Below are 42,140 nucleotides of genomic sequence, written 5' to 3' on the forward strand. Positions count from 1 at the left end.
TTTCTCGCGCGGGTTCGGGCCGCCGGCGGGCTGGCCCGGTTCGCCGCGTTTGACGTTGTTGGTCAGGGTGCAATAGACCTGGCCATCTTTAGGGCTGACGACGATCCACTCCGGGCGGTCCATGCGTGTTGCCGCCACCTGGCTGGCCGCCAGGCGGGCATGGATCAGAACCTGGGCCTGGCTGGCAAAACCATTGGCGGCAATCAGGCCATTCTTGCCATGGGTCAGCTCCAGCCACTGACCTTTGCCGCGCGGGTGATCGGCGTGCTGATCGCCCTCGTCAAAGCGCGCTACATACAATGTGCCGTGGTCGAGCAGGCTGCGGTTGGCGCTGGGGTTCTTGTGGTCGATGGGATCGCGGCTGATGAACTTGTAGATGAACTCTCCGCGCTCATCGTCGCCCATGTACACCACGGCGCGGCCATCGCGGGTTTCGCCGAGGGCAGCGTTTTCGTGTTTGAAGCGGCCCAGGGCGGTCCGCTTGATCGGCGTCGAGTCCGGGTTGAACGGGTCGATTTCCACCACCCAGCCATGGCGGTTCAGCTCGTTGGGGTTCTTTGCCAGGTCGAAACGCGGGTCGTGCGGGTGCCAGCCGATTTCCTTGCTGCTGACCGAGGCCCCGTAGCGCTTCTGCCCGGCGTCAAATGCCTGTTCGGGGTTGGTGCTGCCAAAGCAGTCGGTAAAGTTTTCTTCGCAGGTCAGGTAGGTGCCCCAGGGCGTCTTGCCGTTGGCGCAGTTCTGGAAGGTTCCCAGCACCTTGCGTCCGCTGTTGTCGGCCGCCGTCCTCAGCAGGGCATCGCCAGCCGCCGGGCCACTGACGCGGATCGGCGTGTTGCCATGGATGCGGCGGTTGTAGGGGGAGCCCTGGACGAACTGCCACTGGCCGTTGCTGCGTTTGACCTCAATGACCGAAACACCTTCGGCGGCCTGGGCCTTGTGCACCTCTTCAGCCGATGTCGGCTGGCCACCGTGGGCATACAGGTAGCGGTAGTTGGTGTACTCGTTGTTAATGGCCATCAACGCCCGGTTGTCATCCTCCGGGAAGGGGAACAGGCTCATGCCATCGTTGTTGTCACCGAACTGCAGCTCCTGGGCCTGGGCGCTACCGTTGCCCGAGGCGTCGAATGCCGGCGCATTGTTATGCAGCGGTTGGCCCCAGCTGATCAGTACCGAGGCCTTGTAGCCCGGTGGCAGGCTGATGCTGTCGGTGGTTGCCGCAGGGATGCCGGTGAAGCCAAGCAGGTTGCTGTTGGCGGCGCTGAGGCTCGCAGCCATGACGCTGCGGCTGAGCAGGTTGCCCCCGAGAAACAGCGCGGCGCCGCACAGGGCACCCGCGCCGATAAAACGACGGCGACTCAGGCTGACGAGGTGTTCCAGGTCGGTTTGCTGGTGTTCTTCTAATAGGTGCATGACAGGCTTCCTGCGGTTTTGCCAGTCACCTTAGTCAGCGGTCATGACGGTTTTGTGTCCGTTTTATAAAGGCGTGCCGATAAGCACATAGGACGGCTGGAATTGAACGCGCAGGGCACTTCCCGCAACCACGCCATGGGCACTTAGCCAGGCAGGTTCGGCAAAGGTGCACAGGGTTTGCCCATTGCTCAGGGTCAGCCGTACTTCTGTGGGGCCGAGCGGTTCTTCCAGCAGTTCTTCGACGTTCGCCAGCAGGCAATTGAAGCCTTCATGTGGCAGCTCCTGCGGGCCCAGCAGGGTCACCCAACCGGCTTTGATCAGGGCCACCACCGTCGTGCCCGGGGTAAGCTCCAGGCGCTGGGTGCTGTCGCGGGTGATCAGGGCATCGATGCTGAGGTCGCCAGCCAGGGCCAGGCGAATGCGGTCGTAATGCCCTTCGGGCTCGATGGCGCTGACTTCACCGTGCAGCTGGTTGCGGGCACTGGTGCGCAGCATCAGGCGACCGAGCAGGTCGAGATCACTGGCGTCTTCGGCAGCTTCCAGAATCTGTGCCTGCAGAGCTTGCAGGCGCTGATACAGGCGCAGAACCCGCAGGCCTTCCGGCGACAGCTTCGCGCCGCCGCCACCCCGACCGCCGACACTGCGCTCCACCAGCGGGCTGGCCGCCAGGTTGTTGAGTTCGTCAATCGCATCCCAGGCGGCCTTGTAGCTCATGCCGGCGCTTTTCGCCGCACGGGTGATCGAGCCTTGTTCGGCAATGTGCTGCAGCAGGGCAATGCGCTGGGGGCGGCGGACAATGTGTTGGGTGAGCAGGGCTGGCAAGGACATGTGCGGGCACGGGCTTGAGAAAGTATCTGCGACGAAAGTGCCCGCACCCTGGCACCAAGTCAAGCGCTGCCGGGCTTGGCGGTACGCGCCAGGCAGTAGACATCAACACGCCGCGCTCCGGCTTTGAGCAGCAGGCTGGCCAGGGCCTGGGCGGTAGCGCCGGTAGTCAGCACGTCATCGACCAGCGCGACGTGGCGCCCCTGCAGTGGGGCGCTATCGGCCACGCAGAACGCTTGGCTCAGGTTGCGTTTGCGCGACTTGGCGCTGAGCCCCTGTTGTGCGGGCGTCTCGAGCACACGCTGGAGCACGTGATCGTTACAGGCGATGCCGATCTGCGCAGCCAGCCAATGGGCGAGCATGGCCGCCTGGTTATACCCGCGCTGACGCAAGCGTCGGCGGCTCAGGGGCACAGGCAGGAGCAGCGTCGGCCGAGGCAAGCCGTCGCCGTAGCGGTGGCTGAGCCAGCGCCCGAGCAAGGTTGCCAGCAAGCGCCCCAGCGGCCAGTGGCTGTTGTACTTGAACCGGCTGATCAGCGTGTCCAGCGGAAAGCCGTAGTGCCAGGGTGCTTCGACGCAGTAGAAGGCAGGAGGGCGGCGACGGCACGGCGCACAGGTCAGGCCCTGCATCGGCAACGGCAGGGCACAGACCTGACAGCCGTCCTGCAGCCAGGGCAGTTCGGTTTCGCAGGGTACGCACAGCGGATAAGGCTGTTCTGCTTTCTCATCACAGAGCAAACATGCGTGGCTATTATTTAGCCAGTTGTAAACCATGCTTTTGAGTGGTGGTTGACAGCGCATCGGGCTTCCTTAACTATGCGAGCTATCCGTGATGCGCTGGCGGGCATTCCTGTCCCGGCGCCAGACAAAGCCTAAAACAAGGAACCGCCGATGAGCGCCAGCACAACTGCAACAACACGTCACGACTGGACCCTGGCCGAGGTCAAGGCACTGTTCCAGCAACCGTTCAATGACTTGCTGTTCCAGGCGCAAACCGTGCACCGCGCGCATTTCGACGCCAACCGCGTTCAGGTCTCGACCCTGCTGTCGATCAAAACCGGCGCTTGCCCGGAAGATTGCAAATATTGTCCGCAGTCCGGTCACTACAACACCGGCCTGGAAAAACAGAAGCTGATGGAAGTACAGAAGGTCCTCGAAGAAGCGGCGCGGGCCAAGGCCATCGGTTCGACGCGTTTCTGTATGGGCGCCGCCTGGAAGCACCCGTCGGCCAAGGACATGCCGTACGTGCTGCAGATGGTCAAAGGGGTCAAGGCCATGGGCCTGGAAACCTGCATGACCTTGGGCAAGCTCGACCAGGAACAGACCATGGCACTGGCCGACGCCGGGCTGGATTACTACAACCACAACCTCGACACCTCGCCGGAGTTCTACGGCAGCATCATCACCACCCGCACTTACAGCGAGCGCCTGCAGACCCTGGCCTATGTCCGCGATGCCGGGATGAAGATCTGCTCGGGTGGCATCCTGGGCATGGGCGAGTCGCTGGACGACCGCGCCGGGTTGCTGATCCAGCTGGCTAACCTGCCGGAGCACCCGGAGTCGGTACCGATCAACATGCTGGTGAAAGTCGCCGGCACGCCGCTGGAAAACGCCGAGGAAGTCGACCCGTTCGATTTCATCCGCATGCTCGCGGTCGCCCGGATCCTCATGCCCAAATCCCACGTGCGGTTGTCCGCCGGTCGTGAGGCGATGAACGAACAGATGCAATCCCTGGCCTTCTTCGCCGGCGCCAACTCGATCTTCTACGGCGAGAAGTTGCTGACCACCGCCAACCCGCAGGCCGACAAAGACATGCAGTTGTTCGCCCGCCTCGGCATTCAGCCAGAAGCGCGCGAAGAGCACGCTGACGAGGTCCACCAGGCGGCGATCGAGCAGGCACTGGTGGAGCAGAAGAGCAGCGAGCTGTTCTACAACGCCGCCTCGGCCTGAGGCGGCCATGGCCTTTGATCTTCGTGCGCGGCTGGAACAACGCCGCGCCGCCGACCTGTACCGTCAGCGCCCGTTGCTGCAAAGCCCGCAGGGCCCGCAAGTGATGGTCGATGGCCAGCCGTTGCTGGCCTTCTGCAGCAACGATTACCTGGGCCTGGCCAATCACCCCGAAGTGATTGCCGCCTGGCGTGCCGGTGCCGAGCGCTGGGGTGTTGGCGGTGGCGCTTCGCATCTGGTGATTGGCCACAGCACGCCGCATCACCAGGTGGAAGAAGCCCTGGCCGAGCTGACCGGGCGGCCGCGTGCACTGCTGTTCACCACCGGCTACATGGCTAACCTGGGCGCCTTGACGGCGCTGGTCGGGCAGGGCGATACGGTGCTGCAGGACCGCCTCAACCACGCCTCGTTGCTCGACGCAGGGTTGCTCAGTGGCGCGCGCTTCAACCGCTATCTGCACAATGATGCGCACAGTCTCGCCAGTCGTCTGGAAAAGGCGGTGGGCAACACCTTGGTGGTCACCGACGGGGTGTTCAGCATGGATGGCGATATTGCCGAGCTGCCGGCCCTGGCCGCCACGGCCAAGTCTCGCGATGCCTGGCTGATGGTCGATGATGCGCATGGCTTTGGCACACTGGGGCGCAACGGTGGAGGGATTGTCGAGCATTTCGGCCTGAGCACCGAGCAGGTGCCGGTACTGATCGGCACGCTGGGTAAGGCGTGCGGCACCGCCGGGGCCTTTGTCGCCGGCAGCGAGGAATTGATCGAGTGCCTGATCCAGTTCGCCCGCCCCTACATCTATACCACCAGCCAGCCACCCGCCCTGGCCTGTGCCACCTTGCGCAGCCTTCAGCTGTTGCGCAACGAGCACTGGCGGCGCGAGCACCTGGCGGCGCTGATCCAGCAGTTTCGCACCGGTGCCGAGCAGATCGGTCTGCAGTTGATGGACAGCTTCACCGCGATCCAGCCGATCCTGATCGGCAACAGCGCGCGCGCCCTGCGCTTGTCGCAGATGCTGCGTGAGCGTGGCTTGCTGGTAACCGCGATCCGCCCACCGACGGTACCGGCAGGCAGTGCCCGTCTGCGCGTAACCCTGAGTGCGGCGCACAGTGCCGCGCAGGTGCAGCTATTGTTGGAAGCATTGGCCGATTGTTATCCGCTACTGGAGCCCGCTGATGCGTAACCGACTTGTACTGTTGCCGGGCTGGGGCCTGGGGCGTTCGGCGTTGCAGCCACTGGTGGCGGCGCTGCGCGCCATCGATCCCGGCTTGCAGGTCGAGATCCACGACCTGCCCGGATTGGCGTCGCATGACCCGCAAGACTGGCTGAGCACGCTCGACCGACAGTTGCCACGCAACGCCTGGCTTGGAGGCTGGTCGCTGGGCGGCATGCTCGCGGCCGAACTGGCTGCCCGTCGTGGCGACGACTGTTGTGGATTGATCACGCTGGGTAGCAATCTCAGTTTCGTCAGCCGCCCGGACTGGCCTCACGGTATGGCGGCGGACACTTTTCAAACCTTCCTTGAAGGCTGCCGCTATCACACCCAGGTCACCCTCAAGCGCTTCATTTCGCTGTGCAGCCAGGGTGCTGAAGAATCACGCAGCCTGGCCCGCCTGCTTGGTGCGGCGATGCCCGAGCCTGCCCCCGAGCAACTGGTGGCCGGGCTCGAAGTACTCGGTAAACTCGATACCCGGGCTGCCCTGCAGGCCTACGATGGCCCGCAACTGCACCTGTTTGCCGGCCGTGACGGGTTGGTACCGGCAGAAGTTGCCGGGGTGTTGCTGGAAGAATTGCCCGACGTGGAAGTCGGGCTGCTGGAAGACAGTGCTCATGGTTTTGTGATGGAGACACCGCATGAGCTGGCGGCTGCCATAAAGGCCTTTGTACATGAGAGTGGCGATGACTGATCTTTCTCAACCGGGCCTGCCCGGCGCCTTGCCCGACAAACGTCAGGTCGCTGCCTCGTTTTCGCGCGCTGCCGCCAGTTATGACAGCGTTGCCGAACTGCAGCGCGCGGTGGGCAATGCACTGCTCGAGCAACTTCCCGCCAGTGTCGCGCCGCAGCGCTGGGTGGACCTGGGCAGTGGCACCGGCCATTTCAGCCGTGCCTTGCGTCACCGCTTTGCGCAGGCTGATGGCGTTGCCGTGGACATTGCCGAAGGCATGCTCCAGCACGCACGCGAGCAAGGGGGCGCGCATTACCATGTGGCGGGTGATGCCGAACGTTTGCCGCTGCAGGACGCCAGCGTCGAGCTGATCTTTACCAGCCTGGCGGTGCAATGGTGTGGTGATTTTCGCGCGGTGCTCGATGAGGCGCAGCGCGTCCTGCAACCCGGCGGTGTACTGGCCTTTACCAGCTTGTGTGCCGGTACCTTGCACGAGTTGCGCGAGAGCTGGCAGGCGGTCGATGGCCTGGTCCACGTCAACCGCTTCCGTCGCCTTGAGGATTACCAGCGCCTGTGCGCTGAAAGTGGCTTGCAGGTGCTGAGCCTGGAGGCACGCCCGCACGTGCTGTACTACCCGGACGTGCGCAGCCTGACCCACGAACTCAAGGCCCTGGGGGCGCATAATCTTAACCCGGGTCGCCCGGCAGGGCTGACCGGTAGGGCGCGGATGCAGGGGCTGTTGCAGGCCTATGAGCAGTTTCGACAGGCGCAGGGGCTGCCGGCGACCTATCAAGTGGTCTACGGTGTACTGCACAAACCGTTGGTAGAAGGGGAGTGAGATGAGTCCGGCCTATTTCATCGCAGGTACCGACACGGATGTTGGCAAGACCACCGTGGCCGCGGGGCTGTTGCACGCGGCGCAGCTGGCGGGTTTGACCACGCTGGGGGCCAAGCCTGTGGCGTCCGGGTGTGTGGTGACGGCAAAAGGGTTGCGCAACGACGATGCCCTGGCACTGATGGCGCAAAGCACGCTCATCTTGCCTTACGAGCAGGTCAACCCGTTTGCCTTCGAGCCGGCCATTGCCCCGCATCTGGCTGCACGTGAGGCCGGTGTGGCCCTGAGTGTTCCGGGGTTGTTGGCGCCGATGCGCGATATCCTGGCCCAAGGTGCGGACTTCACCTTGATAGAAGGTGCCGGTGGCTGGCGGGTACCGTTGTCGGATCAGGCCAACCTTTCGGACCTGGCCATTGCCCTGAAGCTGCCGGTGATCCTGGTGGTGGGCGTGCGCCTGGGGTGCATCAGCCATGCGCTGCTCAGTGCCGAAGCGATTGCCCGTGATGGCCTGCAACTGGCAGGGTGGGTGGCCAACATCGTCGACCCGCGTACCTCGCGCCTGGAAGAGAACCTTGCCACGCTGGCCGAGCGTTTGCCGGCGCCGTGCCTCGGGCGTGTACCGAAACTCAAGCAAGCCTCGGCCGAGCGGGTCGCCGAATACCTGCAACTGGACCTGCTCGACTAAGCCGTCTCTATTGCATGGCAAGATGCCATCGGTGATTTCAACGGGCCTTTTCTCCGCAGGTCTGCTTCAATAGAGGCTGTTCGTCTTCAGCGACATGGAGTTCTGACATGGAAATCTCGGGCAACTCTGCCTACTACGCAGGGCTCGGTGCCATAACGGCCGGGCAGAACCGCGTCGATCAGGCCGCCAGCCAGATCGCCAACACCACTGTCGAGCGCGCGGCTACCAGCCAGTCCAGTGACTACCAGGCAGAGCGCTTGCGTTCGGTCGATCGCAGCCAGCAAATGGACCTGCCCACCAGTACGGTGGAAATAGCCCTCGGTAAGCATCAGGTCGAATTAGGCGTCAAAGTGGCCAAAGCATCGGATGAAATGCTTGGCACCCTGATCGACACCTACGCCTGACCCTTCCCCGCGTCTGCCGCACATCTTCAACTAATCTTTGAGTATCAGCGCCTTGGCCTTGCTGGCAGGCGCTTGCCTGCGCGTTCGTGCAGGTTTTTGCCCAAGTAACCGCGCAGTTTTGCATGACCGGCCAGTCCTCTGGTTGATGCTTGACAAGTTTTCGGCGTAAACGTATGTTTCAAACAAGTGTTTGATCGAACGCCTACAACAACCGGTCGTCGATCGTGGTTTCTCTCTCCAGGATTCATCAGCAGAGGTTCATCGCTATGCCTGAATACAAAGCCCCCTTGCGTGATATTCGCTTCGTTCGTGACGAGTTGCTGGGTTACGAAGCGCATTATCAGAGCCTGCCGGCTTGCCAGGACGCCACTCCAGACATGGTTAACGCCATCCTCGAGGAGGGCGCCAAGTTTTGTGAACAGGTACTGGCTCCGCTGAACCGTGTGGGCGACCTGGAAGGCTGCACCTGGAGCGAGTCGGGCGTAAAAACCCCAACGGGCTTCAAAGAAGCTTACAACCAGTTCGTCGAAGGCGGCTGGCCGAGCCTGGCCCATGACGTCGAGCATGGCGGTCAGGGTCTGCCGGAGTCGCTGGGCCTGGCGATCAGCGAAATGGTCGGCGAATCGAACTGGTCGTGGGGCATGTACCCTGGCCTGTCGCATGGCGCGATGAACACCATCTCCGAGCACGGCACCGCCGAGCAGCAAGAGACCTACCTGACCAAGCTGGTGTCCGGCGAGTGGACCGGCACCATGTGCCTGACCGAACCGCACTGCGGCACCGACCTGGGCATGCTGCGCACCAAGGCCGAACCTCAGGCCGATGGCTCCTACAAAGTGACCGGCACCAAGATCTTCATCTCGGCCGGTGAACACGACATGGCCGGCAACATCGTTCACATCGTGCTGGCTCGCCTGCCCGATGCCCCGGCAGGTACCAAGGGTATCTCGCTGTTCATCGTGCCGAAGTTCCTGCCGACTGCCGAAGGCACTGTCGGTGAGCGCAACGCCGTGTCCTGTGGCTCCATCGAACACAAGATGGGCATCCACGGCAACGCCACCTGCGTGATGAACTTCGACGCTGCAACCGGCTACCTGATCGGCCCGGCCAACAAAGGCCTGAACTGCATGTTCACCTTCATGAACACGGCTCGCCTGGGTACCGCGCTGCAAGGCCTCGCCCACGCCGAAGTGGCATTCCAGGGTGGCCTGAAATACGCTCGCGACCGTCTGCAAATGCGCTCGCTGACTGGCCCGAAAGCGCCGGACAAAGCCGCCGACCCGATCATCGTCCACCCGGACGTGCGTCGTATGCTGCTGACCATGAAAGCCTTCGCCGAAGGTAACCGTGCGATGGTGTACTTCACTGCCAAGCAGGTTGACATCGTCAAGTACAGCCAGGACGAAGAAGAGAAGAAGAAGGCCGACGCACTGCTGGCCTTCATGACCCCGATCGCCAAGGCGTTCATGACCGAAGTCGGCTTCGAAGCGGCCAACCACGGCGTACAGATCTATGGCGGCCACGGCTTCATCGCCGAGTGGGGCATGGAGCAGAACGTTCGCGACAGCCGTATCTCCATGCTGTACGAAGGCACCACCGGTATCCAGGCGCTGGACCTGCTCGGCCGTAAAGTGCTGATGACCCAGGGCGAAGCGCTCAAGGGCTTCACCAAGATCGTGCACAAGTTCTGCCAGGGCAACGAAGGCAATGAAGCGATCAGCGAGTTCGTCGCACCGCTGGCCCAGCTGAACAAAGAGTGGGGCGAGCTGACCATGAAGGTCGGTATGGCCGCGATGAAAGACCGCGAAGAAGTCGGTGCCGCTTCGGTGGACTACCTGATGTACTCCGGTTACGCCTGCCTGGCTTACTTCTGGGCCGACATGGCACGCCTGGCTGCCGAGAAACTGGCTGCCGGCACCAGCGACGAGGCGTTCTACACCGCCAAGCTGCAGACCGCGCGCTTCTACTTCCAGCGTATCCTGCCGCGTACCCGTACCCACGTTGCAACCATGCTGTCGGGTGCCAACAACCTGATGGACATGAACGAAGAGCACTTCGGTCTTTCCTACTGATTGATCGCAGTGACTGAAAAGCGCCCGCCCTAACCGGCGGGCGTTTTTTTTTGCATCCATTTCTACCGATCGCGCATTCATCTATTCATGTGCGTTGCCGATACATTATGGGCACAATGCCATTATTGATCTGCCGGGTCGGAGATTACCCTTGTTTCGTTTATCTGCTGTACGCCTGAGCCATTTTTTGCCATCAGCCTGTTTGCTGGTGTCAGGGCTTGCGGCTGCCTATGTAAGAGACCTCAGCGTCTTCTTCACGTCGCTGTTCAACGTCTTGCCTACCTTGGTGCTGTTGCTGGGCGGCGCCTACTGCGCCGTGTATCGCCGTCAGCGCGAACTGTTTCTGATGGTCACGGTGTACATCGCCTACTTTCTGCTCGACACCCAGACCGATTACTACCGTGACAATGGCCGGGTCCGTGAGGATGCGGCGGTGGTCTTCCATCTGGTCTGCCTGTTGTTACCGCTGATGTTCGCCCTGTACGGCGCCTGGCAGGAACGCACCCACCTGTTTCAGGACATGGTCGCGCGTTTTGCCGTGTTGCTGGCTGTCGGCAGTGTCGCCTTGGGCCTGGAGCAGAGTTTCCCGCAGGCGCTGCTGGCCTGGCTGGCGGAGATTCGCTGGCCTTCACTGCATGGCCAGTGGATGAGTCTGATCCAGCTGGCATACCCGGTCTTCATCGTGGCCTTCATCGTGCTCGTGGTGCAGTACCTGCGCGAACCGCGGCCGCTGCACGCCGCACAGGTCATTGGCCTGATCGGGATTTTCTGGATGCTGCCCAAGACCTTCATCCTGCCTTTCACCCTGAACATCATGTGCAGTCAGGTGATGCTGATGATTGCCGCCGCGGTTTCCCACGAGGCGTATCAGATGGCCTTCCGTGATGAGCTCACCGGCTTGCCGGGACGTCGTGCGCTCAACGAGCGCATGCAGCGCCTTGGGCGTAACTATGTGCTGGCGATGACCGACGTTGACCACTTCAAGAAATTCAACGACACCCATGGCCACGATGTTGGCGACCAGGTGTTGCGTCTGGTGGCCAGCAAACTGTCGAAGGTGACCGGTGGCGGTCGGGCTTATCGCTACGGCGGCGAAGAATTTGCCCTGGTGTTTGCCGGCAAAAGCATCGAGGAGTGCATGCCGCACCTGGAAGCGGTGCGCGAGGTGATTGCCAACTACAACATCCAGCTGCGCAACCAGGACAACCGCCCGCAAGACGATCAGCAAGGTCGCCAGCGGCGAGGCGCCTCGGCGGCTTCCAGTGTTTCGGTAACGATCAGTATCGGCGTCAGCGAGCGTCTGGTTGATCACCGTTCACCCGACGAAGTGCTCAAGTCTGCGGATCAGGCGCTCTATAGCGCCAAGGGCGCAGGGCGCAACTGTGTCATGGCTTATGGTGTTCAAGCCAAGCGCGGCGCTGTGCGCATGGCGTGACTGCAGCTGACTAACCGGTCACCAGATGACCCTATGTCTCGCAAAAGTTGTTCGGTTACACTGCCTGCATAACAGTGAAACGGCCCCGTGGGGCCGCCCCCGACTCAAGTGTGAGAGGTTGCCATGGCTGACTATAAAGCGCCCCTGCGCGATATGCGCTTCGTCCTCAATGAAGTCTTCGAAGTTGCCAAGCTCTGGGCGCAATTGCCTGGTCTTGCCGACGCTGTCGATGAAGAGACCGCCCTGGCGGTGCTGGAGGAGGCCGGTAAGGTCACTGGCAAAAGCATCGCCCCGCTAAGCCGCAGCGGCGATGAAGAAGGCTGCCACTGGGACAACGGCAACGTGCGCACCCCGGCCGGCTTTATCGACGCCTACAAGACCTACGCCGAAGGTGGCTGGGTGGGCGTGGGCGGCGACCCGGCCTACGGTGGCATGGGCATGCCCAAGGTGATCTCGGCCCAGGTCGAGGAAATGGTCAACTCTTCAAGTCTGGCGTTTGGCCTGTACCCGATGCTGACCGCCGGCGCGTGCCTGTCGATCAATGCGCACGCCAGTGAAGCGCTCAAGGAAAAGTACCTGCCGAACATGTATGCCGGTGTCTGGGCAGGCTCGATGTGCCTGACCGAGCCGCACGCAGGGACCGACCTTGGCATCATTCGCACCAAGGCCGAGCCGCAGGCCGACGGCAGCTACAAAGTCAGTGGCACGAAGATCTTCATCACCGGCGGTGAGCACGACCTGACTGAAAACATCATTCATCTGGTGCTGGCCAAGCTGCCGGACGCGCCAGCGGGGCCAAAGGGCATTTCCCTGTTCCTGGTACCCAAGTTCATGGTCAATGCCGATGGCAGCCTGGGTGCACGCAACCCGGTCAACTGCGGTTCGATCGAGCACAAAATGGGTATCCAGGCATCGGCCACCTGTGTGATGAACTTCGACGAAGCGGTCGGTTACATTGTCGGCGAGCCCAACAAAGGCCTGGCAGCGATGTTCACCATGATGAACTACGAACGTCTGGGCGTGGGTATCCAGGGCCTGGCGTCGGCAGAACGGTCTTACCAGAATGCCATCGAGTACGCCCGTGACCGTCTGCAGAGCCGCGCGCCAACCGGTCCGCAAGCCAAGGACAAAGTCGCCGACCCGATCATCGTTCATCCGGATGTGCGTCGCATGCTGCTGACCATGAAGGCGTTGAACGAAGGCGGTCGCGCGTTCTCCACCTATGTCGCCATGCAGCTGGACACTGCCAAGTACAGTGAAGATGCCACCACGCGCAAACGCGCCGAAGACCTGGTTGCCTTGCTGACCCCGGTGTCCAAGGCGTTCCTGACCGACCTCGGTCTGGAGTCGGCAGTACACGGCCAGCAGGTGTTTGGCGGCCATGGTTACATTCGTGAGTGGGGCCAGGAGCAGCTGGTGCGTGATGTACGCATCACGCAGATCTACGAAGGTACCAACGGCATCCAGGCCCTGGACCTGATGGGACGCAAGGTGGTGGGCAGCGGCGGCGCACTGTACAAGCTGTTCGCCGACGAAATTCGTCATTTCACCGCCACCGCCGGTGACGAGCTGGGTGAGTTCGTCAAACCGCTGAACGCGGCGCTGGACAACCTCGACGACCTGTCGGCCTGGGTCCTGGACCGGGCCAAGACCAACCCGAACGAAATCGGCGCGGCGTCGGTGGAGTACCTGCAGGTATTCGGTTACACCGCCTATGCTTACATGTGGGCACTGATGGCCCGGACCGCCCAGGCCAAGCAGGGAGAAGACGATTTCTACGCCAGCAAGCTGGGTACCGCACGCTTCTACTTCGCCCGCCTGCTGCCGCGAATTCACTCGCTCAGCGCGTCGGTAAAAGCGGGCAGCGAATCGCTTTACCTGCTGGATGCGGCTCAGTTCTGACAGAAAACCACGCTGTGTAAGCATTCTCTTACATGACGTGGTGACTTTTCGCCTCTATCGAAAGATTGGATCCACAGCTAATCTTCTCACATGGACGTAGCGCAGGAAGCGCGATGTACAGAACAGGGACACGAAGGATTCCTGCCAGGATGGTGGGACGATAGGGATATCAGGGAAACAGTCTGCAAAGCCCCGCCTCGGCGGGGTTTTCTTTTGCCTGCAGAAAAGTAGCCGTCAGCCGTCAGCCCAGCACATCCAGCGGCGACACCCCGATCTGCCGGGGATCGGCTTCTTCTTCCAGCAGCGTGCGCAGCAGCTCGACCGAGGCTTGCTGGCGCTGGGCGTCGCGAAACACCAAGCCTATCTTCAGCGGCACCCGCGGCTCGCTGAGCGGCTTCCACAGCAGTTCCTGGTCGTCCTCGACGACTTCCTTGGCGCGCCCGGGCAGTACTGTCGCCAGCGAGGTATGGCCGAGGCTGTCGAGAATTCCGGCCATATTGTTCATTTCCGCCTGCACCTGCGGTCGACGCCCCAGGTTGGCCAGCTGCGTCTGCCAGATCTGGCGCACCTGGAATTCTTCGCCGAGCAGCAGCATGGGCAGTTCTGCCGCCTGCTTGAGCGAGACCTTCTTGAATTCACGCAATGGATGCGTGTTGGGGATTACAAGCTGCAGCTCATCTTCGTACAGCATCAGGCCATGTAAGCCAGGCTGGCGGGGTGGCAGGTAGCTGATGCCGATGTCCAGGCTGCCATTGAGCAGGCGGCGTTCGATCTCCAGGCCCGACAGCTCATAGATCTGCACCACCAGGTGCGGCTGGGCCTTGCGCACGCGGTCGAGCAGTTGCGGCACCAGGCTCGGGCGTACGGTCTGCAACACGCCGATCGCCAGGGTGCGCAGCGACTGGCCCTTGAAGTTGCGCAGCGCCTCGCGGGCTCGCTGCAGGCCGTCGAGCAAGGGCAGGGCGTGGTTGTACAGGGTGTGCGCGGCAAGGGTCGGCAGCAGGCGTTTGTTGCCCCGTTCGAACAGGCTTACATCGAGGCTGTGTTCGAGCTGGCGGATCTGTTGCGAGAGCGCCGGTTGCGACAACGACAGGCGCTCGGCGGCCCGGCCGACATGGCCTTCTTCGTAGACCGCGACGAAATAACGCAGTTGGCGAAAATCCATAAGCAATACTTATCAAAAATGCTCGAAAAACCAAATGGCCGTAGGCCTGCAATACCCCTAGTCTATCCCGTATTCGCAAGGTTTACAGAGCCATAAGGCGCGATGAATTCCGTATCCCCGGGTGGCGTTTACATAGGCAAGAGTTTGTATACATGAACTTGTTCAATCTGCGTCGCCCAACGCCGGCTCAACCTGAGCGTAAAGTCGTGCCTGTGGCTGTCCCGGCCAGCGAGGGGTTGTCTCGCGAGTGCCTGATGCCCGCGACGGAACGTGCCCCTCAGGTGTTCGTTCGCGGTCAGGGTTCCTGGCTGTGGGACAGTGAAGGCCACGCCTATCTGGACTTCACCCAGGGCTGTGCGGTCAACAGCCTGGGGCATAGCCCCAGCGTGCTGGTCAAAGCCTTGGGCAGCCAGGCCCAGGCGCTGATCAACCCGGGCGCAGGCTTTCATAACCGTGGCTTGCTGAACCTGGTCAACCTGCTGTGCAAAAGTACCGGCAGCGACCAGGCCTACCTGCTCAACAGCGGTGCCGAGGCCTGCGAAGGTGCAATCAAACTGGCGCGTAAGTGGGGGCAGCTGCATCGCAACGGCGCCTATCACATCATCACTGCCAGCCAGAGTTGCCATGGGCGTAGCCTGGGTGCCTTGTCGGCGTCCGATCCGTCGCCTTGCAACCGCTGCGAGCCGGGCCTGCCGGGCTTCAGCAAAGTACCGTTCAACGACCTCGAAGCGCTGCACGCGGCGGTGGACTCGCGCACTGTAGCGATCATGCTCGAGCCCATTCAGGGTGAGGCAGGCGTGATTCCGGCGACTGCGGCCTACCTCAAAGGCGTAGAGCGCCTGTGCCGCGAGCTGGGCATCCTGCTGATTTTCGATGAAGTGCAGACTGGCGTAGGCCGCTGTGGGGCCATGCTGGCCGAACAGACCTACGGTGTGCGCGCCGACATCATTACCTTGGGCAAAGGCCTGGGCGGCGGTGTGCCGCTGGCCGCCCTGCTCGCCCGTGGCAGTGCCTGTTGCGCCGAAGCCGGTGAGCTTGAAGGCAGTCACCATGGCAATGCCCTGATGAGCGCCGCGGGATTGGCGGTGTTGGAAACTGTGCTGGAGCCCGGCTTTTTCGAGCACGTGCAGGATTCCGGGCGGCACTTGCGCGATGGCCTGAGTCGCCTGGCCGGCCGCTATGGCCAGCCTGAAGTGCGCGGCCAGGGCCTGCTGTGGGCGTTGCAACTGAGCGAAGACAATGCTGCCGAGCTGGTTGCGGCGGCGCTTCAGGAAGGTTTGCTGCTCAACGCGCCGCAAGCGGATGTCCTGCGCCTGTCGCCGGCGTTGACGGTGAGCAAGGGCAATATCGACGAAATGCTTCTGCGTCTGGCCCGGGCCTTTGCCCGTGTGCATGCCGCGCAGCAACACCAACGGCGTGAAGCCACGGCCTAAGCGGCCCCGAATTTACAAATCATACGAACCGTCTCGCGTTCCTGCGCATCGCCCTGGGCCTGTAGTTTTTGGCTCGGGGCGTTTTTTTGTCCGGGCTTTGGCGGTTGAACCCCGGGGCTGCACTACAGTCTGTTCTAGTACACCTTTGAACGGAGCTGCCCTACATGGATTTCATTCGGATCATCATCGCCATTCTCCTGCCGCCGCTTGGCGTGTTCCTGCAGGTTGGCTTCGGCGGCGCCTTCTGGCTCAACATTCTGCTGACGTTGCTGGGGTACATTCCAGGCATCGTGCATGCGGTGTACATCATCGCCAAGCGGTGAGTTTTCACCGCCTGTAGGAGCGGATTTATCCGCGAAGGATCGCAGCGACTCTTCGCGGATAAATCCGCTCCTACGGGAAATCGGGTGTAGCAGTCAGCGACCTTTCAGCACCTGGCGATAAAATTCCCATTCCTCTTCCAGCGCATGGGCCAGGTTGGCCGCAGTGCGAAAGCCGTGGCGTTCTGAAGGGTAGAAATGCCCTTGCGCCTGGATGCCGTTGGCCTTGAGCGCGGCAAGCATCGAGCGGGTCTGTTCGGGTACCACCACGGCATCCAGCTCGCCCTGGAAGAAGATCACCGGCACCTTGATGTTGTCGGCATGCAACAAGGGTGTGCGCTGCTGGTAGCGCTCGCTATCTTCAAGCGGATCACCGATCAGCCAGTCCAGGTAGTCACCTTCGAACTTGTGCGTGGCCCGGGCCAGGGCCTGGGGATCGCTGACGCCATACAGGCTGGCGCCGGCGCGGAAGACATCGTGAAAGGCCAGGGCACACAGGGTGGTGTAGCCACCGGCACTGCCGCCACGGATAAACGCCTGAGTGGGATCGATCAGGTTACGTCCGGCCAGGTGTTCGACCACGGCGCAGGCATCTTCGACATCGATTTCACCCCAGCGCAAATGCAGGGCCTGGCGATAGCTGCGGCCGTAGCCGCTGCTGCCACGGTAGTTGAGGTCTGCCACGGCAAAGCCGCGCTGGGTCCAATACTGGATGCGCGGGTCGAGCGCCGGGTAGCAGGCCGAGGTCGGGCCGCCATGGATGAAGACGATCAAGGGCGGCCGTGTGCTGCCGTTCATGGCCGGGTAGAAGAAACCATGAGCGGTGCCGTCGCCGCTGGGGTAGCACAACGACTGTGGACGGCTGATACGTTCGGCCGGCAAAGGTGGTGCGCCACCGGCCAAGACCTGCACGCGATGATCCACGCGGTCGATGGCAATCACCGCCGACGGGCGGGTAGGCGACGCGGCGATGGCATAGAGATAATCTTGGTCGAGGTCCAGACAGCGTAAACGGCTGTAGTCGGTTTCGACCCGTTGCTGCGAGCCATCGGCGTGGCTCAGGCCCAGCCGACTGAAGCCGTCTTCGAACCAGGTCGCCAGGTAGTGATGCTCACCCAGCGGTAGCCAGGTACAGGCGCCCAGTTGCCAAGGGGCTGCCGCGTGATCGGCGCTCACCGCCGGTAGGGCACTCCAGCCCTGGGCGGTTTCGCCCCAGGGTTGCCAGAAGCCATTCAGGTCAGACAGGCAGTACAAGCGCCCACGTCCATCGAAGCGCGGCTGTTGCAGCGATTGCGCGGGGCCCTCGCCACCCGCGATGCAGCGTGGCATTCCCCAGCTACCGTCCTCCAGGCGCTCGCGACAACACAGGCGGGTGGCCGTCCACGGTTGCTCCGGGCGACTCCATTCGATCCAGGCCAGGCGGCTGCCATCGGCGCTGAGCGTTGGCGCGGCATAAAAATCAGCGCCTTCGGCCAGTACCTGGCGCTGGTGAGCCGCCACCATTACCAGGCGATGTTCAACCTGTTTGGCAGCGTGGGTTTCTTCCACCGCCAGTACCTGGCCTGCCGCCCAGCGCAGATCGCCGTATCGCCGCTCGCCCTCGGTGAGGGCCTGCGGTGCACCACCGTTCAGGTCCTGGCTATAGAGCTGCTGGTCAGCTTCGTTGACGAACACCAGGCCGTCATCGCTCAGGCAAAAGCTGCCGCCACCGTATTCGTAAACCCGGCTGCGCACGCTGAAGCCGTCCGGTGTCAGGCAATGCGCCTGATTGTTGCGCCAATGCCAGATCCGGCAGGCACCGTCACTGGGTCGGAACTCGTTCCAGCACAAGCCATGCGGACCTACCCGCAACTCGGCAAAGTCGGTACCGGCGGCGACCGCCTGCTCGGCGCTAAAGCGTTCAGCCACGGGCGATGACACGGGAGTTTCGTTCATTGCGGAAGGTCATCTGGTCGATGTTCGAGTGGGCATGCTCGGCTTCTTCGCGGGCCTTGAGGATGATGCCGTGGTCCGCCGATTTGGCGCACACCGGGTCGGCCTTGCTGGCGTCGCCAGTGAGCATGAAGGCCTGGCAGCGACAGCCACCGAAGTCCTTTTCTTTTTCGTCGCAGGAGCGGCACGGCTCGGGCATCCAGTCGTAACCGCGAAAGCGGTTGAAGCCGAACGAGTCATACCAGATGTGCTGCATGCTGTGCTCGCGCACGTTGGGGAACTGCACCGGCAACTGGCGCGCGCCGTGGCAAGGCAGCGCGGTGCCGTCGGGGGTCACGGTGAGGAACACGCTGCCCCAGCCGTTCATGCAGGCTTTGGGACGCTCTTCGTAGTAGTCCGGGGTAACGAAAATCAGCTTGCACGGGTTACCGGCCGCCTTGAGTCGTTCGCGGTATTCGTTGGTGATGCGTTCGGCCCGTTCCAACTGTTCACGGGTAGGCAACAGGCCGACCCGGTTGAGGTGGGCCCAGCCGTAGAACTGACAGGTAGCCAGTTCGACGAAGTCGGCTTCGAGGGCGATACACAGTTCGATGATGCGGTCGATCTTGTCGATGTTGTGCCGGTGGGTGACAAAGTTCAGCACCATCGGGTAGCCGTGCGCCTTGACCGCCCTGGCCATCTCAAGCTTCTGCGCGAAGGCTTTCTTCGAGCCGGCCAGCAGGTTGTTCACCTGTTCGTCACTGGCCTGGAAGCTGATCTGGATATGGTCCAGGCCTGCGGCTTTGAACGCGGCGATCTTTTGCTCGGTGAGGCCAATGCCGGAGGTGATCAGGTTGGTGTAGTAACCGAGGCGCCGTCCTTCACCGATGAGCTCGGCCAGGTCCTGGCGCACAAGCGGTTCGCCACCGGAAAAGCCCAGTTGCGCTGCGCCCATTTCCCGCGCCTCGGCCATGACCTTGAACCACTGTTCGGTCGTCAGCTCCTGGCCCTGGGCGGCGAAGTCCAGCGGGTTTGAGCAGTACGGGCATTGCAGCGGGCAGCGGTAGGTCAGCTCGGCGAGCAGCCACAGCGGCAGGCCGACTTCGGGTTTTGCCGGTAGCTCAGGCAAGGACGATCCAGTGTTCGGCACGGGCGACCTCCATGAATTGCTCGATGTCTTCACCGAGCTCGGGTACACCGGGGAACTGCTTGTCCAGCTCGGCAATGATCGCCGCCACATCACGCTGGCCGTCGATCAGTCCGCCGATCAGGGCCGCGCTTTCATTGAGCTTGATCATGCCCTCGGGGTAGAGCAGGACATGCCCCTTTTGCGCCGGCTCGTACTGGAAGCGATAACCGGGGCGCCATTTCGGGGTGAGTGTGCGATCAAAACTCATAGGGTGATTCCTTTGTGCCAGACCCGTTCACGGGTGACACTGTGATAAGGCGGGCGGTTCAACTCGTACGCCATGCTCATGGCATCGAGCATGCTCCAGAGAATGTCCAGCTTGAACTGGAGGATCTCCAGCATGCGCTGCTGGCCCTCTACTGTAGTGTAGTGCTGCAGGGTGATTGCCAGCCCGTGCTCGACATCGCGGCGGGCCTGGCCCAGACGCGTGCGGAAGTATTCGTAGCCGGCCGGGTCGATCCACGGGTAGTGCTGCGGCCAGCTGTCCAGGCGCGACTGGTGGATCTGCGGGGCGAACAGTTCGGTCAGCGAGCTGCTGGCTGCTTCCTGCCAGCTGGCGCGGCGGGCGAAGTTGACGTAGGCATCCACGGCAAAACGTACGCCGGGCAATACCAGCTCCTGCGAGCGCAGTTGCTCGGGGTCCAGGCCCACCGCCTGGCCCAGGCGCAGCCAGGCCTCGATGCCGCCGTCTTCACCGGGCGCGCCGTCGTGGTCGAGCAGGCGCTGGATCCATTCGCGGCGGATTTCGCGGTCCGGGCAGTTGGCCAGGATCGCGGCGTCCTTGAGCGGAATGTTGACCTGATAGTAGAACCGGTTGGCCACCCAGCCCTGGATCTGTTCGCGGGTTGCCCGGCCTTCATACATCGCCACGTGGTACGGGTGATGGATGTGGTAGTAAGCACCCTTGGCGCGCAGGGCCTGTTCGAATTCCGCGGGGGACAGCGCTTTGGCGTCGCTCATGTGGGCTCCTGCTAGAGGGTGATGCTCATGCCGTCGAAGGCCACTTCGACGCCACGGCGATCCAGTTCGGCGCGCTCGGCCGAATCTTCATCGAGAATCGGGTTGGTGTTGTTGATGTGGATAAGTACCTTGCGTTGCGCCGGGAAGCCTTCGAGCACTTCCAGCATGCCGCCCGGGCCGTTCTGGGCCAGGTGGCCCATTTCGCGGCCGGTGCGCGTGCCAACACCACGGCGTTGCATTTCATCATCCTCCCAGAGCGTGCCGTCGACCAGCAGGCAATCGGCTTCATGCATCATCTGCAGCAGCTTTGCATCCACCTGGCCCAGGCCCGGGGCGTAGAACAGTTTGCCGCCAGTGCGCAGGTCTTCAACCATCAGCCCGAGGTTGTCGCCCGGGTGTGGGTCGAAGCGGTGCGGCGAGTAGGGCGGGGCAGCGCTGCGTAGCGGGAAGGGGGTAAAGCGCAGGTTCGGGCACGCCTCGATGACGAAGCTTCCTTCCAGTTCAATGCGGTTCCACTGCAGGCCGCCATTCCAGTGGCTGAGCATGGTGAACAGCGGGAAACCGGTGCTCAGGTCCTGGTGGACCATCTCGGTGCACCAGACCTGGTGCGGGCAGCCTTCACGCAGGCTCAGCAGGCCGGTGGTGTGATCGATCTGGCTGTCGAGCAGGACAATCGCACTGATCCCGGTGTCGCGCAGGGCGCGTGCCGGCTGCATGGGCGCGAACGCTTGTAGCTGCGCGCGGATGTCCGGCGAGGCGTTGCACAACACCCAGTGGACACCGTCATCCGACAGGGCAATCGACGATTGGGTGCGTGCGCTGGCGCGCAAGGTGCCATCGCGAAAGCCTTTGCAGTTCTCGCAGTTGCAGTTCCACTGCGGGAATCCGCCGCCGGCGGCGGAACCTAGAATCTGGATGTACATGGCCACTCCTGCCGGGTCCTGAAATAAAAACGCCCCGGCTGACCGAGGCGTTGTACTGCAAGCAAACTCAGCGGCTTGCGAAATACATGGTCACTTCAAAGCCGATACGCAGGTCAGTGTATGCAGGTTTGGTCCACATGGAATTGCTCCTTCCGGATAGGTCTGTGGTGGGAAAGCTATTCAATTAGTCCCCCCTCATGCTGAAGGGTTCCAATCGTCGAGATTGCGCTATCTTACTAAAAACTACGTACTGAATGGTTAAATCTTAGATAAACGTTGTTACATGTTCGGTAACAATTACCCCGAGGTCCATTCACCGGCTTGCGGGGCGGGGCCATTGGCCAGGCAAAGCCAGCCCTGTTTCGCCTGAAGCATAGCATCGGCACATTGGCGCAACTGTGCCTCGTCAACCGCGTGAATGGCGGCCCGCAAGTGTTCTAACCGTGCTTGCGGACGGCCCGCCAGCTGAGCTTGCCACGCCCATTCGGCGACGTCGTCATTGTTCATCGCCGCTTCGCTCATCTGTTCGGCCAGAGCCTGGCGGGCTTCATCGCTACAGCTCAAGGTGGACGGCAGCGTGGCAAGCAGTTCATGGATGTGGGTGATGATCTGCGAGTGACTGGCGCTTGGCGACTGAACGCCGAACAGCAGGCCGCTGCAGCCATGAAGCTGACGAAAGGCACTGAACACCGCATAACCCAATTGCAGCTCAACACGCAGGCGCTGATAGAACGGCCCCTGGATGTGTTGCGCCAACAAGCGGGCGCAGGCTTCACTGGCGGCTGGAACCGGGCAGAACAGCAACAGTGCTTGTTCGCTGGCTGGAGGTGGCAGCATCTGCCAGCGTCGGACCGGCGCCAGCGCGACCAATGGATGAACACCAGCGCGGCCGGGCACGTGCTGCAGGGCACGGTTGAGTGCGTGCTGTACGGGTTGGGTAAAGCCGGTGGTGAGCGCCTGCCAGTGGGCCTGGCGCCACGCGGTCTTCAGGTCGTGCGGAGTCGCCGTGCCGGTGGGCAACTGCCCAGGCTGTTGCCCGGAAAGTTGCTCGGGAAGTTGTCGCAGCAATGCGCGGATGGGCATGGTTTCAGGATCGCGGGCAGGCCCCGTCACCCAGCAACTGTTGCCGGGCGTGCGTAGCAGTGCCAACGCTTCCTCGGTCACTCTGACCACAGCCGCGGGTGCGCCGGCGCAGCGCAATTGCCAGAATTGGCCGCTGGCGTCGAACTGCAGGGTTACGCCCGCGCGTGTCGCGCGTTCGCGCAGTGGTTGCAAGGCGCGCTCAAGCACCTGCCCGAGTGCTTCGTGCTCTGCGGCTGCCAGATGCCAGCGCAGATAAACAACACCGTGCTGACGTACGGGCGGCAGCAGTGGGCTTACCTGCACACCGTCGGGTGCAGGGCTAGGTGATGGGTCGCCAAGGTGTCCGTTCAGCAGCGGCTCCGGTGTCGGCAGATGCCAGGACTCGGCAGACGAAGGTGCGCGCCCCTGCAGCAGGCTGTCGAGCAGTGCAACCAGCGCACGTTCTGCCTTGGCATCCAGGGCTTGGTAGGGTTTGCCGGCACTGTCCCGGCAGGCGAGTTCCAGGGCGCTTGCGACCTGCCCGCGACGCTGTTGCAAACGGGCAAATTCCTGATTCAGCGTGCTTCGGTCGGTGTCGCGCAAAAACCGCATCCAGTCATGCAGCAGCGCCTCGGTCTGGTCGTGCTTGGCGCCCTCACCAAGCTTCAGGCGCATGTGAAGCAGGGCTTGGCCTGCGAAGCTGTAAAGCGCAGTGCACTCAAGCGACTGCAGCCAATCACGTTGCCGCAGCGCGGCCAGAGGCCCGCCGGGCCGTGGGTCGGCCAGCCAGGTCGTCAGATATTCAAGGGCCTGATCGATGCCCTCTGGCTGCTGCTCGATCGCGTGCAGCAGGTCCAGTTGTTGGCCGTTCAACACTGCTTTCAGCGGGGCGTTGGTCAGTGCGGGCGGCTCAGCCTGTTCGACCTTTACGCCGTTGGCGATAGCCGCTGCTGTGCGGCTTGCCAATGCATGAAGCTGTTCGAGCGGCAGCGGCCCACTCAGGCTCAGGGTCATCTGTCCGGCCTGGTAAAAGCGTTGGTGAAACCCTTGCAAGGCGCGTTGGAAGTCGCTGCTGTGCACGGGCAGGCTGTAGCGATTACCGGCGTGGAAGCCGCTCAACGGATGCTCCCGGGAGACCTGCTGCAGCAGTGCAAATTGCGCTTGGGCCTGCGGGTTACGTGACCAGGCGATGAACTCGGCGTGGATGACATCGCGCTCGCGCACCTGGCGCGGTTGCTCGAACAGCGGCCGGGCGAGCATGTCACACAGGCGCTCCAGGCCACCGGCAAATGCCGCCTGCGGCACTTCAAAAAAATAGTCGGTGGTGCGTTCGCGGGTGCTGGCGTTGACCTGGCCGCCATGGCGCTGCACATAGCGCATCAGGCCATCGTCGAGACCAAAGCGTTCAGTCCCGAGAAACAGCAGGTGTTCGAGAAAGTGCGCCAGCCCGGCATAGCGCCGGGGGGCATCATGACTGCCGGCCATGACCCGCACTGCCGCGGCGCAGCGCTTGAGCTGCGGAGCGTGGCGCAGGATAACCTGCAGGCCATTGTCGAGTGTGAGGTGTTGCACAGTACTGGGCATGACGGTTCCGTTGCAGCGCGAACCGTCATGCTAGCGGATTATCCGCGTTCGCGCGGATCGCCATACAGCTCTGGACGCAGGTCGTGAAGGTAGGGCGTGCCGGCCCGGCCTTCATGCACTCGCTGCAATTGCAGGTCCGCCTGCAGCAGCAGCGCGTCACGGCCCGCCATGGCGAGAATGCTGCCATCCGGGCCGACGATACTGCTTTGCCCGCAGTAGAGGATTTCGTCTTCGGCACCGCAGTAGTTGGCGTACACCAGGTAGCACTGGTTCTCGTAGGCGCGGGCGCGCACGGTCACCTGGGCAACAAAGTCATAGGGCACCATATTGGCTGTCGGCACCAGGATCAGCTCGGCGCCGGCCAGGGCCAGGCGGCGGGCGTTTTCCGGGAACTCGATGTCGTAGCAGATCAGCAGGCCCAGGCGCCAGCCGTTCAGCTCCACCACCGGGAAATGATCGGGACCGGGGCTGAACATCGCCCGGTCGAGGCCACCGAACAGGTGCGTCTTGCGGTAGTTGCACAGGCTGCTGCCATGCGCGTCGATCAGCTGCACGGCATTGTAGATACGGCCGTCCTCGGCAAGCTCGGGATAGCCATAGGCAATGGCAATGCGGTTGCTCTGCGCAATCTCGACCACGGCCATGGCCGAAGGGCCGTCTTCGGCCTCTGCCAGTCGCGCCACAGCTTCACTGCCGATGTTGTAACCGGTCAGGAACATCTCCGGACAGACCAGCAAATCGACACCGCGTGCGGCCGCCAGTTGCGCCTGCTGGTGCAGGCGCTCGAGGTTGCCGGGCACATCCAGTGGTTGCGGTGCATCCTGATACAACGCGATGCGCATGGGAGGTACTCCGCTCAATCAGCCAGGGCGATCGGTCCGATCTCGTGGAACACGTCACCTGGGCCTGGGTTGTCTGGGTGGGTATGCCCGCCGAAGTGAGTCATGATACCCCACACCGCATTCAGCGACGTTTGTACCGCACCCTCCACCCAGGCCGGTGTCCATGACACATCATCACCGGCAATGAACATGCCGCGCTGTTCGGCGGGCATGTCCTGCTGCATGAAGTGCGCGTACATGCGCTGGTTGTAGCGGTAGTGGCCGGGCAGGGCGCCCTTGAAGGCACCGAGAAAGTGCGGGTCGGCTTCCCAGGACACGGTGATCGGGTCGCCAATGATGTGCCCGGCGATGTCGACTTTCGGGTAGATCTTCTTCAGCGCGTCGAGGGCCAGTTTCACGCGCTTTTCCACCGGGTGCGGGAGCATCTTCAGGGCGTCGCTCATCCACGAATAGGACAGGCAGATCACCCCCGGTTTGTCGTCGCCATTGTCGAACAGGTAGGTGCCACGGGTCAGGCGATCGGTGAGGGTCATGCTCATCAGGTCGCGCCCGGTTTCCGGGTCTTTGTCCTTCCAGAACGGGCGGTCGACCATGACGAAGGTTTTCGACGACTGCATGTAGCGGGTGCGGTCCAGCGCCATCCACATCTTCTGCGAGAACAGCGATTCTTCGCATTCGATCTGGGTGGTCAGCAGCCAGCTTTGGCAGGTCGTCAGCACGGCAGCGTAATGCCGGGTGTCACCCCAGTTGTCGGTGACGGCCAGGCGCCCGTCGGCATCGCGGGCGATGCTCTTCACGCCCGGACGCGGCGCACCGCGGTGCAGCGAACTCAGGCTGGTGCCGGCCGGCCAGTGCGCACAGCGCTCCGGTACGTGGCGCCAGATACCAAGCGGTACCTGCTCGACACCGCCAACCACCAGATGCTGGTGGTCGTCGCAGTTGGTCATTACCACGCGGAATATTTCCAGCATCGAATTGGGGAAGTCGGAGTCCCAGCCACCGGTGCCGAAACCGACCTGGCCGAACACTTCACGGTGCAGGAAACTGAGCTTGGCAAAGGCTTTTGAGGTGGCGACAAAGTCATAGAAAGTGCGGTCGTCCCACAGTGGCACCAGGGTGTTCCACAGCTCTTTGAGGCGTGGCACATCGCGGTCACGGATGGCTTGCTGAATGTCGCCAAAACGGGCGCCATCTTCCAGTGCATCGGCCCAGGCATCGGCCACTTCCTGAAACAGCTGGGGCAGGTCCGACAGTTTCTCTGCGTAGTGGGTCTGGCCTTCCAGATCAATCACGGTGCTGCCTGAGGCGGGCGTCAGCGGGTTGGGGAAGGGCTTGGTCTGCAGGCCCAGCTTGTCCACGTAGTGGTAGAAGGCGGTGGAGGACACGGGGAAGCGCATGCCGCCCAGTTCGGCAATGATCCCGTCCGTGCCTTCGAACGCTTGCGAGCGCAGGCGCCCGCCCATTTTCGAGGCTTCGTACACCACAGGCTTCAGGCCCAGTTTCATCAACTCGTAGGCGGCCACCAGACCGGCAATACCGGCCCCGACAATCGCCACTTCTTCACCCTGGCGTTCGGCCGGAATGCTGCCCAGGCCGGCGGGATGCTCGATCCAGTCGTCAAAGGCGAACGGGAAGTCCGGGCCGAAGATGGTGATGGGCTTTTTGCCGTCGGCGGGGTGGCGGTTGTTCTTGTTCATAGGTGACCTTGCCAGGGCTGCGCAGGATGCGAAGCTTGAGTATAGGAAAGCGCTGGCGGTCAGTTTAGTGGCTGGTAGTTACGTAATTAAGATGCAGAGTGTCGTCGTTTTGTGGGGTTTTTGGTCGTTGTGACGAAACAACGATGCATATTGACCTGAATGGCCGATCAGACCGGCTGGCCGCGATCGACCTTGCTGCTGAGGATGATCGAGGTGGTGGTTTTCTCGACACCGTCGACGCTGCCGATCTGATCGAGCAACTGGTCCAGCTGTTCCGGCGAGTCGCTGCGCAGCCACGCCACGTAGTCGAATTCCCCGCTCACAGCACACAACTGCTGGATCTGTCCCATCGCACTGAGGCGGCGTACAACGTCCTTGCCTGAGCGCGGTTGCACGGTGATCCCCACATAGGCCTGCAGGCCGCCATCAATGACGCGCTGACCCAGGCGTACACCGTAGCCGCTGATGACCTTGGTCTTCTCCAGGCGCGCCAGGCGTGATGTCACCGTGGTGCGTGCAATGCCCAGCTGACGAGCGAGCATGGCGACGCTTTCACGGGCGTTTATCTGCAGCAGTGCGATCAGCTGGCGGTCAATTTCGTCGAGGGCGGCGGGGCGGGTTTCAGGCATGTAAGGTCTCAGGCGAACGCTGCACAAGGCAGCGTATGCATTGCGTTCTGCGGTTGTTTGAGCCGATTGTGCTTACTATTCGGCTCACTGTCTAACGGCAGAACAGCGTGCCCTCAACGCTCCATGACATAGGTACCAGGTGCAGGGCACAGGGGCGGGTACTTGCGTGAGCCAAGCTTCTTCGGCGCTGGCTGGCTGTCGCCCGAGCGCTCGCCGATCCATTCGCGCCAATGCAGCCACCAACTGCCTTGCTGGCGCTCCCCTGCGTTCTGCAGCCAGTCTTCCGGGGTCTCGGCAGCGGCCGGTGCGGCGTAGTAGAACGACTTGGGGTTGCCCGGCGGGTTCACCAGGCTCTGCAGGTGGCCGGCGTTGGACAGCACGTAGGTGGTGTCTTCGCCAAACAGCCTGGCCGTGCCGTAGCAACCCTGCCAGGGGGTGATGTGGTCGGTGGTGCCGCCAACCACATAGGCACCGACCTGCACCTGAGTCATGTCGATCGACTCGCCGGCAATCTCCAGGGTGCCCGGGTTGCTGTAGGGGTTCTGCTGGATCAGGTCGAGGTAGTCCGCGTGCAGTTGCGCGGGCAGGCGCGTGGTGTCGTTGTTCCAGGCCAGGATGTCGAAGGCCGGCGGCTTGTTGCCCAGCAGGTAGTTGTTGACCCAGTAGTTCCAGATCAGGTCGTTGGGCCGCATCCAGGCGAACATGCTGGCCATGCCCTGGCCGCTCAGCACCCCCTTGCGCCGGGAGCTGGCCTTGGCTGCGCGCAGGGCGGACGGGGTGGTGAACAGCCCCAGGGTGGTGTCGTCCAGCGCCGAGGGCATGTCGAGCACGCACACAGCCCAGCTGGTGTTGGCTACCTTGTGGCCTTCGCCACGGGCTGCCAGCCAGCCCAGGTAGGCGGCCAGGGTGATACCGCCCGAGCAGGATCCCCACATGTTCACATCCGGGCTGCCGGTGACCTTGCATGCCACGTCCACGGCCTGGTCGAGGCACAGCGCGTATTCGGACAAGCCCCAGTCGCGGTGTTCGCGGGTAGGGTTGCGCCAGCTGATGACGAAGAGGTTCACGCCGCTGTCCTGAATCCACTTGATCAGGCTCTTTTCCGGTGCGAGGTCGATGGCGTAGTACTTGTTGATCTGCGGCGGCGACATCACCAAGGGGCGGGCATAGACATTGGCGGTGGTGGGCGCGAACTGCAGCAGCTCGAACATCTCGTTGCGAAACACCACTTCGCCCTTGGCCGTGGCGATGTTTTCGCCCACCTTGAACGGCGTGCTGTCGACTTGCTGCGGCAGCCCGCGGTTGTGCAGCATGTCCTGGCCGAATTGACGAGCGCCCCTGGCCAGGCTCATGCCGCCGGTGTCCACCAGCTTGCGCAGCGCCGCCGGGTTGGTCAGCGGCGAGTTGCTCGGTGCCAGTGCATCGGCCAGCAGCGCCGCCACGAACCGGGCGCGGCTTTTTTCCATCGGCGCAAGGTCGGTGTAATCGATGAAGCGAGTCAGTTCACTTTGACCGGCCAGGTAGCTCTGCAGCAGCGCGCGCAGGAAGGCGTTGGATTGCCAGGCCGGATCGGCAAAGCGCTTGTCCTTTGGGTCCGGGGCGATGCTGGAGTTACCGCCGACGATACCGCGCAGGGCCTTCAGGTAACCACCCAGATGAGCACCCGCTTTGAGCGGCGACTTGCCCACGGCCTTGAGCAGGTAACCGGCCGAGCTGGCGAGGTCTGCCGCGCGCACGCTGACCAGCGGATTACCGGCGAGGGTCTGGTTGGCAGCGGTGCCAATCAGTTCCTGTTGCTGGGTGTCGTCCGGAAGCTTTTCACGCTTGCGGGCGCGAGGCTTTCGGCCGGTCGCCGGGGGGCGCTGGGTGGAAGTTGCGGTCTCGCTGGTGCGGGTGGATCTGCTCATGACGGCTCTCGTGTTTCCGGGCGCGGTGTTGTTGTGCTCCGACTCTAGGGCAGCAGTGGCAACGGCAACTTCGCATCGCACGTCAGCGATTTTTCACTTCATGACAGCGGATTTGCGGACCGACGAGTTGAACGGATGGCAGCGGGATAGTTACGGACGCATCCTGGTCTGTCCCCTATGTATTACCGAGTGTAATAGTCGCGCGCCTTCTTTCTATTTTTAAGTAATTCCAAGGCGGGAGTAGTATCGTCGCCACGCACTTAGGGGCGACGAGCGGTACTGGTTGTGAGCCTTTGCCCGGCCTTCGTTTCATCGGCCAGCGATCGCCGCCCCTTTCCAGAAAAATAAATACAAGAGGCCCACAATGACCTTGTCCGCACCGCTCACCCGAGAGCATTTCGAACGTCTCGATCATGATGATCCGCTTGGCGCATCGCGTGCCCGGTTTGACCTTTCGGCCGATGAGATCTATCTCGATGGAAACTCCCTGGGGGCGATGCCAGCCCATGTGCCGGCACGCATTGAGCAGGTGCTGAAGCAGGAGTGGGCGAAGGGACTGATCCGTTCCTGGAACGATGCCGACTGGTATCCGGCGCCACAGCGCACCGGCGGCAAGATTGCCCGGCTGGTCGGTGCGCAGGCCAACGAGGTGATCGTCGCCGATTCCACTTCCATCAACCTGTTCAAGGTGCTGGTGGCGGCTACTCGCATGCGCCCGGGCCGCAAGGTAATCCTCGGCGAGCGGGGCAACTTTCCTACCGACGTCTATGTCGCCTCCGGTGTGGCCGAGCTGACCGGTTGCGAGTTGCGCTGCGTTGAGCCTGACGAGGTGCTGGCGGCGCTCAATGAAGAGGTCGCGATCCTCTCCCTGACCCATGTGAACTACAAGTCCGGGCGCCGCTACGATATGGCTGCGATCACTGCCCGTGCCCACGAAGTGGGCGCCCTGGTAGTCTGGGACCTGTGTCATTCCGCCGGTGCCATGCCGATCGATCTGAACGGTGTGCAGGCCGACTTCGCTGTCGGTTGCGGCTACAAATACCTGAACGGCGGTCCCGGCGCGCCGGCCTTCGTGTATGTCGCCGAACGCCACATCCCCCATGTCCGTCAGCCGCTGACCGGCTGGCACGGGCATGCCCGGCCGTTCGATTTTACCCACGACTACGAAGCGCATCCGACCATCGACCGCATGCTGGTAGGCACTGCGCCGCAGCTGGGAATCCTCGCCCTGGAAGCGGCGCTGGAGATGTTCGAGGGCGTCGACATGCAGGTGCTGCGTAACAAGAGCGTGGCGCTGTGCGATCTGTTCATCAAACTCTGCGATGAGCAGCTGGTCGGCCTGGGCGTGGAGCTGCGCTCGCCGCGCGATGCCGCCGAGCGCGGCAGCCAGGTGTCGTTGGCACATGCCAATGCCTACCCGGTGATGCAGGCAGTGATTGCCCGTGGGGTGATCGGCGACTTCCGTGCCCCGGACATCCTGCGCTTTGGCTTCGCCCCGCTCTACAACAGCTACGTGAACGTCTGGGACAGCGTCCAGGCGCTGCGCTCGGTTCTCGAAAGCGGCGAATGGAACGCTCCGGAGTTCATCGCCAGGAAATCGGTGACCTGATCCCTTCTTGACCAGACCTGAGCACTCGAACATGACAAAAATAACAAGCTCTTTCGATAACCTGGTCCAGCGCGAGCAGGGCCTGAAACAAAGCCTGAGCAGCGGCCAGCTGTCGATGATCGCCATCGGCGGTGCAATCGGCACCGGGCTGTTCCTCGGCAGCGGCTTTGCCATCGGCTTCGCTGGCCCCAGCGTGCTGCTGAGTTACGCCGTCGGTGCGGTGATCGCGCTGCTGCTTATGGGCTGCCTGGCGGAAATGACCGTGCGCCACCCGACCTCGGGTTCCTTCGGCTCCTTCGCCGAGTTCTACGTGGCGCCCTGGTTCGGCTTCCTGATCCGCTATGCCTACTGGGCGTCGATCGTCTTCGCAGTGGGCACCGAGATCACTGCGGCGGCCATGTACATGAAGTACTGGTTCCCGGACGTGCCGGGCGGTTACTGGATGCTCAGCTTCTCGGCGGCGCTGGTGCTGGCCAACGTGCTCAGCGTCAAGGTATTCGGCGCCATCGAGTACCTGTTCTCGTTGCTCAAGCTATGCGCCATCGTCGCTTTCATCCTGCTCGGGGCCTGGGTGGTGTATGGCGCGCCAGCGGACTCGGGCATCGGCTTCGCCAACTACACCAGCGACCGCGGCTTTTTCCCCAACGGCTACTGGGGCACCTGGGTAGCGGTCATCGTGGCGTTCTTCAGCTACCTCAGCATCGAGATGATCGCAGTGGCGGCGGGCGAGGCCAAGGACCCCAAACGTGCGGTCACCCGCGCCTTCCGAATCACGATGGTGCGCCTGGTGGTGTTCTACCTGCTGACCCTCGCGCTGGTACTGGCGATCCTGCCCTGGGGGCAGAACAACGGTGGCCAGAGCCCGTTTGTCCTGGTCATGCACGCGACCGGCGTACCTTATGCCGGAGCGGTGTTCAACGCGGTGGTCCTGATCGCGGCGCTGTCGGCGATGAACAGCCAGCTGTACATCACCTCGCGGTTGATGTTCAGCCTGGCGCGTGCCGGCCAGGCACCGGCGCTTTTCGGCCGGGTGAGCCGTCGTGGCGTGCCGCTGCCGGCCCTGCTGCTGTCGTCGGTGGGGATCGGTCTGGGATGCCTGCTGTACCTCGCTTACCCGAAGGACGCGTTCACCCTGATGATGTCGATCGCCATGTTCGGGGCCATGTTCACGTGGGCCGGGATCTTCCTCACCCACCTGTTCTTTCGCCGCTGCCACGACGCCAAGTCCCTGGAGTTCCGCCTGTGGGGCTACCCCTGGACCAGCCTGGCCGGACTGCTGCTGATGCTGGCGGTGATGCTGACCACGCTGTTCACCGAGGAGTTCGCCTTGACGCTGGTCTGCGGGGTGCCCTTCCTGCTGCTGATGGGGCTGATCTACGCGCTGCGTTATCGCAAATCCCGTGCTGTCGACGGTGAGGTGCCCAGCCCGCTGCCGATCCGGCGCTGAGTCCAACGGCCCGATCTGGTGATCGGGCCGCCCATTCCCTGAAGAACAAGTTCCCGGGCGCTGTGGCGCCTGACGGGTTCGGCTTGCCCGCCCCTTTTGAGCACTCAGTCGTACGAGGATGTTATGCGCGTGTTCCGATCAACCCTGCTCCTGAGTCCTTGCCTGCTGGCGGTGCCGGCCTTTGCGGCAGCAGTGTCTGCCGAAGGCTGGAGCAGTGTTGTCGAGGACAGCCACCTCAGGCTGTTGCTACGCAACTCGTACTTCAACCGCAGCAAAGAAGAGGGTCGCCCCGACCAGCGTGACTGGACCCAGGGCATCAACCTGGATTTTGCCTCCGGTTTCACTCCCGGCACCCTTGGGCTCGGCCTGGATGCATTCGTCTATCAAGGTCTGAAACTGGATGCCTCGGCAGGTAAAACCGGCACCCGAAACCTGCCGGTGCACGATAATGGCGAGCCCGCCGACGAGTACGGCAAAGGTGGTGCGGCACTCAAGCTGCGGCTGTCGAAGACCGAGCTCAAGGTTGGCGAGCAGCGTCCGGATACCCCGGTGTTCGGTGTCAGCCACTTCCGCATCGTGCCGCAGACCGCCACCGGTCTGTCCCTGCGCAGCCGCGAGCGTGACGATCTGGATCTTCAGGCTGGCCATTTCACCTCGGCCACCAGCCCGGTGACCACCAACGCCGACGGTGACCTCTGGGCGGTCATGGCCGAAGTCACCACGCCGAGTGCGAGCTATGTAGGTGGCACGTGGCAGTGGGCGCCGGGGCATTCCCTGGCGCTCTACGGCTCGAAATTCGAAGACCTCTGGTACCAGGGCTACGCCAACCTCGACTCGCGCTTCCCGCTCGGCGAGGCGCGCGAAGTGGGGCTGAACCTGACGCTGTACCGTACCAGCGAAACCGGCGCCGCACGCGCCGGCGAGATCGACAACCTGACCCTGGGTGCCTCGAGCTACTTGCGCCAGGGCAATCATCGTTTCCTGCTCGGGCTACAGAAGGTTCGCGGCGATACGCCCTTCGATTACCTGGGGGTGGGCGACAACGATCGCAATGGGCGTAACGGTAACGACCAGGGCGCCTCGATCTGGCTACCGAATTCGGCCCAGTTCTCCGACTTCAACGGGCCCCACGAGCGCTCCTGGCAGGTCCGCTACGACTACGCGTTCGCCGGCTGGGGCCTGCCCGGCGCCTCGATGATGGTGCGCTACGTCCAGGGCGACCAGATCGATGGCCGCGCGATTGCGCAAGGCAGTCCCTACGCCGGTCGCTATGGCAATGACGGCTCGCACCAGGAAACCAATGTGGAGCTTCGCTACGTGCTGAGCACCGGCCCGGCCAAAGGGCTGAGCGTGCGCCTGCGCCAGGCCTGGCATCGTGCCGATGCCGGGCAGGGCTCAGGCGACCTCGACGACTTTCGGCTAATCACCGATTACCCACTGGAGATTTTCTAGCACCGATCGTGAGGCGGCCCGTTCGTGGGCAACGCGCACAAGGGAGTTGGTCGGAAGGGATTCCGAAAATTGTGGAAAACAAAGAGTGCCCCAGAGGCATCACCAAACGGAGCAAATAATGAAAACAAGGCTGATCTCTGTTAAACCCACTAAACCATTAGTACGCAGCCGTCTGGCACTTTCGCTGGCGCTCGGGCTGATCGCCAGTGCAAGCCTGCATGCCGAAGAGCATGCGCCTGTGAACATCACCGATCCCATCGTCAAGCGTCTGACCGAACTGGGCCCGGAGCGTATTCCGCCGGCACCGGCACCCGGCAGCTATGGCATGGACAAGGCCACTGGCAAATTCATCTGGCCGGTAGCCACGCCCTTCTCCCATGAAGGCAAGCCATTCCCCGGCGAGCTGGATCACTGGGATACCAAGAGCTACATCAAGAACATGAAAGTGGAGGCTTACTACCCGATCGCGGTCGAGCCCTTCCACACGTGGCAGAACATTGTCGACTTCGACGGCAAGCGCTACCTCTACCAGTACGTGCGCCGCGACATGAAGATCTTTGATATCACCAATCCCAAGGACGTTAAGGTCGTGCTGTCCAAGGGCGCACCCTGGGGGCCGGAAGGTCCGGGCAAGGAGGTCAACCCCTACCCGGCAGACGACTACTTCGGCGCCGCGTCGATCCAGTGGAACAAGAAGCTCGGCAAGAACATCATGGTGCAGTCTTTCGAGATCCGCCGTTTCGGCGTCCTGAGCGACAAATATCGCGAGCCGGACAAGGTTGAAGCCATCCGCAAATCCAAGCACCTCAAAGGCTTCAAGGTCTACGAGATGAATGGCCCGCTGCCCCAGGACTGGAAGCTGATCGCCACTCGCACCACCGACATTGAGCATCCGGATGCGCCGATCGGCGAGCAACAAGGCTCCGGAGCACGCGATATTCCCGCCTATTTCGGCGGCGACGTGATGTACGTGGGGGCCGCACCCAGCGACAACTACGCACTCACTGAATACCCCAACGATCTGTACAACTCCGGCTATCAGTCCTGGGACATGTCCGACCCGAGCAACCCCAAGCTGCTCGATGTATTGACCGTCCCCGGCCAGATCATCGGCGATCCTGAGCACGAGGCTGCGTTCAAGGCCAACCCGCGCTCCGGCAACCGTGCGTCGTGGATGGGGTCGCGTGCGGCGCTGTTCATTCCTAAACCGGTCGAGCAGGGCGGCAAGTACGGTTATGCGGCCATGGGTGGCATGGGCCTGTACGTGGTCGACATCACCGATTCGGCAAACCTCAAGGTGGTTGGCCATCTCGAATTCCCGGTCAGTGTGGCCGGTACCGAAGGCGACGCCATCGATGTGAGCCAGGTGGAGAAGACCGGGCTTATCTACTTCAGCGGCTACCCGCTGACCGAGGATTGCTACGAGGCAGAGAAGCCTATTTACGCCGTGGATGTGAGCGACCCGACCAAGCCGGTCATCAAACACAAGTTGCCGCTGCCGACGCCGCCAGCCGACGCCGGGTTCACTGACTACTGCCAGCGCAAGGGCAGCTTTGGTCCGAAGCGCACTGGCTACTACACCCAGCCCGGGATTTCGCGTGACGGCATTCTGCCGTTCGCTTACTACAACGCCGGTGTGCAGGTGTTCGATGTGCGTAACCCGGACAAACCGACCATCGGTGCCTACTTCGTGCCGCCGTACGACACCAAGAACGTAGTGAGCTGGGCCATGGGCAACCTCACCCATGGCACCTACACCGAGTATGACCGCAACCTGATCTGGGTCTTCACCAACCACGGCTTCTATGCGCTGTCGACTCCATTGCTGGGTGAGCCGAGCTTCACGGCACCGACGAAGACGTGGCCGCCTCGGGACTGATCCAGCCCCGCAAGAACAGTAATACCTAATAAGAAATCAGGCCGCGACAGCAGGGGAGTGCTGTCGCGAGCCTCTACTTGTTCTATCGGAGCATCCAATGCGTAAACTTATACTCGCTCTGCCGCTGGTGAGTGGCTACGCCTGCGCGGACATCGCTGACCTTCAGGACGTTTCGGGCATAGACGTTATCGACCTTTCCGGGGTCATCGACGTCAACTATGAGGTGGCCAAGTCTGGCGGTCACACCGAGGAACGTGCCAACGGGGGTGGCTTGAGCGCGAACCGTCTGCAACTGCATATGCAGGAAGCGGTCACCGACGACCTGTCGCTGAACTGGATCTATCAGGCCCAGTACAACCCGCATTCTGATGACGACATCGGCAAGCGCGAGACCTACTTCGAGGTCATTTCCAAGAACTGGGGAACGCTGAGTGCGGGCCGTCGGGATACCCCGTCCGCCAACGCATATGGCTATGCCGACCCGCTGTACAACAACGATTACAGTCTGATCAGCAACGTGATGGTGTTCTACGCGCCGTGGCGTGAAGACGGCCTGCTGATGTACATCAGCCCGCGAATGAATGGTTTCGAGTTCCGCGGTGGCGTCAGCGAAGGTGAGGACGATGGCAGCCGCGATGGGCAGGTCATCAGCGTCGCGGTGGATCGCTGGACCGACAGCCCCTGGTATTTCTCGGCTGCCGTGGACCGCAAGTACCAGCGCAACCTCTGGGACAAACACACCATGGAGCAGTCCACCGACGCTTACCTGACCGTGGTGTACAGCATGGGCAAGACAGATCTTTCGGCGGTTTACCACCGCTACGTAGGCTATTACGCCTACGCCCCCTGGGTGGATTTTGCCTCCAATGGCAACGACCTGCAGCTCGGCATGCGCCACAACTTCGGTAATAAGCACAATGCCACGGTCAGCTTCATCTACAAGGACGACCGCAAGGATGAAGCGCTGAGTGATGCCGCTGCGATCAGCCTCGGTTACATCTACAACTACGACAAAAACATCGATCTTTACGGGGTTTACGCTTACATCCATCACACCCGTGACAGCGAGGTCCGCTATCCGGTCAGCTGGAGCCTGGACAGCCCGCTGCCGAACGAGAATCCGCAAGGCATGCAGCTCGGCGTGCGCATCAAGTTTTAAAGCCCTGCCTCCCCGGTAAGCGCCGGGGAGGTGCCTTTTTCCGGGCTGGGCGGCCGCACGAGCGTCCAGCCTTCTGACCGGAAGCCTCCCATGACCCGCTCCTTCGGCTTTGGCAGCAAGCTGCTGCTGGCCACCTCACTGCTGGTGATCGCCAGTTTCAGTGCATTCACCCTTTACAACGATTCACGCCTGCAACGCGCACTCGGTGGCACTCTGCAGAGCCAAGTGCAAAATGCCGCCTGGCAGGCCGCCAACACCGTGCAGCACTGGCTGGGCGGGCGCCAGGCTCTGATCGAGCAAGCCGCGCAGGGCATTGTTCAACAAGGCGTCGAGCAGGATGCCAGCAAGAACCTGGCCTTGCAGGTAATCCGCGACAGTTTCGCCTATGCCTATCTCGGGCGCGCCGATGGCACGTTCCAGATGTCGACGGATGATCCTCCTCCCGAGGGTTACGACCCGCGTCTGCGCCCCTGGTATCAGGTGGCTCGGGATAGCCAGGGCACGGTTGTCACCGAGCCTTATCGGGATGCAACTGACAGCCAGCTGATGCTGACCATCGCCGTGCCGGTCTGGCAACAAAAGCAACTGCAGGGTGTGGTGGCTGGCGACCTGAGCCTGGGCACCCTGGTGAAAATCATTAACGCCCTGGATTTCGACGGCATCGGCTACGCCTTCCTGGTCAGCGCCGATGGCAAGGTGCTGGTGCACCCGGAGCAGGACAAGGTGATGAAGAACCTTCGTGACCTTTATCCGCAAGATGCCCTGTCACCGAACGCCGACTTCAGCGAAGTCGAGTCCGCCGAAGGCACGCGCATTCTGACCTTCGCACCGGTACGCGGCTTGCCGACGGTGGACTGGTACGTGGGTATCTCGATGGACAAGGACAAGGCCTACGCCATGCTCAGTGAGTTCCGCACCTCGGCGCTGTTTGCCACACTGGTTGCCGTGGTCTGCATCATCCTCTTGCTGAGTATGCTGATCCGCGTGCTGATGCGGCCGCTGCACACTATGCGCCGCGCCATGCAGGACATCGCCCAGGGCGAAGGCGACCTCACCAAGCGCCTGACGATGCAGGCCAGGGATGAATTTGGCGAGCTGGCCGAGGCCTTCAATCGTTTTGTCGAGCGTATCCACGGCTCGATTCGCGAGGTGTCCTCGGCAACCCGCCAGCTTAACGACGTGGCCAAGCTGGTGGTCGATACCTCCAACGCGTCGATGGTCAATTCCGCCAAGCAGGCCAATCGCACCAGCAACGTCGCCGCGGCGATCAACGAACTGGTTGCCGCGGCCCAGGAAATCGCCCGCAACGCTGCCGACGCCTCGTATCAGGCCTCGGACGCCCGCCATCAGGCCGAAGACGGCCGGCAGGTGGTTGAACGCACCCTTGCCGCGATGAACGAACTGTCGGCGAAAATCAGCACCTCCTGCGCCAACATCGAGCAGCTCAACAGCAAGACGGAAAACATCGGCCAGATCCTTGAGGTGATCAAAGGGATTTCTGAACAGACCAACCTGCTGGCCCTCAATGCCGCCATCGAAGCCGCCCGCGCCGGCGAGGCCGGTCGTGGTTTCGCCGTCGTCGCTGATGAGGTGCGCGGCCTGGCGCAACGCACCCGGCAGTCGGCGCAAGAGATTCACTCGATGATCAATACCCTGCAAGCCGGTGCGGGCGAGGCGGTGGCCACCATGGTCGAGAGCCAGCGCTACAGCGAGCAGAGTGTGGAAATCGGCAACAAGGCTGGAGAGCGCCTGGCCAATGTGACCCGGCACATCGTCGAGATCGATGCCATGAACCAGTCGGTAGCCACCGCCACCGAGGAGCAGACTGCCGTGGTCGATTCGTTGAACCTGGACATCAGCGAAATCACCAGCCTCAACCTGGATGGTGTGGAAAATCTACGTACCACCCTGGGTGCCTGCGCCGATCTTGAGCGCCAAGCCAGGCGCCTGCAGCAACTGGTAGGCAGTTTCCGAGTCTGAGGCCGCGCATAAAAAAAGCCCATATCCGATCGTGGATATGGGCCCAATGGCCAAGTGGCCTAACCAAAGTAGATCAGAGAGTGAAAAACTCTCGGGCGTTGCCGGCGACAATGCGCTGCTTGTCGCTATCAGACAGTGCCGGGTGCTCCAGCACGCCTGCGCCGATTTGCTGCTCTCCCAGTGGAAACGGCGCATCAGAGCCGAGCATCACGCGATCAGCCCCCATCACATCCACCAGCAGCTTGAGCGAGCCCGGGTCGAACACGGCGGAGTCGACGTAGAAACGCTTGACGTAGCTGGAGGGCAGGTTGGGGCAGTCCTCGCGAACGATGTCACGGTGGCGCCAGGCGTTGTCGACACGCCCAAGCAGGAAGGCGAAGCCGCCGCCGCCATGGGCAAAGCACAGGCGCAGGGACTTGGGCAGGGTTTCGAAGGCGCCGGAGAGAATCAGCGAGAGGATGCCGAGCTGGGTTTCCGCCGGCATGGCGACCAGCCAGGGCAGCATCCATTTCTTCATGCGGTCGTGGCCCATCATGTCCCATGGGTGGACCAGCAGCGGGATGCCTTCGTTGGCGCAATGGTGCAGGAAGGTCACCAGACCATCGTGGTCCAGGTCATTGTTACCGACATGGTTGCCGATCTGCACACCGATGTGACCGCAGGCCTTGGCGCGGCTGGCTTCGCGGCAGGCCGCGTCGATGTCCTGCAGCGGAACCTGGGCCAGCACCTTGAGGCGGTCCGGGGCATGGGCAGCCATTTCCACCGCGCGGTCGTTCATCAGTTGCGCCCAGGGGAGGGCGCGTTCAATGGGCTGGTCGTAGCCGAACATAACGGGCGTAGCGCACATGACCTGGACATCCAGGCCCTGCTCGTCCAGGTGCTCGAGGCGGCGCACCGGGTCCCAGAGTACGTCGTGCACCGGGCGAAACGGCTTGTCGCCAAGCATGATCTGGCCCTGACGGCCGTCAGTGTGCAGCCAGGGGGCACGTTCGGGGCTCAGGCGAGCCGCTTCGCTCTGGCTGATTTTTGGGAAAAAATGGGAGTGGATGTCTATTTTCATACCGGGTGGAACTCACTCAGGGTCTGGTGCCAGGTCTGCCAGTCACGGCCGGGATGGATGTCACCGCACTCGGTGCAGCGACGCTCTTCGTCGCTGGTGGCGTAGAAGCGCTCGTACACCGGTGGCAGGTCGGCAACGATGCTTTCCAGCTGCATCGTGTAGCGCAGGATCACTGTGCCGCAGCGCGCGCATGACCATTGCAGGGCGTCGTGCAGGCCCGCCGGGCGCTGGCGTTCGATGACCAGGCAAAGGCTGCCGGCTTCCGGGCGCTGCGGTGAGTGGATGACGTGTGGCGCCATCAGATAGATATCGCCTTCCTTCAGGTCCACGCGCTCATAACGGCCGCGGTCCCATATGTTCAGGTAGGCGTTGCCCTTGAACTGGTAGAAGAACTCTTCCACCGGGTCGTCGTGGAAGTCGGTGCGCTGGTTTGGGCCGCCGACCACGGTGACCATGAAGTCGCTGTCCTGCCAGACCTGCTGGTTACCCACCGGTGGCTTGAGCAGATGGGCGTGGTCTTCGATCCAGCGATTGAAGTTGAGCGGCGGGCTGAAGCGGTGCTTGTCCATTATTATTCTCTCAGCGTGTGCGGGGCGCGTAGGCGATGGCCTTGATCTCGATGCGCAGGTGCGGGTGCGGCAGTTGGTGTACGGCGACCGTGGTGCGGGTCGGCCCGGTTTCGTCGAAGTACTCGGCATAGACCTGGTTGTAGCCGCCGAAGTCGTTGATATCGACCAGGAAGGTACTGATCTCCACCAGGTCGGCGAGGCTGGCGTTCTCGCTGGCGAGAATGTCGCGGATGTTCTCGATCACCGCGCGGGTTTGCGCGCGGATGTCCAGGTTGGTGGTGCCCATTTCATCCACTTCGACGCCGACGAAGCTGTTGTCCGGGCGGCGCGAGCTGGTGCCTGAAACGTACAGAAAGTCACCGGCGCGCTTGATGTGAGGGAAGCGGCCGCGGGGCTTGGCCTTGCCGGCGACGACGGTTGCGCGGTTGTCACTCATGATGCTTTTCCTTTTTGGGTTCGGGTCAGGAGCGCACGCTGAAGCTGCTTTCGCCCAAGCCCTGAATTTCGACGCTGACATGCACGCCCGGGCGCAGCGCTTCGGCGGCGGTAGCGGCACCGGCCATCACCAGGCTGCCGGCTGGCAGCACCCGTTCGGCGTCATGCAGCAGGCGCGAGGCTTGCACCAGGCTACGCAGTGGCTGGCCGAGAATCGCGGCGGTAGAACCAACCTGTACCGCACGGCCGTCCAGGCGCATCACCACGCCAGCATTGGTCAACGCGGAGAAATCTCGCGACCAGGGGCCGACAGTCAAGCCGGAGGAGGAGCAGTTGTCCGCCACCACATCCTCCAGGCTGAACTTGAAGGCCTGGTAGCGCGAGTCGATGATTTCCAGTGCTGGCGCCACTGCCTCCACGTAGTCCGCTGCTTCCAGCAGGGTCAGTGGGCGGTCGATGTCCCGGCGTGTCAGGAAACAGACCTCCGGCTCGACGCGTGGGTGGATGTAGCGCGCCAGGTCGACCAGGCCGCCGTCCTCTTCCAGCATGGCATCGGTGAGCCAGCCCCAGATCAGGCTGTCAACGCCCATCTGGATCATCTTGGCGCGGCTGGTGAAACCCAGCTTGATGCCAATGCAGCGTTCGCCGTCGTCGTAGCGGCGCTGCATGGCAGCGCGCTGGATACGGTAGGCGTCGTCCAGCGAGAAGGGGGATTCGACGCTGAATTGGGCCAGCGGCCGGGCATGCCGTGCCGCCTGGTCGAGTGCGGTGGCAATGCGGGTGATGTCGGTACTCATGGGCGGTTCTCCGGGCGCTGGGCCAACAGGTCGAGGGCGACGTCGACGATCATGTCTTCCTGGCCGCCGACCATGCGGCGCTTGCCCAGTTCGACAAGGATATCGAGGGTCTTCAGGCCGTACTTGGCGGCGGCCACTTCGGCGTGCCGCAGGAAGCTGGAATAGACGCCGGCATATCCGAGGCCGAGGGTTTCGCGGTCGACCCGTACCGGGCGGTCCTGCAGCGGACGGACGATGTCATCGGCCGCATCCATCAGGGTGTAGAGGTCGGTGCCGTGGTTCCAGCCCATGCGCTCGGCAGCGGCGATAAACACCTCCAGTGGCGCGTTACCGGCGCCGGCGCCCATGCCGGCGAGGCTGGCGTCAATGCGATCGCAGCCTTCTTCTACCGCAACGATGGAGTTGGCCACGCCGAGGGACAGGTTGTGGTGGGCGTGCATGCCCACCTGGGTTTCCGGCTTGAGCACCGCCTTGAACGCGCGCATGCGGTCGCGGATGTCCTGCATGTTCATCGCACCGCCGGAGTCGGCCATGTAGATGCAGGTGGCGCCGTAGCTTTCCATCAACTTGCCCTGGGCGGCCAACTGCTCGGCCGGGATCATGTGGCTCATCATCAAAAAGCCGACGGTGTCCATGCCCAGCTCGCGGGCGTACTCGATGTGCTGCTTCGACACGTCGGCTTCGGTGCAGTGCGTGGCCACGCGCACTACCCGCGCGCCGGCGTTGTAGGC

The 42,140-nt window shown here is 62.6% G+C and carries 37 protein-coding genes (1 of these 37 running past the window's edge); 17 read left to right on the forward strand and 20 right to left on the reverse strand.

The window, feature by feature from the left end; translation table 11 throughout:
* The 3 genes from DM813_RS10760 to DM813_RS10770 form a co-directional block, all read right to left on the reverse strand.
* Positions 1 to 1,410, reverse strand: the 5' portion of a protein-coding gene (locus tag DM813_RS10760; protein WP_128323380.1) for a PhoX family protein. Its footprint begins 492 nt before the window's first position; 1,410 of the gene's 1,902 nt are visible here — the first part of the coding sequence; its start codon is at positions 1,408 to 1,410; its stop codon lies beyond the left edge, outside the window.
* A 63-nt stretch (positions 1,411 to 1,473) separates the two neighbouring features.
* Positions 1,474 to 2,238 (reverse strand): TOBE domain-containing protein, encoded by a 765-nt coding sequence (locus DM813_RS10765; protein ID WP_128323381.1) that lies wholly within the window; start codon positions 2,236 to 2,238, stop codon positions 1,474 to 1,476.
* A 59-nt stretch (positions 2,239 to 2,297) separates the two neighbouring features.
* Positions 2,298 to 3,035, reverse strand: coding sequence for a ComF family protein (locus tag DM813_RS10770; protein WP_128323382.1), 738 nt, complete (start codon positions 3,033 to 3,035; stop codon positions 2,298 to 2,300).
* A gap of 90 nt (positions 3,036 to 3,125) precedes the next feature.
* Here DM813_RS10770 and bioB point away from each other — a divergent pair, with 90 nt between their 5' ends.
* The 9 genes from bioB (at position 3,126) to DM813_RS10815 (ending at position 13,400) form a co-directional block, all read left to right on the forward strand.
* Positions 3,126 to 4,184, forward strand: a complete 1,059-nt coding sequence (gene bioB / locus DM813_RS10775; protein WP_128323383.1) for a biotin synthase BioB — start codon at positions 3,126 to 3,128, stop codon at positions 4,182 to 4,184.
* Positions 4,185 to 4,191: 7 nt separating this feature from the next.
* Positions 4,192 to 5,364: an 8-amino-7-oxononanoate synthase gene (gene bioF / locus DM813_RS10780; protein WP_128323384.1), complete on the forward strand. Its 1,173-nt coding sequence runs from the start codon at positions 4,192 to 4,194 to the stop codon at positions 5,362 to 5,364.
* Positions 5,357 to 6,088 (forward strand): alpha/beta fold hydrolase, encoded by a 732-nt coding sequence (locus DM813_RS10785; protein WP_128323385.1) that lies wholly within the window; start codon positions 5,357 to 5,359, stop codon positions 6,086 to 6,088. Before bioF ends, DM813_RS10785 begins: the two co-directional genes overlap by 8 nt.
* Positions 6,081 to 6,905: a malonyl-ACP O-methyltransferase BioC gene (gene bioC, locus DM813_RS10790; protein ID WP_128323386.1), complete on the forward strand. Its 825-nt coding sequence runs from the start codon at positions 6,081 to 6,083 to the stop codon at positions 6,903 to 6,905. Before DM813_RS10785 ends, bioC begins: the two co-directional genes overlap by 8 nt.
* A 1-nt stretch (position 6,906) precedes the next feature.
* Positions 6,907 to 7,587: a dethiobiotin synthase gene (gene bioD, locus DM813_RS10795; protein WP_128323387.1), complete on the forward strand. Its 681-nt coding sequence runs from the start codon at positions 6,907 to 6,909 to the stop codon at positions 7,585 to 7,587.
* Between the two features lie 107 nt (positions 7,588 to 7,694).
* A complete protein-coding gene (locus tag DM813_RS10800; RefSeq protein WP_128323388.1) occupies positions 7,695 to 7,991 on the forward strand; it encodes a pyrroloquinoline quinone biosynthesis protein PqqE in 297 nt (98 codons plus the stop codon).
* Positions 7,992 to 8,257: 266 nt separating this feature from the next.
* On the forward strand, positions 8,258 to 10,063 hold the full coding sequence (locus DM813_RS10805) for a phenylacyl-CoA dehydrogenase (RefSeq protein ID WP_128323389.1): 1,806 nt from the start codon (positions 8,258 to 8,260) through the stop codon (positions 10,061 to 10,063).
* A gap of 151 nt (positions 10,064 to 10,214) precedes the next feature.
* Positions 10,215 to 11,498 carry a GGDEF domain-containing protein gene (locus tag DM813_RS10810; RefSeq protein WP_128323390.1) on the forward strand — a complete coding sequence of 428 codons (1,284 nt, stop codon included), beginning with the start codon at positions 10,215 to 10,217 and terminating at the stop codon, positions 11,496 to 11,498.
* A 123-nt stretch (positions 11,499 to 11,621) separates the two neighbouring features.
* Entirely contained in the window at positions 11,622 to 13,400 is a 1,779-nt protein-coding gene (locus DM813_RS10815) for an acyl-CoA dehydrogenase C-terminal domain-containing protein (protein WP_128323391.1), read from the forward strand.
* Positions 13,401 to 13,641: 241 nt separating this feature from the next.
* Here the strand turns inward: DM813_RS10815 and DM813_RS10820 are convergent, their stop codons facing one another.
* Positions 13,642 to 14,565 carry a LysR family transcriptional regulator gene (locus tag DM813_RS10820; RefSeq protein WP_128323392.1) on the reverse strand — a complete coding sequence of 308 codons (924 nt, stop codon included), beginning with the start codon at positions 14,563 to 14,565 and terminating at the stop codon, positions 13,642 to 13,644.
* Between the two features lie 152 nt (positions 14,566 to 14,717).
* Here DM813_RS10820 and DM813_RS10825 point away from each other — a divergent pair, with 152 nt between their 5' ends.
* On the forward strand, positions 14,718 to 15,998 hold the full coding sequence (locus DM813_RS10825) for an aspartate aminotransferase family protein (RefSeq protein WP_128323393.1): 1,281 nt from the start codon (positions 14,718 to 14,720) through the stop codon (positions 15,996 to 15,998).
* Between the two features lie 164 nt (positions 15,999 to 16,162).
* Positions 16,163 to 16,321: a YqaE/Pmp3 family membrane protein gene (locus tag DM813_RS10830; RefSeq protein WP_003177654.1), complete on the forward strand. Its 159-nt coding sequence runs from the start codon at positions 16,163 to 16,165 to the stop codon at positions 16,319 to 16,321.
* 93 nt (positions 16,322 to 16,414) lie between these two features.
* Here DM813_RS10830 and DM813_RS10835 read toward each other — a convergent pair whose 3' ends face one another.
* From DM813_RS10835 to DM813_RS10885, 11 genes are all read right to left on the reverse strand, one after another.
* The gene (locus tag DM813_RS10835; RefSeq protein WP_128323394.1) at positions 16,415 to 18,253 is read right to left on the reverse strand and encodes a S9 family peptidase; all 1,839 of its coding nucleotides are present in this window, start codon (positions 18,251 to 18,253) and stop codon (positions 16,415 to 16,417) included.
* Positions 18,219 to 19,379 carry a pyrroloquinoline quinone biosynthesis protein PqqE gene (pqqE, locus tag DM813_RS10840; protein WP_128323395.1) on the reverse strand — a complete coding sequence of 387 codons (1,161 nt, stop codon included), beginning with the start codon at positions 19,377 to 19,379 and terminating at the stop codon, positions 18,219 to 18,221. The genes DM813_RS10835 and pqqE overlap by 35 nt, the downstream gene beginning before the upstream one ends.
* Positions 19,351 to 19,626, reverse strand: coding sequence for a pyrroloquinoline quinone biosynthesis peptide chaperone PqqD (gene pqqD, locus DM813_RS10845; protein WP_128323396.1), 276 nt, complete (start codon positions 19,624 to 19,626; stop codon positions 19,351 to 19,353). Before pqqD ends, pqqE begins: the two co-directional genes overlap by 29 nt.
* Positions 19,623 to 20,378: a pyrroloquinoline-quinone synthase PqqC gene (pqqC, locus tag DM813_RS10850; RefSeq protein WP_128323397.1), complete on the reverse strand. Its 756-nt coding sequence runs from the start codon at positions 20,376 to 20,378 to the stop codon at positions 19,623 to 19,625. The genes pqqD and pqqC overlap by 4 nt, the downstream gene beginning before the upstream one ends.
* Before the next feature lie 11 nt (positions 20,379 to 20,389).
* Positions 20,390 to 21,301, reverse strand: a complete 912-nt coding sequence (gene pqqB, locus DM813_RS10855) for a pyrroloquinoline quinone biosynthesis protein PqqB (protein WP_128323398.1) — start codon at positions 21,299 to 21,301, stop codon at positions 20,390 to 20,392.
* Positions 21,302 to 21,368: 67 nt separating this feature from the next.
* A complete protein-coding gene (pqqA, locus tag DM813_RS10860; protein WP_008365141.1) occupies positions 21,369 to 21,440 on the reverse strand; it encodes a pyrroloquinoline quinone precursor peptide PqqA in 72 nt (23 codons plus the stop codon).
* Between the two features lie 158 nt (positions 21,441 to 21,598).
* Positions 21,599 to 23,947, reverse strand: coding sequence for a pyrroloquinoline quinone biosynthesis protein PqqF (gene pqqF / locus DM813_RS10865; RefSeq protein WP_128323399.1), 2,349 nt, complete (start codon positions 23,945 to 23,947; stop codon positions 21,599 to 21,601).
* A gap of 38 nt (positions 23,948 to 23,985) precedes the next feature.
* Entirely contained in the window at positions 23,986 to 24,789 is an 804-nt protein-coding gene (locus DM813_RS10870; RefSeq protein ID WP_128323400.1) for a carbon-nitrogen hydrolase family protein, read from the reverse strand.
* Between the two features lie 14 nt (positions 24,790 to 24,803).
* A complete protein-coding gene (locus tag DM813_RS10875; protein ID WP_128323401.1) occupies positions 24,804 to 26,486 on the reverse strand; it encodes a flavin monoamine oxidase family protein in 1,683 nt (560 codons plus the stop codon).
* 167 nt (positions 26,487 to 26,653) lie between these two features.
* A complete protein-coding gene (locus tag DM813_RS10880; protein WP_128323402.1) occupies positions 26,654 to 27,115 on the reverse strand; it encodes an Lrp/AsnC family transcriptional regulator in 462 nt (153 codons plus the stop codon).
* A 113-nt stretch (positions 27,116 to 27,228) separates the two neighbouring features.
* Positions 27,229 to 29,022, reverse strand: coding sequence for an alpha/beta fold hydrolase (locus tag DM813_RS10885; protein WP_128323403.1), 1,794 nt, complete (start codon positions 29,020 to 29,022; stop codon positions 27,229 to 27,231).
* A 364-nt stretch (positions 29,023 to 29,386) separates the two neighbouring features.
* Between DM813_RS10885 and kynU the strand changes: the two genes are divergently transcribed.
* The 6 genes from kynU (at position 29,387) to DM813_RS10915 (ending at position 38,548) form a co-directional block, all read left to right on the forward strand.
* Entirely contained in the window at positions 29,387 to 30,631 is a 1,245-nt protein-coding gene (gene kynU / locus DM813_RS10890; RefSeq protein ID WP_128323404.1) for a kynureninase, read from the forward strand.
* 31 nt (positions 30,632 to 30,662) lie between these two features.
* Positions 30,663 to 32,078 (forward strand): amino acid permease, encoded by a 1,416-nt coding sequence (locus tag DM813_RS10895; protein ID WP_128323405.1) that lies wholly within the window; start codon positions 30,663 to 30,665, stop codon positions 32,076 to 32,078.
* Positions 32,079 to 32,201: 123 nt separating this feature from the next.
* The gene (locus tag DM813_RS10900; protein ID WP_128323406.1) at positions 32,202 to 33,530 is read left to right on the forward strand and encodes an OprD family porin; all 1,329 of its coding nucleotides are present in this window, start codon (positions 32,202 to 32,204) and stop codon (positions 33,528 to 33,530) included.
* Between the two features lie 118 nt (positions 33,531 to 33,648).
* Positions 33,649 to 35,409, forward strand: a complete 1,761-nt coding sequence (locus tag DM813_RS10905) for a hypothetical protein (protein ID WP_128323407.1) — start codon at positions 33,649 to 33,651, stop codon at positions 35,407 to 35,409.
* Positions 35,410 to 35,506: 97 nt separating this feature from the next.
* Positions 35,507 to 36,568, forward strand: coding sequence for a porin (locus DM813_RS10910; RefSeq protein WP_128323408.1), 1,062 nt, complete (start codon positions 35,507 to 35,509; stop codon positions 36,566 to 36,568).
* Positions 36,569 to 36,658: 90 nt separating this feature from the next.
* Entirely contained in the window at positions 36,659 to 38,548 is a 1,890-nt protein-coding gene (locus tag DM813_RS10915; protein WP_128323409.1) for a methyl-accepting chemotaxis protein, read from the forward strand.
* A 73-nt stretch (positions 38,549 to 38,621) separates the two neighbouring features.
* Here DM813_RS10915 and DM813_RS10920 read toward each other — a convergent pair whose 3' ends face one another.
* The 5 genes from DM813_RS10920 to dmpG form a co-directional block, all read right to left on the reverse strand.
* Positions 38,622 to 39,608 (reverse strand): amidohydrolase family protein, encoded by a 987-nt coding sequence (locus DM813_RS10920; protein WP_128323410.1) that lies wholly within the window; start codon positions 39,606 to 39,608, stop codon positions 38,622 to 38,624.
* Positions 39,605 to 40,177, reverse strand: coding sequence for a 3-hydroxyanthranilate 3,4-dioxygenase (locus DM813_RS10925; RefSeq protein ID WP_128323411.1), 573 nt, complete (start codon positions 40,175 to 40,177; stop codon positions 39,605 to 39,607). Before DM813_RS10925 ends, DM813_RS10920 begins: the two co-directional genes overlap by 4 nt.
* 10 nt (positions 40,178 to 40,187) lie before the next feature.
* Positions 40,188 to 40,613, reverse strand: coding sequence for a RidA family protein (locus DM813_RS10930; protein ID WP_128323412.1), 426 nt, complete (start codon positions 40,611 to 40,613; stop codon positions 40,188 to 40,190).
* A 25-nt stretch (positions 40,614 to 40,638) separates the two neighbouring features.
* Positions 40,639 to 41,409, reverse strand: a complete 771-nt coding sequence (locus DM813_RS10935; RefSeq protein WP_128323413.1) for a 2-keto-4-pentenoate hydratase — start codon at positions 41,407 to 41,409, stop codon at positions 40,639 to 40,641.
* On the reverse strand, positions 41,406 to 42,140 hold a 735-nt coding region (gene dmpG, locus DM813_RS10940), incomplete at its 5' end, for a 4-hydroxy-2-oxovalerate aldolase (protein ID WP_128323414.1). The genes DM813_RS10935 and dmpG, both read right to left, overlap by 4 nt.

This window comes from Pseudomonas alkylphenolica (assembly GCF_004025535.1).
Classification (GTDB): Bacteria; Pseudomonadota; Gammaproteobacteria; order Pseudomonadales; family Pseudomonadaceae; genus Aquipseudomonas; species Aquipseudomonas alkylphenolica_A.

Excerpts from the sequence above, each read along its gene's own strand:
- DM813_RS10805 (WP_128323389.1), top strand. The coding sequence starts at position 8,258 with ATGCCTGAATACAAAGCCCCCTTGCGTGATATTCGCTTCGTTCGTGAC.
- DM813_RS10825 (WP_128323393.1), top strand. The coding sequence starts at position 14,718 with ATGAACTTGTTCAATCTGCGTCGCCCAACGCCGGCTCAACCTGAGCGT.
- pqqD (WP_128323396.1), bottom strand. The coding sequence starts at position 19,626 with ATGAGTTTTGATCGCACACTCACCCCGAAATGGCGCCCCGGTTATCGC.
- kynU (WP_128323404.1), top strand. The coding sequence starts at position 29,387 with ATGACCTTGTCCGCACCGCTCACCCGAGAGCATTTCGAACGTCTCGAT.
- DM813_RS10905 (WP_128323407.1), top strand. The coding sequence starts at position 33,649 with ATGAAAACAAGGCTGATCTCTGTTAAACCCACTAAACCATTAGTACGC.
- bioB (WP_128323383.1), top strand. The coding sequence starts at position 3,126 with ATGAGCGCCAGCACAACTGCAACAACACGTCACGACTGGACCCTGGCC.
- DM813_RS10875 (WP_128323401.1), bottom strand. The coding sequence starts at position 26,486 with ATGAACAAGAACAACCGCCACCCCGCCGACGGCAAAAAGCCCATCACC.
- bioC (WP_128323386.1), top strand. The coding sequence starts at position 6,081 with ATGACTGATCTTTCTCAACCGGGCCTGCCCGGCGCCTTGCCCGACAAA.
- DM813_RS10835 (WP_128323394.1), bottom strand. The coding sequence starts at position 18,253 with ATGAACGAAACTCCCGTGTCATCGCCCGTGGCTGAACGCTTTAGCGCC.
- pqqB (WP_128323398.1), bottom strand. The coding sequence starts at position 21,301 with ATGTACATCCAGATTCTAGGTTCCGCCGCCGGCGGCGGATTCCCGCAG.
- pqqC (WP_128323397.1), bottom strand. The coding sequence starts at position 20,378 with ATGAGCGACGCCAAAGCGCTGTCCCCCGCGGAATTCGAACAGGCCCTG.
- DM813_RS10910 (WP_128323408.1), top strand. The coding sequence starts at position 35,507 with ATGCGTAAACTTATACTCGCTCTGCCGCTGGTGAGTGGCTACGCCTGC.
- DM813_RS10800 (WP_128323388.1), top strand. The coding sequence starts at position 7,695 with ATGGAAATCTCGGGCAACTCTGCCTACTACGCAGGGCTCGGTGCCATA.
- DM813_RS10895 (WP_128323405.1), top strand. The coding sequence starts at position 30,663 with ATGACAAAAATAACAAGCTCTTTCGATAACCTGGTCCAGCGCGAGCAG.
- DM813_RS10900 (WP_128323406.1), top strand. The coding sequence starts at position 32,202 with ATGCGCGTGTTCCGATCAACCCTGCTCCTGAGTCCTTGCCTGCTGGCG.
- DM813_RS10870 (WP_128323400.1), bottom strand. The coding sequence starts at position 24,789 with ATGCGCATCGCGTTGTATCAGGATGCACCGCAACCACTGGATGTGCCC.
- DM813_RS10785 (WP_128323385.1), top strand. The coding sequence starts at position 5,357 with ATGCGTAACCGACTTGTACTGTTGCCGGGCTGGGGCCTGGGGCGTTCG.
- DM813_RS10820 (WP_128323392.1), bottom strand. The coding sequence starts at position 14,565 with ATGGATTTTCGCCAACTGCGTTATTTCGTCGCGGTCTACGAAGAAGGC.
- DM813_RS10815 (WP_128323391.1), top strand. The coding sequence starts at position 11,622 with ATGGCTGACTATAAAGCGCCCCTGCGCGATATGCGCTTCGTCCTCAAT.
- pqqF (WP_128323399.1), bottom strand. The coding sequence starts at position 23,947 with ATGCCCAGTACTGTGCAACACCTCACACTCGACAATGGCCTGCAGGTT.
- DM813_RS10915 (WP_128323409.1), top strand. The coding sequence starts at position 36,659 with ATGACCCGCTCCTTCGGCTTTGGCAGCAAGCTGCTGCTGGCCACCTCA.
- bioD (WP_128323387.1), top strand. The coding sequence starts at position 6,907 with ATGAGTCCGGCCTATTTCATCGCAGGTACCGACACGGATGTTGGCAAG.
- DM813_RS10920 (WP_128323410.1), bottom strand. The coding sequence starts at position 39,608 with ATGAAAATAGACATCCACTCCCATTTTTTCCCAAAAATCAGCCAGAGC.
- DM813_RS10770 (WP_128323382.1), bottom strand. The coding sequence starts at position 3,035 with ATGCGCTGTCAACCACCACTCAAAAGCATGGTTTACAACTGGCTAAAT.
- DM813_RS10935 (WP_128323413.1), bottom strand. The coding sequence starts at position 41,409 with ATGAGTACCGACATCACCCGCATTGCCACCGCACTCGACCAGGCGGCA.
- DM813_RS10830 (WP_003177654.1), top strand. The coding sequence starts at position 16,163 with ATGGATTTCATTCGGATCATCATCGCCATTCTCCTGCCGCCGCTTGGC.
- DM813_RS10885 (WP_128323403.1), bottom strand. The coding sequence starts at position 29,022 with ATGAGCAGATCCACCCGCACCAGCGAGACCGCAACTTCCACCCAGCGC.
- DM813_RS10930 (WP_128323412.1), bottom strand. The coding sequence starts at position 40,613 with ATGAGTGACAACCGCGCAACCGTCGTCGCCGGCAAGGCCAAGCCCCGC.
- DM813_RS10925 (WP_128323411.1), bottom strand. The coding sequence starts at position 40,177 with ATGGACAAGCACCGCTTCAGCCCGCCGCTCAACTTCAATCGCTGGATC.
- DM813_RS10765 (WP_128323381.1), bottom strand. The coding sequence starts at position 2,238 with ATGTCCTTGCCAGCCCTGCTCACCCAACACATTGTCCGCCGCCCCCAG.
- DM813_RS10880 (WP_128323402.1), bottom strand. The coding sequence starts at position 27,115 with ATGCCTGAAACCCGCCCCGCCGCCCTCGACGAAATTGACCGCCAGCTG.
- bioF (WP_128323384.1), top strand. The coding sequence starts at position 4,192 with ATGGCCTTTGATCTTCGTGCGCGGCTGGAACAACGCCGCGCCGCCGAC.